A 57,671-nucleotide genomic window follows, 5' to 3' on the forward strand; every position below is an offset into this window, starting at 1 on the left:
GCATCCCGTCACCGAGAAGCCGGCCGCAGAGGGCATACGGGAGAAGTTCGGCATCGAGAAAGATGCCTTTCTCGTCAGCTTCATCTTCAGCGCCGGCTCCTCGATCAACCGGAAGAACCCGCAAGCCGTCATCGAAGCCTTCAGACTGTTCAGCGCCGAATGCCAGAGCGCCTTTCTGCTGATGAAGGCGAGCGGTGATATCGGCAAGGATCAGGGATTACGCGAACTGATTGCTTCGGTCGCTGGCGATAGCCGTATCCGGATCATCACCGACAAGCTCTCGAACGCCGAGATCAATGGCCTCATCCGCTCTTCCAATGCCTATCTCTCGCTGCATCGCTCGGAAGGTTTCGGGCTGACGGTTGCCGAGGCGATCATGCATCGTACCCCTGTCATATCAACCGCTTGGTCGGGCACGGAAGATTTCTGCGACCCCGAGAACAGCTGGCTGGTCGCCTCTCCCCTCATCCCTGTCGTCGATTCCCATCCTGAATTTGCGGGTCTGCCGGGCGCGGTTTGGGCGGATCCTTCTCCCGAAATCGCGGCTGCGCATCTCGGCGATATCTTCCGTGCGCCCGAGCGCGCACGAGAGAAGGCCGGCAAGGCGCGCGAGTTCCTGCTGCGCTACCTCGCAGAGAACAGTTATGAGAAGGCGCTCCAGAAGCTGGCGGCGATGCAGGCGAGCTAAGGTGAGGTCACCACTCCGCTTTATTTTAACATTTTCGCATTAGTGATGACGGGCATGCGGCCGCAAAGCATGTTGCGCAAAAGTGTGCAGCGGTTTTGCGATAACGACATGCGTAAAACAAAAACCTAAAGCGCGAGGAGCGAATCTGAAAGATCGCGACGCGCTTTAGGCTGATCCCCGCGGATGGACAGATGTCGAAGGGTATTATCGCAAATTCGGTGATGAATGCGGCGGCAGGCATGCTGCTGCTGCTGACGGGCTTCGTCTCTTCGATCATCACCGCGCGCCTGCTTGGGCCGGAGGCCAACGGCATCGTCGCCTTCTCGCTGTGGCTGGTGATGACGGGCGCCTCGATTGCCGAACTCGGCTCCAGCATCACGCTGCTGAAGACCCTGCCGCAGCTTACGGCGGAGGGCTATGACGCGCGCCGCCGGCGAGGCTTTGCCGCCATCCTCGTCAGCTTCATGATGTTTTCGACAGTGCTGCTGCTGGCGCTCTACGCCCTGTTCTTCCTGACTTCGGAGGAGATGCACTGGGCAGAAACCGCGCCCTCCGTTGCGCTCGTCACCGGCGCGCTGTTTTTCATCCAGGCGATCGGATCTTTCGTCAAATTCTACCTGATCGGCGAAAAGAAGCTCGGCAGCTTCTTCAAGCTGACCGTCGCCGTCTCGATAATCCAGCTCGCTGGGGTCGCCACCGGCGCCGTACTCTATGGCGTCGAGGGCGTTCTCGTCGGTTATGCGCTCGGCCAGCTCGTGCTGTTTTTCGCCACACTGCCGATCCTTCTGGCGCGGCGCGACTGGTGCGGGGTTTCACTCAAGTACCTCGCCTCCTCCTCCATCATCCTGTCGATCCAGTTCATCATCGATTCTATCTTCCTCAACCGTCTCGAACTGCTCTTCCTGCAGCAGTTCTGGTCGGTGGAAATGGTCGGCTATTATGCGGTCGGCCTGTCGATTGCCAATATCGCGCTGCAACTGCCGATCCAGATGACCGGCAGCCTGCTGCCCTATTATTCCGAACGGCGGCACAGCAGCGACGATTCGACCTTGCCGGTCGAGGTCTTCGCCGCCGTCACCCGCAGCATGGCCTATATCGTGCTGCCGATGAGCCTCGGGCTGGCTGCCATCTCCAGCGAACTGGTGCTCGTCGTGTTCGGGGAAGCCTTCCGCCGCAGCGGCACGGTGGTCGCGCTGCTCGCGCTCGTCGCTCCCGCCTACACATTCATGCAGATCCTCAGCCTCTATCTGCTGTCGATGGACAAGGCCCGCTCCCGCCTCAACATCAGTGTGATAGGTGGCATCCTCATGGTAGCGGGTTGTTTACTGATCATACCTAGGCTTGCCGCCGAGGGGGCCGCAATCGTACGCATTCTCGTGTTCGTTGCGATGTCGGTGATGATGATCAGACAGACAGGATTCGGGTCCCAGCTTTCGGGTCTCTACGCAAGCCTGACGAAGGTGACGCTCGCCTCCGTCTTGTGCGCCTGCGCGGCGATTTCAGTGCTGGAATTCATCCATGGCCCGATCGGTCTTATCTTCGCGATAATCGCCGGCACGATTGCGCATTTCGCCGCACTCCGAGTGCTGCGCGCCGTGCCCGTCGAGGATGTCGAGGTGATGCGTTCCATTGTCGAAAGAATGCCGTCGGCACTGCGGCGGCCGGTCAGCCGCGTAATCGACTTCATTGCACCGAGGCGCCCCGGCGATCCAGACCGGGCCAAGGTGGCGCCCGGCGAATTTTCGCCCGAACCGGCTGAGGGTGCCGGACGCAGCGCCGCCCTGCCCGTTGTCTTCGATGGGACGATCGGGCTGTTCATGCCTGAGAATCCTGAATCTGCCAAGCGCTCGGCCGCGGTCCTTTTCGTCAGTCCATGGGGCTTCGAGGAGATGTGCAGCCGCAAGTTCTTCCGGGTCGCGGCTGAACATTTCTCCGATATAGGCGTGCCCAGTCTGCGTTTCGATTATCGCGGCACCGGCGATGCGCTCGATTTTGGTGCGCTGCCGGCAAGGCTGGAAACCTGGGAAAACTCCATCCGCGCGGCGGCCGCCAAGCTGAAATCGCTTACCGGCTGCGAACGCATCATCCTGATCGGCCAAGGTCTCGGCGCGACCCTTGCCCAGCGGATCGGCTCCTCGATCGAGGGCGTCGATAGCCTCGTCATGCTGGCGCCGGTGCTGAGCGGCCGCGCCTATCTGCGTGAGCTCAACATGTGGTCGAAGATCATCGACGCCGATCTCGGCCTCGGCCATGAGCATGTGCAGGCTGCAAAGGTGCAGATCGCCGGGCTCGTCATGCCGGAAGAGATCGCCGCCGAACTCGGCAAGCTCAACATCGTCGCGCCGCAGGGGCTGGCGGCGTCCCGCTATCTGATCCTCGAACGCCCTGTTAGGGCCGAAGATACTGGCTTTGCCCATGCGCTGCAGGCGCTTGGCGCCAATGTCGAGCAGAAAGTGTTCGACGGCTATGACGAACTCGTCACCAATCCGCTCTTCGCCAAGACACCCATGGCCGTCGTCGAGTTTCTGACGGCCTGGCTGAAGACGGCGACCGCGGAGACATCGGCCGCTCATTCGCCGGCCGCGATCGAAACCATCCCGCTTGCCGGCGACGGTTTCCTGGAAACGCCGGTGCGTTTCGGAAGTCACGATCATCTAGTCGGTGTCGTCAGCCGACCGCTTGGCGAGATCAGGGGCAATGCCGTGCTCTTCCTGTCGACCGCCTATGACCGGCATGCCGGCTGGGGACGGACGACGGTGGACATGGCACGCGAACTCGCGCGCCATGGCGTCGTTTCGCTGCGCTTTGATTCCGCCAATGTCGGCGACAGCCCGCCGCGGCCGGATGCGCCGGAGCAGGTGCTGTATTCGATGACGCAGACCGCCGATGCGATCGCCGCGCTCGATCTGCTCGAAAATGTCGTTGCTGGCCCTATCATGGTCGCCGGCCGCTGCAGCGGCGGCTATGTAGCTTTCCGCGCCGGCGTCGCCGACGAGCGGCTGAAGGCGGTCGTCTCGATCAATCCCTTCGTCTATTACTGGGATCCGAAGGTGCCGGTGCGCCGCGAGCATGTCGTCTCCGTTCCCCGCAGCCTCGACGATTACGGCCAGCGCCTGGCGCGGCTCGACACGTTGAAGCGGCTGCTGCGCGGTCAAGTCGACGTGGTGTCTGCGCTGCGCAATATCGTCATCGCCGGTGGCCGGCGGCTGTCGCCCTTCGTCGCGCCATTGCTCGAACTGCTTCCCGACCGGCGCCATATTGCCCGTGAGGTCCGGCAGTCCTTCGCGCTGTTCGGCAAGCGAAAGGTGCCGCTGACACTGATCTACAGCGAAGGCGACGTCGGCCTCGACCATGTCTATTTCCATTTCGGCCCGCGCGGCGCCAGGCTTTCCCGCTATCCGAACGTGCGGCTGCTGATGCTGCCGGATGCCGACCACAATCTGACGCCGCCGCAATCGCGCAAATTCGTCCTCGACGAGATCATTCGTCTCGCGCGGGCGTAAGCGGATCTTCTGTCGGGGTTGGTCAGCGGCTTTCCGCGGCGGCGATATCAAGCGATCTGTAGAGATCGATGTAACGCCCGGCGACGATATCCCAGGAATAGCCGCGCACGGCGTCGAGAAGCTCAGAGCGAAGGACATCCGGTCGGCCCGCAAGGCTGTCATAGGCCGATTCCACGGCGGTCGCGGCACTCTCCGGACTGGTGAAATCGGCAAGCCTGATGACGCGGTGCCGATCGGCGAGCGTCTGAAAGGCGTCGTTGGCGTTCAGCACCGGCAGCAGGCCGGCACTCATCGCCTCCAGCGCGACCAGGCCGAAACCCTCATATTCCGAAGCGGAGGCGAAGAGCGAAGCCGCAGTGATGATCCGGCGGATGGTCTCATTGTCTGGCGACACATGCAGGGTGACGCGGCCGGTCAGGTCCCGGCTTTCGATCTCGCCTTCGATATTCACCCGGTTCAGGTCGGATTCGGCCCCGACAATGTCGAGATGCCATTCCGGATCGCGGCTCTTCAGAACTGCTATCACGTCGAGCAGATGGTCCAGCCGCTTGTTCACTGAAAATCGGCCGATGGTGACGATGCGGCGTCTTGCGCGACGCGAGGCGGTGTCGGCGAACTTGCCGATATCGGCGCCGTTCTCGACCAGCACGCTGTCCGGCACGATTTCGGAAAACTGCTTGAGATCGGAGGCGCTGCAGCAAACCACACGGCGATAGGCCCTCGCCGAGGCGCGGGTCAGCGTGCGGAACCATATCTTCTTGATCGCCGCATATTTCCGGGTGTGGAAGAAACCGCCATGGGTGGTGACGATCATCGGTTTGCCGTGCAGCATCCGGCCCCAGGCGAGCGCATCGAAGAAGAAGTCGATGGCATGGACATGCACGAGATCGGCGTCGCCGAGATGGCGAAAAACCTGCGGCGCCAGCGGATAACGGCTGCTGCCGGACCACGGAATGCGCACCACCTCGATGCCGTCGATATTTTCGCGCGACGGCAGCCTGTCCTCTGGCGCGGTAAACAGGGAGTTCAGCGTAACGACACGGACACGATAGCCACGCCGAAGGGTCTGGCGGCTGAGATTGGCGACGACGTCTTCCAGGCCGCCGCGATTGGGCAGGAACTGGCGCACGACATGGACGATCAGCGGAGCCGTTTGCGGCTGCGGATTCTCGCGCACCCTGTCTGCCTCGACGATCGCCATTTTCTACCTATCGCTGCGTATGCCAAACGCGTGTTGACGCGGATTTATAGCAACGACCAGATATCTCAGGCGTTAAGGCGTGGTTTCAGCGACGTCCTGCGGAGGCGATTCTTCGCAACAGGGTTAATCGTGTCTGACGGTGTTCAGAAGGCTTTGAAGGTGAGGGTCGTCAGCGACCGGACGATGCCAGGAATATTGGCGATATTGTCGTTGATGAACTTGCCGATGTCCTGGCCTTCCTCGATATAGACCTTCAACAGCAGGTCGTAATCGCCGCTCGTTGAATAGAGCTCCGAGACCAGCTCGGTCTGGTAGATGGCGTCGGCGACCTCATAGGTCTTGCCGGGGGCGCATTGGAGCTGGACGAAGATCGGTTTCATGGAGATTTCCTGCAAAGTTGTTTGGCGCGCATAATGGTCGAAAGCGCCATGCCGATGCAAGCCGTTCCTCACACGGTCCCTCCGGCCGCCGCTTCGGCGACGATCCAGTCGCGAAAGGCGGCAAGCGGCGCATAATCGGCGCGCTCGCTGGGACAGGCGAGATAATAGCGCTCGCGGCTCTCCATCTCCCGGTCGACGGCGGCGACGAGATCGCCGCGCTTGAGTTCTTCCTGCATCAGGAATGTCGGCAACAGGGCGACACCGAGGCCGGCGATCGCCGCTTGCGCTGCGGTGGCGAACTGATCAAAGAGCATACCGTGCACGCTTTCGAAGGAAACGCCGTTGCCGGCGAACCATTGCTCCCAGGCATCGGGGCGCGTGGTCAGATGCAGGAGTGGAACGGCAAGCAGGTCCTCTGGCTGCGAAATCCTGTGCTGTTTCAGAAAATCAGGGCTGCAGGCCGGCACCGTACGCTCCGACATCAGCAAGGTGAGTTCCGCGCCAGGCCAGTGCGGGTGGCCGAAATGGATCGCGGCGTCAATCGAATCGAGCCGGAAGTCAAAGGGTGAAAGACGGGTCGCGAGATTGATCGTTACGCCGGGATTGGCGCTGAGAAAGCGCCCCAAGCGTGGCGCCAGCCAGCGCGTGCCGAAGGTCGGCAGGATGGCGAGAGTGAGCGTGCCGCCGTGCGGGTTGGCGCGCAGGTTCAACGAGGCGCTCGAGATCCGGCGCAGCGCCTCGCGAATCTCGCGGGCATAACTGTCGCCGGCCAGCGTCAGCCGCATGGTCTGGCGTTCACGCAAGAAGAGCTCGACTCCAAGCTGCTCCTCCAACGCGCTGACCTGACGGCTGACGGCGCTCTGCGTCAGGTCGAGTTCGCGCGCCGCCGCCGTCACGCTGCCTGTGCGGGCGACCGCCTCGAAGGCGGCGAGATGTGAAATCGACGGCAGAAAACGCCTTGAAGTGAGCATGATCATTCCGTTTCAGAATGAGCTATTTCCGAAATGTCGATATTTCCGCCTTTGCGGTGCTTGTAAAGAGTTTCATCCTGCAAAATCGGAATGAGCCGGAGCCTTAGATGCCACAAGCCTTCATTTCAACAGATCGTATCCGCTCGCTCTTCACCGACGCGATGTCGCAGATGTACCGGACGGAGGTGCCGCAATATGGCACGCTGATCGAGCTCGTGGCGGATGTGAATGCCGGTTGCCTCGAAAGCAATCCGGATCTGCGCGAACGCCTGGCCCGCGCAGGCGAGCTGGATCGCATCGATGTAGAGCGTCACGGCGCCATCCGCCTCGGTACGGCGGAAGAGCTTTTCACCATCCGCCGGCTGTTTGGCGTCATGGGCATGCAGGCGGTCGGCTATTACGATCTTTCGGTCGCCGGCGTGCCGGTTCATTCCACCTGCTTCCGCCCGATCGACGAGGCGGCGCTCAACTTCAATCCGTTCCGCGTCTTCACCTCGCTGCTGCGCCTGGAACTGATCGAGGATGAAGGCCTGCGGCGGGAAGCTGAGGCCATTCTGGCCAAGCGGCGCATCTATACGCCGCGCGCCATCGCGCTGATCGAGCGTCACGAGCAGAATGGCGGCCTGACCGAGGCGGAAGCGACTGAATTCGTCGCCGAGGCGCTTGAAACCTTCCGTTGGCACGGCGAAGCCACCGTCAGTGCCGAAACCTACAAGCGCCTGCACGACGCGCATCGGCTGATCGCCGATGTCGTCAGCTTCAAGGGGCCGCACATCAACCACTTGACGCCGCGCACGCTCGATATCGATGCGGTGCAGGCCCGCATGCCGGAACGCGGCATCACTCCGAAGGCAGTCATCGAAGGGCCGCCGCGCCGGCAGTGCGATATCCTGCTGCGGCAGACGAGCTTTAAGGCGCTGGAGGAGGCGATCGTCTTCTCGGGTGACGAGGGTGCGGTCCAGGGCACGCATACCGCGCGCTTCGGCGAGATCGAACAGCGCGGCGTGGCTTTGACGGCCAAGGGCCGGGCGCTCTACGACCGACTGCTTGCCTCGGTTCGCGGCGAAGTGCAGGTCGGCGCCGGCGGCGCCAAAGCCGGCGCCTATGACCAGGAACTGGCTGAGCGCTTCAAGGTGCTGCCGGACAGCTGGGATGAGCTGCGCAGCCAGGATCTCGCCTTCTTTCGTTATTCCGCCACGCCCGCGGGCATTGCCGCCGCGATCGCCGGGACCTTGCCGCGCGATCCCGAAGCGCTCCTCGCCAAGGGCTATCTCGCTTTCGCGCCGATCGTCTATGAAGACTTCCTGCCCGTCAGCGCGGCCGGGATCTTCCAGTCGAATCTCGGCACCGATCAGCAGCAGAATTATGCGATGCGATCGAACCGCGACGCCTTCGAGACCGCACTCGGAGCGACCGTTCAGGACGAGCTGGCGCTTTACGCGGAACGGCAGGCCGCATCGCTGGATGCCGCGATGAAGGCGCTCGGGCTCGCGGATCTGCAGCTGAGGACCGTTGCGTGAAATCACCGCTTCAACCCCTGTTCTTATGCGCTAGAGTACACCGGTTTCATCCGATCGGACTGTGCCATGCTGAATGATCCGCGCTCCCACGGCCTCTGGGAAAAGACCGCAGGCGAACCGCCGGCGACCTCGCCTCTCCAAGGCGCGGTATCGGCCGACGTCGTCATCGTCGGTGGCGGCTATACCGGTCTCTCCGCTGGCCTGCATCTCGCCGAGGCCGGTTCGAAGGTGGTGCTGCTGGAGGCGAAGGAGATCGGCTTCGGCGGTGCGGGGCGCAATGTCGGTCTGATCAATGCCGGCATGTGGGTGATGCCCAACGACCTCCCCGGTGTGCTCGGCCCAGTCCATGGCGAACGGCTGCTCGATTTACTCGGAAATGCGCCGAAGCTCGTCATGGAACTGATCGACAAACATGGGATCGCCTGCGAACTCGAGCGCAACGGCACGCTGCACTGCGCCGTCGGCGCCGAGGGGCTGAAGGAGATCGAGGAGCGCGCGGCGCAATGGTCGGCCCGCGGCGCGCCCGTCGCACTGCTGGATGCGGCTGAGACGGCCAAGCGCATCGGCAGCGAGGCTTATGCCGGTTCGCTGCTCGATCTGCGGGCCGGAACGCTGCAGCCGCTTGCCTATGCACGCGGCCTCGCCCATGCCGCGGTCAAGGCAGGCGTCGCCATTCATACATCGAGCCCCGTGACCGCAACGGAGCGCCAAGGCAGCCGCTGGGCGGTGAAGACGAAAAACGGCGAGGCCAGCGCAGACTGGATCATCGTTGCCACCGATGCCTACAGCACCGGCCCCTTCGAGCAGGTGCGCAACGAGCAGGTCTACCTGCCCTATTTCAATTTCGCCACCGCACCGCTCGGCCACAATCTTCGTCAGTCGATCCTGCCGGGGCGGGAAGGCGCATGGGACACCAAGGATATTCTTTCCTCCTTCCGCATGGATCGGGCTGGGCGCCTCGTCTTCGGCAGCGTCGGCGCGCTACGCAATACCGGGCTTGCGGTGCACAAGGGCTGGGCCAAGCGCGCCTTGAAGCGGCTCTTCCCCGTTATCGGCGATATCGAATTCGAATGCGAATGGTATGGCCAGATCGGCATGACCGACAATGCGCTGCCGCGCTTCCACAAATTCGCCCCCAATGTCATCGGCTTTTCGGGCTATAATGGCCGCGGCATAGCCCCGGGCACGGTCTTCGGCCGCACATTGGCCGAGCATATTCTCGGTCGGCTTGCCGAGGCCGATCTGCCGCTGCCGCTGACGTCACCCACCGAGCCGAGCTTCCGTGCGCTCAAGGAACTATGGTACGAAGCCGGGGCTCAGGTTGCCCATTTCGCCGATGCCCGCTTCTGAGAACCGATGTCCGCTTCTTGAGAACAATAAGATTGGAAACCCGACAATGACCATAGCCGTCCTCGATCTCGCCACCGAAACCGCCAAGCTGCTCGCCGAACTCGGCGTCGATGCCGGCCGCTATCACGGCGGCACGCTGTCCGTCACCTCGCCGGTCACCGGCAAGGAAATCGGCAGGCTCAGAGAACATTCCGTTTCCGAAACGAAAGCGGCAATCGAAGAGGCGCATAAGGCTTTCCTCGAATGGCGTTCGGTTCCGGCGCCGAAGCGCGGCGAGCTGGTCCGCCTGCTCGGTGAGGAGCTGCGCGCCGCCAAGACGGCGCTCGGCCGTCTGGTCTCGATCGAAGTCGGCAAGATCACCTCGGAAGGCCTCGGCGAAGTACAGGAGATGATCGACATCTGCGATTTCGCCGTCGGCCTGTCGCGCCAGCTCTACGGCCTGACGATCGCCACCGAACGCTCCGAGCACCGGATGATGGAAAGCTGGCACCCGCTCGGCGCGATCGGCATCATCTCCGCCTTCAACTTCCCGGTCGCCGTCTGGTCGTGGAATGCGGCGCTGGCGATGGTCTGCGGCAATTCCACCGTCTGGAAACCGTCGGAAAAGACGCCACTGACCGCCCTTGCCGTGCAGGCGCTGTTCGAAAAGGCCCTGAAGCGCTTCGTCGCCGAGGGCGGCAAGGCGCCGGCCAATCTATCCACCCTGATCATCGGCGGCCGTGAGGTCGGCGAGGTGCTGGTCGACCACCCGAAAATCCCGCTGGTTTCCGCCACCGGCTCGACGGCCATGGGCCGCGCCGTCGGCCCGCGCCTGTCGCAGCGTTTTGCCCGCGCCATACTCGAACTCGGCGGCAACAATGCCGCGATCGTCTGCCCGAGCGCCGACCTCGACCTGACGCTGCGTGGCGTCGCCTTCTCCGCCATGGGCACGGCCGGCCAGCGCTGCACGACACTGCGCCGTCTCTTCGTCCATGAAAGCGTCTACAACAAGCTGGTGCCGCGCCTGCAGAAGGCCTACGGCTCCGTCACCATCGGCAATCCGCTGGAGACCGGCACACTGGTGGGCCCGCTGATCGACGGTCAGGCTTTCGAGAAGATGCAGGCAGCGCTCGGCGAGGCAAAGGCGGCCGGCGGCAAGGTGACCGGCGGCGAACGCGTCGACAATGGTTCGGCCGATGCCTTCTACGTTCGCCCGGCGCTGGTCGAAATGCCCGATCAGATCGGCCCGGTCGAGCACGAGACCTTCGCGCCCATTCTCTACGTCATCAAATACAGCGATTTCAATGCGGTGCTGGACTTGCACAATGCCGTGCCGCAGGGATTGTCGTCGTCGATCTTCACCAACGACATGCGCGAGGCGGAAACCTTCGTTTCGGCGCGCGGCTCGGATTGCGGTATCGCCAACGTCAACCTCGGGCCTTCGGGCGCCGAAATCGGCGGCGCCTTCGGGGGCGAAAAAGAGACCGGCGGCGGACGCGAATCCGGCTCGGATGCCTGGAAGGCCTATATGCGCCGCGCGACCAACACGATCAATTACGGCAGCACGCTGCCGCTTGCGCAGGGTGTCAAGTTCGACGTCGAATAAGCACAATCTCAACAAAGGCGACACTGGGCCCAGCGTCGCCTTTTTGTCTCGATCGAGATTTATCCCTTGCAATCTGAAATATTGGGTCAAGATTTTGTGATGCTTTTTTCAGTCAAGAAAAATATACGCCTCTTACCCTGTTGGGGTGACATCGCCATGGAGGCCCTCATGACTACTGCTGTTAACCGTTTTTCCCACGTGCTGGCGCTCGCCGCTTCGCTTCTCTCCACCACGGTGCTCGCAGGCAGCGCCAATGCGCAGGATGAAGGTCTCGTCGTCTACAATGCGCAGCACGAAAGCCTGGGCCGCGAATGGATCGGTGCCTTTACCAAGGAGACCGGCATCAAGGTCACCATGCGCCAGGGCGGCGACATGCAATTCGCCAACCAGATCATTCAGGAAGGCGACGCATCCCCCGCCGATGTTTTCCTGACCGAGAATTCGCCGGCCATGACGCTGGTAGACGGCGCCGGCCTCTTCGCCCCGGTCGAAAAGGAAACGCTGGATCAGGTGCCGGAGCAGTATCGTCCGGCCGACGGCATGTGGACCGGCATTGCCGCCCGCTCTACCGTCTTTGCCTATGACAAGACGAAGCTCAGCGAAGACAAGCTACCGAAGTCGCTGCTCGACCTCGCCGAACCCGCCTGGAAGGGCCGCTGGGGTGCATCGCCTGCCGGCGCCGACTTTCAGGCCATCGTCGCCGCGCTGCTGCAACTGAAGGGTGAAGATGCCACCAAGGCATGGCTGAAGGGTCTCAAGGACAATGCGACACCCTACAAGGGCAACAGCGTTGCCATGAAGGCGGTCAATTCAGGTGAAGTCGAAGGCGCGGTCATCTATCACTACTACTGGTTCGGCGATCAGGCGAAGACCGGCGAAAACAGCAAGAATGTCGGCATGCATTACTTCAAGAATCAGGATCCGGGCGCTTTCATCAGCGTTTCGGGCGGCGGCGTCCTGAAGTCCACGCAGCACATGAAGGAAGCGCAGGCTTTCCTGAAATTCGTCACCAGCAAGGCAGGCCAGGCGGTTCTGAAGAACGGCTCGTCCTATGAATATGCCGTTGGCAAGGACGCCCCTTCCAATGACAAGCTCGTTCCGCTTGCCGACCTCAACGCGCCGAAGGTCGAAGCCTCGACGCTGGACAGCAAGAAGGTCGTGGAACTGATGACCGCGGCAGGTCTGATCTAGGCTTTCTGCGTGTCGCAGCACCTGTGCGGGAGAAGCGTCGGGCTTTCTGCCGCAGGCTTGCAGCAGCCAAAACTATTGCTTTTGGCTCAAGAAAACCTTAGGGCATGACGGGATCGGGCAACTGTCTTTCCAAGACGGTTGCCTTCCTTTTTCAGCGTATGAAGGCATCGGCCTTGCTGCAGGACAACAGATTTTTCGTCGCCGGCAACGAGGCGCCGGTCGCGCCGAAGCGCGCGCGAATGCTATTGCCGCGCCGGCGCATGCCGCACGCGCCCGTGATGCTACTCGCCACCGTCATCGCAATCTTCAGTCTCGTGCCGCTCGGCTTCATCGGCTGGATAACTTACGATGTTGGCTGGGAGACGGTGAAAACACTCGTCTTCCGGGCCCGTGTCGGCGAACTCCTCATCAATACGGTTCTTTTGGAATCGATCACCATCCCGCTGTCGATCGCGCTGGCCGTGACGCTTGCCTGGCTGACCGAACGAACGGATATACCGTTCGCCAGGCTCTGGGCCTGGCTGGCGATCGCGCCGCTCGCGGTGCCGGCCTTCGTGCACAGCTATGCCTGGGTCAGCCTTATCCCCGGCATGCGCGGCCTTGAGAGCGGCGTCTTCGTTTCTGTCCTCGCTTACTATCCCTTTCTCTATCTGCCGGTTGCCGCAGCGTTGCGCCGTCTCGACCCGGCCATCGAGGATGCCGCCGCCTCCCTTGGTCTCGACCCCTGGCGCGTCTTCTTCCGAACCGTGCTGCCGCAGTTGAGGTTTGCCATTTGCGGCGGGTCGCTGCTGATCGCGCTGCACCTGCTGTCGGAATACGGCCTGTTCGTCATGATCCGGTTCGACACTTTCGCCACCGCGATCGTCGACCAGTTCCAATCCTCCTACAACAGCCCGGCCTCCAACATGCTCGGCGGTGTACTCGTTGCCTGCTGCCTTTTCCTGCTTGGCCTCGAAGTGCTGCTGCGCGGCAACGAACGTTATGCCCGCGTCGGCTCCGGCTCGCCGCGTCCGGCCGATCGCCGGCGTCTCGGCTGGTTCGTGGGGCCGGCCATCCTGCTGCCTGTTGTCCTGGCGGTGCTGACGCTCGGCGTGCCGTTGATGACGCTCGGCCGCTGGCTCTATCTCGGCGGCAGCGAGATCTGGCGCATCGAAGTCGGCACCGCCTTCCTGCAGACGATGGCGCTCGCTATGGCCGGCGGCGTGCTGGCGACGATTGCCGCAGCCCCCATGGCCTGGCTTTCCGTGCGCGCGCCCGGCCGCTTTCAGCGCCTGCTCGAAGCCTGCCACTATTATGTCGGCTCGCTGCCCGGCGTCGTCGTGGCGCTGGCGCTGGTGACGATCACCGTTCGTATCGTGCTGCCGCTCTATCAGACCTTCGCAACGCTGCTCGTCGCCTATGTGATGCTTTTCCTGCCCCGGGCCATGGTCGGCCTGCGCGCCAGCATCGCCCAGGCGCCGGTGGAGCTGGAGCGCGCCGCGATGGGCCTCGGCCGCACCCCCGGCCAGGCGGTGCGGCAGATCACCATGCGGCTTGCCGCACCGGGGGCCGCTGCCAGCATCGCCCTGACCGCACTTGGCATTACCAATGAACTCACGGCGACGCTGATGCTCTCGCCAAACGGCGTCGATACGCTGGCGACGAAATTCTGGTCGCTGACGAGCGAGATCGATTATGTCTCGGCCGCCCCTTACGCCGTCATGATGGTCGTGCTCTCGCTGCCGCTCACCCTGACGCTTTATACGCAATCGAAACGGACCGCCGGCCAATGACGCTGCTTACGATTGAAAACATCAGCAAGCGCTACGGGCCTGTCCAGGCGCTGAAGGATATTTCGCTCGATGTCCAGGCCGGCAGCCGCACAGCCGTCATCGGCCCGTCCGGCTCGGGCAAGACGACCCTGCTGCGCATCATCGCGGGCTTCGAGCAGGCCGATGCCGGCAGGGTGACATTGGATGGCGACGTGCTGGCCGATGGCCTGGCGGCGGTGCCGGCCCACAAGCGGGGCATCGGCATCGTCTCCCAGGATGGCGCGCTGTTTCCGCACTTAAGCGTGGCTGAAAATATCGGCTTCGGCTTCGAACGGGGTGCTGCCGATCGTGAGCGGCGCATCGCCGAGCTGCTCGATATGGTCGAGCTCGACCGCGGCATGCTGGCGCGGCGCCCGCACCAGCTTTCCGGCGGGCAGCAGCAGCGCGTGGCGCTCGCCCGCGCCCTCGGCCGCAAGCCGCGGCTGATGCTGCTCGACGAACCATTCTCGGCGCTCGACACCGGCTTGCGGGAAAACATGCGCAAGGCTGTCGCGCGCGTCCTGCAGGCGGCCGGCATTCCCGCGGTTCTCGTGACGCACGATCAGGAAGAGGCACTGAGTTTTGCCGATCAGGTCGCGGTCCTGAGGGAAGGGCGGCTGATCCAGGCGGGTTCGCCGCAAACGCTATATCTGCATCCCAGAGACCGCGAGACGGCGCTGTTCCTCGGCGATGCCGTGCTGCTTCCGGCCATCATCCGGAACGGTCTTGCCGACTGTGCTCTCGGCCATGTCGCCGTCGAAGGCAGCCGCCAGGGCAAAGCGGAAATCATGCTGCGGCCCGAGCAGATTCGCGTCATTGCCGGGGAAAGCGATCGCGACTACGGCGGACGGGTTGTCGAGGTGGAGTTCGGCGGCGCGGTCTGCACGGTCGCCGTCTCGCTCGATGGCGTTGCCCTGCCGCCGATCCGGATCAAAACCTCGAGCGTCGCCCTTCCCTCGCGAGGCGATCTCGTGCGCCTGGATATATCGGGCAAGGCACACGTCTTCGATCGCTGAGCATAATCCGTTCCGGAAAATCAGTTTCCGTCGGTTTGTGCGCTAACCGACCCTGCGCACCAGCTCTTGCGGCTCGATGTCCTCAAGCCAGCCGCCGGTAAAGCCGGCGCGCTCGAGCCCGCGGCGGATGATCGGCGATTGCCGCATCAGCTTCCAGATGAAATCGGAACGCTCGTTTTCCACGGTCATGACGATCAGGCCCTGGTCGATGCCGACGGTGCGGTCGTCCACCCAACCCTCCGGACGTTTGGTCTGGACGGTCGGATTGAAGCCGCCGGGGAAGCCGCCCTCCAACAGCAGGTTCGGATAGGTGGTCAGCAGCGTCTTGGTGCCGTCGAGAGCCGCCTGCCGGTCATAGGGCAGGCAGGCAAGTGCGGCCCAGGGTGCTATCGTGCCGTCATCGGGTCCGAGCGGCGCGCCGCGTGCGGCATAACCCAGAACCTTCGGCTGCCGGCCGCCGCGCATGCGCCGGGTGGGCGGTGGGCCGTCGCAGGCGGTAAAGCCCCAGACATTCCTGTTGTAACCGACGAAACCGCCGGGATTGCGCTCGGCATAGTCGCGCTGCATGTTGATGACGACCTGGGTGTTGCGGAAATAGTCCCAGTTGCGCTCCATCATCGGTCTGTCCTGGATGCCGCGGAAATCGATCCAGGCATGCGAGAAGAGATGAATGAAAAGCGGGCCGGCATAGAGATACGGCTGCTCGCCGAACATCATCCAGGAATAGCTCGATGTGAAGGCGTCGTAGCTCGACTGCGGGATGGGATGCGTCGGCGAGGCGAGCGCTAGCGCATAAAGGATGATCGCCTCGTCGAAGCCGTGATAACGCCAGCGCAGGAAGCCCGACGAAGGCTTCCATCCCATGGAAATGGCGTCACCCTTGTTCAGCGCCCAGCGCCAGTCGACGCGTTCGTAGATGAAGGTCGCGAGCTGACGGATTTCGATCTCCGTCTCGTCGTCTCCGCGATTGAAATATTGCGCTGAGGTCAGTACGCCGGCGATCAGCAGCGCCGTATCGATGGTCGAAAGCTCACTGTTCCAGGCGCGATTGCCGCTATCCATGTGGAGAAAATGGTAGAAGAAGCCGCGATGGCCGGTCGCATGGCGCTCTTCGCCCTGGCGCGCCTCGGCGAAGAAACGCAGCGTATTGACCGTGCGCTCGGCTGCTTCCTTGCGGCTGATCCAGCAACGCTCGACAGCAACCGGATAGGAGGAAAGGGCAAAACCGACGGCCGCAATGCTCGCCGGCACGCCGCCGATCGAGGTATCGGCCACCAGGCCATTTTCGGGATTGGAATATTTCAGGAAGTACTTGAATGCCGAATGCTGCAACCTGTCTATGAGGGCTGCATCAATGTCTTCGATCCGCTGCAGCATAGGCTCCTACCCAACTGTTGCACCGCCCCATGCATGAACATGGTGGTCGTCCCCGGGCAAATCAAACCTTTTTGATTCGCAAGGATAAGAGAACACAAACGGAGGCGATTGGTCGTTAACAATTATCGGTGAAATAATATCTAGCATAAGTCATATAAGCGGTGCAGCAAAAGGAGGGCCCTGCGCCGCACCGGCACAGCTTCTCAGGCAATATTTGTTGCCTCCAGGCGCTCTGAAAGGCGGCCCATTATCGGCCGACCGCATAGGCCTGCATGAGGCGCGGGGTGGCTGCGGCGCGCATCAGCCCGTCGGCATCGCGTCGGGCGGCGGTCAGCCGGCCGATTGTCCAGGCATCGGTGATCGTCAGCTTGTGGCCCTTTCTGGCGAGCGCGTCGAGCACATCCGGACCGAAATTCTCTTCTGCCATCAGGCTGCCGGGTCCGCGGGTGCGGGGATAGAAGGAACTCGGAAAATGAGCGGTATGAAAGAGCGGCTGATCGATCGCCGCCTGCAGGTTCAGCTTGTGATGGACATGGCGCAGGAAGAAGGAAAGCTGCCATTGCTCCTGCTGATCGCCTCCCGGCGTGCCGAAAACAAGGGTTGGTCGGCCCTCGAAGAGGCCAAGGGACGGCGTCAGCGTCGTGCGCGGCCGTTTTCCCGGAGCAAGCGAGGTCGGCAGGCCTGGCTTGAGCCAGAACATCTGCGCGCGGGAATTGAGGCAGAAGCCGAGGCCCGGCACGGTTGGCGAAGACTGAAGCCAGCCGCCGGACGGCGTGACGGAGACCATGTTGCCGTAACGGTCGATCACGTCGATATGCACGGTATCGCCGCGCTTTTCGGACAGATGCGCCATGGTCGGCTCGTAGACGGCGCCGGTCTTGGATTCGGCGCCGAGCATCTTCATCGTCAGATCATGCTGCGCTTCGAAACCTGGAATGATGCCGGGGCGAAGATCGAAGGAGGCATCCGCGCCGACGAGTTTGCGGCGCTCGGCAGCGTAGCGCTCCGACAGCAGATCTGCGACGGGATCTCCGAAAAACGCGGATCGCCGTAATAGACTTCGCGGTCGGCAAAGGCGAGCTTCATCGCCTCGACGACGGTATGAACGAAATCGGCACCATCCGATCTCATCGCGGCGAGGTCGAAACCCCTCAGGATCGACAAGGTCTGCAGGAAGACCGGACCCTGACCCCACGGCCCAGTCTTGGCGATCGTCCAGCCGTGATAATCATAGGTCAGCGGCTCCTCGATCGTCGCCGACCAATTGGCCATGTCGCTTGCGGTGAGCACGCCCTTGTGGCGCTTGCCGCTGGCATCCATCACTTCGGCCGCCTTCAGGTAGGCGTCGATCTTCTCGGCGATGAAGCCGCGATAGAATGCGTCGCGCGCTGCCTCCACCTGTGCTTCCCGATCATTTTTTGCTTCGGCTTCGGCAATGACGCGCTTCCAGGTTTCAGCCAGCGCCGGATTGCGGAAATTCGACTGCGCTTCGGGAACGTTGCCGCCAGGCAGCCAGGTTTCGTGGGAGGTGGGCCATTCCTTTTCGAAGAAGGCAGCAAGCCCCTTGATGGTCGCCGAGACCCGCGGCAGCAGCGGATGGCCATGCTCGGCATAATAGATCGCCGGTTCCAGCACCTCGCGCACGCTCATCGTGCCGTAGTCGCGCAGCATCAGCATCCAGCCGTCGAAGGCGCCGGGAATGACCGTCGCAAGCAGGCCGTCGCCGGGGATGAGCGCCAGGCCTTCTCTTGTATAGTGCTCGATCGTCGCTCCGGCCGGTGCGGGCCCTTGCGCTGAGATGACCTCGACTTTGTCCCTCTTCTTCGAATAGATCACCGCCGGCAGGTCGCCGCCGGGGCCACAGAGATGCGGCTCGACGATCTGCAGCACGAAGCCGGTCGCCACCGCCGCATCGAAAGCGTTGCCGCCCTTTTCGAGAATGCTCATGCCGACCGCCGAGCCGATCCAGTGCGTCGAAGTGACCACGCCGAAGGTGCCGAGAATTTCAGGACGAGTCGTAAATCCGGTCATGCCGAACATCCTCTCTGCAAATCATCCCTGTTCGGGTCGGTAGGACCTCAAGCCCGCAGCGAACGCGCGGAGAGGAAGACCCGCGGCTCGAAGGCAAAATCCTTGTCGAAGGGGTAGGTCGGATGCTGCTTGCGCAGCCGCGGCAGGCGCTCGACGAACTGATCGACCACGCCCTCCGACAGCGCCATCAGGTTAGGGTTTGCGATCGGCGCCAGTTCCGGCGAGAGATAGCCCGATTTGACGACGATGATCTTGGCAGCGTGCGGGTCTAGGCCGAGCCGGGTGAAATCGGCGATATTGTGGTAGGGTCGCCGTTTCGCCGAGAGCACGAGATCGATGCCACCGATCGAAACGACCGCCTGCCGATCGGCGGCGTCGGCGGTCTCGTGCAGGAATTTGACGGTAAAGCGGGCATTGACCGGTCTGCTGCCCTTGGTATCGAGCGATGCCCCGACACTGAGAACAAGCTCAGCCCCGACACCTGCGGCGTAACAGGTTTCGGTCGCCGCCTTGTCGGCAATGCCGGCAAAGACGACGCCATCAGCACCTTTGGCGATCAACTCAGCCAGGACATCGGCCCGGTCTCCGACGCCGCCGCCGGTCGGGTTGTCGCCGGATTCGGCGAGCACGACGGGAGCGGTCGGGCTGGCGATCGCCCTCGCAACGCACTCCTCGACCGAACCGGTCTCGCAGCCGAAGACGAAGTCCTCGCGGGCATTCCAATAGGCCTCGGCAAGGCGCCTCGCCTCGCGTTCCAGCACCGCACGGTCAGTGCCGGTCATGATGACGGCGGCCGTGGCGCGCGGTTCGTCGGCCCAGACATAGCCGACCATCAGCGACGCATCCCAGACGCCATCAATCGCGTCGATCTCCGGCAGTTCGGCATAGAGGCTTTTAGCCGGCTCATCGACAGTGCTGGTGCGCTCACCGGGCAGGACGACCGGGATCGGCGCCCAGAGAACGATCGGCCTCACACCTGTTTTCAGGCTTTTGACCAGCATGGAAACCGAACGGCGCATCGTCTCCTCGACATCGATATGCGGCGCGGTGCGATAGGTAGAGTAGATGTCGAGCGCATCGATGATGCGCTGGGTGACATTACCGTGCAGGTCATAGCTTGCCGAGACAGTGCATTCCTCGCCGACGAGGGCGCGGGCCGCACTGATCCAGTCGCCTTCGGCATCCTCCATGCCCTCGACATACATGGCGCCGTGCATGGCAAGGTACAGACCGTCGAGCGGCAGTAACGGCTTCAGCCGCTCGAGGAATTCGCTCTTGAAGGCCTCATAGGTGCCGCGCGAAACCGGCCCGCCGGCAATGGCGCGGGCATGGATCGTCGGCAGGAACTCGGCATCATAATCCTTCAGAAAGGTGAAATAGGGCGATTCCAGCAGCCCCTCCCCGCGCAACACCCGAAAGTCCTTTTCCTCATTCAGAACGGGATTGTATGTGCTGCATTCAATGTGAATGCCACCGACGGCAATGCGCATGGGGAACCTCGGTTGAAAGTGGGAGCGATCAGGAAAGGTATGGGTGGCGACGGGCTGAACACGGAGGCGGTTTCAATCCGAAGACGTGCCCCTTGTCCGATCCTGATGATAGTTCGCGAAACGAGCCAATCAACCGCAAATAGACAACAAATTTGCTCCGGGCCGGTCGCCTGGATCGACGATCCGGATCCCGTCATGCAAGGAATTTTTCGATGAGCGCCTTGGCAACCGATTTGCTCAAACGAGCGAGGTTCGCTTGACAAGCGCAAAGCAACTGCAACGCCGGCCTCAAGCGTGTGAGATCGATCCTGCGTCAGCACTGGCGGGTCCAGCCAAGCATTAAGGCCGGCCGTCCGCTGTTGGCGAAAAATACCGCAGCCGTAGCCCGAGAATCGAATGGTAGGTAGCGGTCTGGGCAGGAGCATGATGGCGGAGAGGGTGGGATTTGAACCCACGATACCCTTGCAGGTATGCCGCATTTCGAGTGCGGTGCATTCGACCACTCTGCCACCTCTCCGCGGTCTTGGTCGGCGCTTGTTCGGCGCGGGCGTTCTCATAACGGGCAGATGACAGGTTGGCAAGCCGAAATCTCAAGCTTTTCCATCCTTTTGCCTTGACACCTTTCCGTCACTCGCGTATCCCGCATCCGCAATAGGAGTGGAGTAGTCCGCCCCTTGCCCGCCTCGCGCTCGCGCGGGGTTTCACCGGCAGACCAGAGTTCCGGGCTAGTTCCCTGAAATCCCTGCTTAACTTCGACTGATAAAAAGACGGCCACCTGCGGAAACAGCGGGGAGCGCCGGAACGAACATGAAAGGATAAAAAATGTTCGCAGTCATCAAGACCGGCGGTAAGCAGTACCGTGTGGCAGCCAACGACGTGCTGACCATCGAGAAGCTTGAAGCATCCGCTGGCGACTCCATTGAATTCACCGAAGTCCTCGTGATCGGCGAAGGCGCCGACGCGGCGATCGGTGCGCCCTTCGTAGCCGGCGCCTCCGTCAAGGCGGAAGTCGTCGACCAGACCCGCGGCAAGAAGGTCATCGCCTTCAAGAAGCGCCGTCGTCAGAATTCGAAGCGTTCGCGCGGCCATCGCCAGCATCACACGGTCGTCCGTATCACGGACATCGTGGCTGCCAAGTAAGATCAACGGGTTTCAGGTTTAAAGGAGAACTCCAATGGCACATAAAAAAGCTGGCGGTTCCTCGCGCAACGGTCGCGATTCCGAATCCAAGCGCCTTGGCGTGAAGAAGTTCGGCGGCGAAGCCGTCATCGCAGGCAACATCATCGTGCGTCAGCGCGGTACGCAGTGGCATCCCGGTTCCAACGTCGGCCTCGGCAAGGATCACACGATCTTTGCACTTACCGCCGGCAATGTGGACTACCGAACGAAGGCCAACGGTCGCGTCTACGTGTCTGTCATGCCGAAAGCGGAAGCAGCGGAATAAGCCGGTAGCGCTCAAAAACAGCCGGCGTCTCATCGACCCGGCTGGCCGTACCAGGTTCAGTCCAGAAAACAGGGGAGATGGGGCGCCATCTCCCCTTTTTCTTTGTCCAAACAGGAGGACTGAACATGCAAGGCGAATTGATAAGGGTAGACCAATCACGGTCTTCCCGGGAAGACCAGCGGTCTTCCAAGGAACGGCTGAGGCCGGAGCGGTTAAGGACCGATTGCCCTGTCTTGTTATCGGAAAGGCTCGTCATGCGCGCGCCCCACGAGGAAGACATCGACGCCCTTGCCCATCTCGCCAACAACGCCAAAGTCGCCACCATGGTATCGCGTATGCCGCACCCCTATACCGCCAATGATGCCGCCGACTTTGTTTGGCGTTCGCGAAATGGCGAGATTGGCAAGTGCGTCTATGCCATCACCAAAGCCGAAAACGGCGCCTTCATGGGGTGCTGCGGCGTGGAACCGCACAGCGACGGCAAGACCGTCGAGATCGGTTACTGGCTGGGTGAGCCCTATTGGAACCAGGGCTACACCACCGAGGCCTGCCATGCCCTCGTCGACATGGTGTTCCGGACGCGGCAGGACGTCGACCAGATCGACGCCCGTTGCCGGGTGATGAACGTCGCCTCGCGCCGCGTCATCCAGAAGTGCGGCTTCCAGTTCCAGGGATCGGGGCTTGCGGCCTCGCTGGCGCTCGGCAGCAACGTGCCTGTGGAATGGTACAGGCTCGACCGCAAGACCTGGATGTCGCTCCGAAGCTGGGGGAACAGCGCATGAGCACGACGGCACTGCAAAGGCCGGACACCAAGCCGATGATGCCCGGCCCCGCGCCTGATATCTCGACCGCCCGGCTGACGCTCCGCCCGCACAGGCTGAGCGACGCGCCCGCCATCGCGGAATCGCTTGCCGATTTCGCGGTGACGCGCATGCTTTCCCGCGTCCCCGCGCCCTTCGACAGGCAGGATGCGCTGGATTGGCTGATGCCGGTCACGTCAGGCACGCTGCCGGACTGGTCGCTCGCCATCACCGGCAATGACGATGTCCATATCGGCGCCGTCTCGATCGAACTGCGCCACGGCCGCTGGCACCTCGGCTACTGGCTGAACCGTTACTACTGGCGACGCGGCTATATGAGCGAGGCGGTGGCGGCGATCATCGAACGCTTTTCGCGCCGCATGCCGGAGACGCCTGTTCATTCCGGTGTCTTCGCCGACAACCCGGCTTCGCTGCGACTGCAGGAGAAGCTCGGTTTCCGCATGACCGGTTGCGGCGAAATCTATTGTTTCGCCCGCAACACCATGGTGTCGCATATCGAAACCGTGCTGCAGCCGGGCGCGCTGCAGCCGCGTAAGGTTGCCTAATTGAAAAGGAGATGCCGCCCGACCGGTGGCGTCTCCATCAATCCTCGATCTCGACCCACAGGGGAAAATGATCGGAACCGAGGGATTGCGTATCGATCCGGGCGGATTTCAACCGGCTCTCCAGGCCGCAACTGACGAAGCAATAGTCAAGATGCATGCGTTTGCCGTGATCATCGGGATCCATCCAGCTGTAGCTGTCCGGCGTGTAAGCGTTAAGCGCCGCAAAAGCGTCCATCGGCGTGCCGATCCTGGCAACACGGCCGTAATATCCGCCGCCGGCACCGGCAAGCGCGCAATATTCCGGCGATTCCCTCTCCATGTTGAAATCGCCCATGATCATATAGTCGTCGGGCAGCGGCAGCTCCGGCAGATCAAGCTCGCCACCACCCGTCAGCGATCCGCCCTCCTGGACGAATGCGTTGACTTGCCCGTTCAAGAATTGCAGCTGGCGGATGCGCTCGTCGGCGGAGACATGGTCGAGATGCACCGAGTAGACGCGGATCGCTCCGCCCGGAATGGCGATCAGCGCCTCGGTTGCGCCGCGCTGCAGGTTGATCTTGGCGATCGTCCGGCTGCGTGGCAGAAGCAGCGTCCGCGTCGACAGGATCGGCCAGCGCGACATCACCATATTGCCGAACTGAAAACGCGTGCCGCGCACCGGCTGCAGGCCGCCTTTGCCCCCGTCGATATGGATGTCGCAGGCCGGCCCAAACACCCAGAAATGGTCGGGAAACAAGGCGGCAATCCCTGCCACCATGTCGGCAAAACCGTTGCGGGAAAAGCCGCGGGTCACTTCTTGCAGCGCGATGACATCGGCGCCTTCGAGGCTCCGGGCGATCCGCGCCAGATCGTATCGGCCGTCGAGACCGAAGCCGTACTGTATGTTATAGCTCACAAAATTCACGATAATCTTTGACCTCCGTCGGAACCGCCTATATCGAATGGGCCAAGACGGGCCGTCCAACTGCCACGGAATATTGGAAGTAAAATGAAATTTCTCGACGAAGCAAAGGTCTATATCCGATCCGGAGATGGCGGCGCGGGCAGCGTTTCCTTCCGGCGCGAGAAATTCATCGAGTTCGGCGGCCCCGATGGCGGTGATGGCGGACGCGGCGGCGATGTCTGGGTGGAGGCCGTCAATGGCCTGAACACGCTGATCGATTTCCGCTACCAGCAGCATTTCAAAGCGACGATCGGCACCCACGGCATGGGCCGCAACCGCACCGGCGCCAACGGTAGCGACGTGACGCTGAAGGTCCCGGTGGGAACCCAGATCTTCGAGGAAGACCGGGAAACAATGATCTGCGACCTGACCGAGGAAGGCCAGCGTTACTGCCTCGCCCATGGCGGCAATGGCGGCTTCGGCAACGCCCATTTCAAAACCTCGGTCAACCAGGCCCCTGACTGGGCCAATCCCGGCCTGCCAGGCGAGGAAAAAACCATCTGGCTGCGGCTGAAGCTGATTGCCGATGCCGGCCTTGTCGGCCTGCCCAATGCCGGCAAGTCGACCTTCCTGGCATCGGTTACCCGCGCCCGGCCGAAGATCGCCAACTACCCCTTTACCACGCTGCATCCCAATCTCGGCGTTGCCACGGTTGACGAGCGGGAGTTCATTCTTGCCGATATTCCGGGCCTGATCGAAGGCGCCCATGAAGGTGTCGGCATCGGCGACCGTTTCCTCGGCCATGTCGAGCGCACCCGCGTGCTGCTCCATCTTGTCTCCGCCCAGGAGGAAAAGGTTGGTAAGGCCTATAAGACGGTCAAACACGAGCTCGAAGCCTATGGCAATGAGCTGACCGACAAGCCCGAGATCGTGGCGCTTTCGCAGATCGACGTGCTTGACGAGGCCGAACTGAAGAAGAAGACGAAGGAGCTGGCGAAGGCCTGCGGCAAGACTCCCTTCCAGATCTCCGCTGTCACCGGCAGGGGCATGACCGAGGTTCTGCGCGCGCTGCGCGATATCATCGTCGAAGAGAATGCCGAGGAAAAGCCCGCCAAGGTGCCGAAGCTCCGGCATCGCGACATGATCGTCAGCAAAGAAGGCACGGACGAGGATGCGGCCGATGACCAGCCGTAAGCCGCTTGGCCGCTACCGCCGCATCGTCATCAAGATCGGCTCGGCCCTGCTGGTCGATCGTAAGGCCGGGCTGAAGAAGGCCTGGCTCGATGCGATGTGCGCCGATATTGCAGGCCTGAAGGCCAAGGGGATCGACGTGCTCGTCGTCTCCTCGGGGGCAATCGCGCTCGGCCGCTCGGTGCTCAACCTGCCCGCCGGCGCGCTGAAGCTTGAGGAAAGCCAGGCCGCCGCCGCCGTCGGCCAGATCGCCTTGGCGCGCGCCTGGTCGGAGAGCCTGTCGCGCGACGAAATCGTCGCCGGCCAGATCCTGCTGACGCTCGGCGATACCGAGGAGCGCCGCCGCTATCTCAACGCACGCGCCACCATCAATCAGCTCCTGAAGATCGGCGCCGTGCCGATCATCAACGAGAACGATACGGTCGCGACCAGCGAGATCCGCTATGGCGACAACGACCGGCTTGCCGCCCGTGTGGCGACGATGACCGGCGCCGACCTGCTCATCCTCCTTTCCGATATTGACGGCCTCTACACCGCGCCGCCGCATCTCGATCCGAATGCGGCCTTCCTCGAGACGATCGGCGAAATCACCCCGGAAATCGAGGCGATGGCCGGAGGGGCCGCCTCCGAGCTCTCGCGTGGCGGCATGCGCACCAAGATCGATGCCGGCAAGATCGCCACCACGTCGGGCTGCGCCATGATCATCGCGTCGGGCAAGACCGAAAGCCCTTTGTCGGCGATCGAAAACGGCGCGCGCTCCTCCTGGTTCGCCCCTTCGGGAACACCGGTCACCGCCCGCAAGACCTGGATCGCCGGGCAGTTGCAGCCGGCAGGCGAACTGCATGTCGACGAGGGCGCCGTCACCGCGCTCGGCGCCGGCAAGAGCTTGCTTCCCGCCGGCGTGCGCAGCGTTTCCGGCCTCTTCAGCCGCGGCGACACGGTAGCGATCATCGGACCGGCCGGTCGCGAGATCGCCCGCGGGTTGGCAAGCTACGATGCCGAGGACGCCCGCCGCATCGCCGGCCGCAAGTCGGCCGAGATCGCGGCCATTCTCGGTTATGCAGGACGCGCCGCCATGGTCCATCGCGACGACATGGTGATGACCGCCCAGATCAGACCGAAATCGGAAAGGCAGAAGAAGGACGCGAGCTATGCTTGATACCGTTGCGCCGGGGCCTGACATTGATGCGCTGATGAACGACATCGGCCGCAAGGCGAAGGCTGCCGCGCGACCGTTGGGCTTTGCGTCCACCGAGGCGAAGAACAAGGCCCTGAACGCCATGGCCGACGCGATCCTGGCGAGCAGGGCGCATATCCTGGCCGAAAACGCCAAGGACCTGAAGGATATCGAAGGCAGCGAAACGCTTGCCTCCTTCGTCGACCGGTTGACGCTGAACGAAAAGCGGATTGCCGAGATGGCCGAGGGAATCCGCGCCATCGCCGCCCTTGCCGATCCGGTTGGCGAAGTCATCGCCGCCTGGGACCGGCCGAACGGCCTGAAGATCGAGCGCGCCCGCACGCCGCTCGGCGTCATCGGGGTGATCTTCGAAAGCCGGCCGAACGTCACCGCCGATGCCGGGGCGCTCTGCCTGAAAGCGGGCAATGCGGTCATCCTGCGCTGCGGCTCGGATTCGCGCCGTTCATCGCAGGCTATCCATGCCTGCATGGTCGAAGGCCTGAAGGTAGCGGGACTTCCAGAGCATGCGATTCAACTCGTTCCGGTCACCGACCGCGCCGCCGTCGGCGCCATGCTGCGTGGCCTCGACGGCGCAATCGACGTCATCGTGCCGCGCGGCGGCAAGAGCCTGGTTGCCCGCGTCCAGAACGAGGCCCGGGTGCCGGTCTTCGCCCATCTCGAAGGCCTTTGCCACATCTATGTCGATGCATCGGCCGATCTTGAGATGGCGAAGAAGATCGTCGTCAACGCCAAGATGCGCCGCACCGGCATCTGCGGCGCTGCCGAGACTCTGCTCGTCGATATCGCGGCAACCGGCACGCATCTGACGCCGCTGCTCGAGGTGCTGACGGACGCCGGCTGCGAGATCCGCGCTTCGGCGGCGGTGCTGAAGGTTGCGCCCGGCCTGACGCCCGCGACGGAGGAGGACTGGTCGACCGAATATCTCGACGCGATCATCTCGGTCGCCGTCGTCGACGGCATATCGGGCGCCATCGCCCATATCCAGACATACTCCTCGAACCACACCGAGGCCGTCATCGCCGAAGACCCCGGCGTCGTCGAGCGTTTTTTCACCGAAGTCGATTCGGCGATCCTGCTGCACAACGCTTCTACACAGTTCGCCGATGGCGGCGAGTTCGGCATGGGCGCGGAAATCGGCATCGCCACCGGCAAGATGCATGCCCGCGGCCCCGTCGGCGTCGAACAGCTGACCTCCTTCAAATACCGGGTGCGCGGTGCCGGACAGACCCGACCCTGACGTGACGACGGAAGAGCTGGACCGACGTTATCTCCGCATGCCGCACAGCGAGCGCGGCATGATCGTCGGCCTGTTCGGCGGGTCTTTCAATCCGCCGCATGAGGGCCATGCGCTCGTCGCCGAAATCGCCATCAAGCGGCTCGGTCTCGACCAACTCTGGTGGATGGTGACCCCCGGCAATCCGCTGAAAAGCCGCAATCTTCTCGCGCCGCTCGCCGAACGAATTGCCGAAAGCGAGCGTGTCGCCGCCGATCCGCGCATCAAGGTCACCGCTTTCGAACAGACGCTCGGCGTCAGCTACACCGCCAATACGCTGGCCCGCGTCAAGGCCCGCAATCCGCATGTGCATTTCATTTGGATCATGGGCGCCGACAGCCTGCAGACCTTTCACAAATGGCAGAAATGGCAGGAGATCGCCCGCACTTTCCCGATCGCGGTGATCGACCGGCCGGGCGCGACGCTCTCCTATCTCTCTTCGAAAATGACGCGGAGCTTCGATTTCGCCCGCGTCGACGAGGACGATGCGCGCGTTCTCTGGAAGAAGCGGGCACCGGCTTGGACCTTCATCCACGGCCCACGCTCCGGCCTGAGCTCGACGGCAATCCGCAACGGCGCTTTGCCGGGCACGGTCAGATAGTTGATTTTAGAAAAAATCCCGGAAACGAGAAAGCCCGACGGGGGAGGAGATCCGTCGGGCTTATAAACTCGATCGACAACTGGGAGGAGGAGTGTTGCCGATCCTGTCGAACGGCTATGGGAGGAGGAGAAAGCCGTTTCGATGACTGTGTTGTACCATATTCCGCGGCAAGGTGAATATCATTTTGTGCAATGCAGCAATGCAACCGACGCAATACTGCGCTCACGAGGCGTCGAATGCTGCCGCATTAATCGGCAAGCTCTGCAAAACAACTCTTTCCCCCCTGCGGGTCCGCTGATTTGGCAATCGCCATCCCCGCTCATTGCGCGCCTACGGACCAACCTCTCAAAAGCAAGCCCGTCATGAAGAGATAAGCCCGGCCGCCGTAGGGTTATATTTTCACGGACATATCCCCTAGCAAAACTATGAGTATCGTTATATTCGTAGAAACATTTCGATACCTGGGGAGTGAATGCATGCAGAACCGCCGCCAATGGATGAAGCTGGCAACCGCCGCGATCGCGGCTCTCTGCATAGGCGCGGCGCTGCCGGCACCAACCGCAGCCGCTGAGAAGCTGACCGTGTTTGCCGCGGCAAGTCTCAAAAATGCGCTCGACGCCGCCAATGCCGCTTGGACCCAGGAGAGCGGCAAGGAAGCCGTCGCCTCCTATGCGGCGAGCGGGGCTCTTGCCAAGCAGATCGAAAACGCCGCGCCGGCCGACATCTTCATCTCGGCCGACCTCGACTGGATGGACTACCTCGCGGATAAGAAGCTGATCAAAGCCGACACCCGCTCGAACCTGCTCGGAAACCGGATCGTGCTCGTGGCCGAAAAGGACAAGGCAAAGCCGGTCGAGATCAAACAGGGTTTCGATCTCGCCGCTTTGCTCGGTGACGGCAGGCTTGCCATGGGTGAGCCGAAATCGGTTCCCGCGGGCAAATACGGCGTGGCTGCGCTGGAAAAACTCGGCGTCTGGACATCGGTCGAAAGCAAGGTCGCCGGCGCCGAAAGCGTACGCGTAGCCCTCGCCCTTGTCTCCCGCGGCGAAGCGCCTTACGGCATCGTCTACCAGACCGACGCAGCGGCCGACCAGGGTGTCGCGATCGTCGGCACCTTCCCGGCCGACTCCCACCCACCGATCATCTATCCGGTCGCGATCGTTGCTAAGAGCAAGAACCCGGATGCAAGGGCCTATCTCGACTTCCTGAAATCGGACAAGGCGTCCGTCTTCTTCACGGCGCAGGGCTTCACTATCCTGAAGTGATTGAGAAACTGAGGCGATTGCGGAATCAGGGGCGACAGCTTAGCGTCAGTCAAGGCTGCTGACCCACTGCTCTGGCTGCCCGCTTCGTTCAGATGGTTGCCCCTCACCCTAACCCTCTCCCCGTGGATGAGGGGCAGGCGTCGAGTGACACCGCAGGTTCGTCATCAAACTGAGGCTTGCCTCGGCGACTTCGATTATCAGGGAGACGGTTTGGATTGGATATTCTGGGCCTGAGCAATGAGGAATGGACGGCGATCCTGCTCAGCCTGCGCGTCTCGATCGTCGCGATGCTGGCGAGCCTGCCCTTCGGCATTCTCGTTGCCCTGCTCTTGGCCCGCGGCCGCTTCTGGGGCAAGTCGGTGCTGAACGGCATCGTTCACCTGCCGCTGATCCTGCCGCCCGTCGTCACCGGTTTCCTTCTCCTGATCCTCTTCGGCCGCCGCGGCCCGATCGGCAGTCTGCTCGACCAGCATTTCGGCATCGTCTTCTCCTTCCGCTGGACGGGCGCCGCACTCGCCTGCGCCGTCATGGCCTTTCCCTTGATGGTGCGCAGCATCCGCCTTTCGATCGAAGCGGTCGACCGCAAGCTGGAAGAGGCGGCCGGAACGCTCGGCGCCGGCCCTGCCTGGATTTTCCTGACGATCACACTGCCGTTGACGCTCCCGGGCATCATCGTCGGCATGATCCTTTCTTTCGCCAAGGCGATGGGGGAATTCGGCGCGACGATCACCTTCGTCTCCAACATTCCCGGCGAGACGCAGACGCTGCCGGCCGCGATCTACACCTTCACCCAGGTGCCGGGCGGTGATGCCGGTGCGCTGCGGCTGACGCTCGTCGCCATCGTCATATCCATGGCCGCCCTGCTCGCCTCCGAATTCCTCGCTCGTCTCGCCGGCCGGAGGATCGATCCGGAATGACGCTGATCGTCGAGGCAAAACAAAGGCTCGGTGCCTTCACACTCGACGCCGCCTTCACCTCCGAAGGCGGTGTGACCGCATTGTTCGGCCGCTCCGGCTCCGGCAAAACCTCACTGATGCGCATCATTGCCGGTCTCGCCCGGCCGGATGAGGGCCGCGTCGTGCTTGACGGCGAGCGCCTCACCGAAACGACAGCTGGCATCTTCGTCCCGAAACACCGCCGCCGTTTCGGTTATGTCTTCCAGGAGGCGCGGCTGTTCCCGCATCTGAGCGTCCGCGCCAATCTTTCCTACGGCCGCTGGTTTGCCCCTAAGGCGGCACACCGCGAGAGCTTCGACCATATCATCGACCTGCTCGGCATCGAGCCGCTGTTGGAACGCAGCCCCGCAAAACTTTCCGGCGGCGAAAAGCAGCGGGTCGCGATCGGCCGCGCCCTTCTCTCCTCGCCGCGCCTGCTCCTGATGGACGAGCCGCTTGCCGCCCTCGACGAGGCGCGCAAGGCCGAGATCCTGCCCTATCTCGAGCGGTTGCGCGATGAGACCGAAATCCCGATCGTCTATGTCAGCCATGCGATCGCCGAGGTGGCGCGGCTGGCAAGCCAGGTCGTCGTCATGCACGACGGCAAAGTCGAGGCGACAGGTCCCGCAATCGACATATTGAGCCATCCCTCTGCGGCTTCCGACCGGAAAGAGGTGGGGGCGCTGCTCGAAGGCACGGTCGAGAGCTTCGATGCGCGCCACCGCCTGTCGATCGTCGCCCTGAAATCCAACCGGCTGCATATTCCCGGCACCGCCCTTGCCTCAGGCAGACCGGTCCGCATCCGCATTCCTTCCCGAGATGTCATGCTGGCGACCGCAAGGCCCGAGGGTCTGAGCGCGCTGAACATTCTTGAAGGCAGAATCGAAAACATGTCACCGGACGACGACGGGACGGTCGAAATCCGGCTCGATTGTGACGGCGATGCCGTTCTCTCGCGCATCACCGCGCTTTCCTGCGAGCGCCTCGATCTCCGGCCCGGCAAGACCGTCTTCGCCATCATCAAGACGGTTGCCCTGGAAAGCTGATCAATCGTGCTCGCCAAGCAGCAGGTTACGCTTGGCTTCGAGCCAGGCGAGATCCTCGGCAAGGCTCTCCCGCACCGTCTGTTCCATCCGGCGAAACCGCGCTAGCAATTCTTCGCCGAACGGCGTCAATGCCGCGCCGCCGCCCTTCTGGCCGCCGCGCTGCGGCTCCACCACCTGTTCTGAGAACATCCGGTTCATCTCGCTGACGAGCAGCCACGCGCGGCGATAGGACATGTCCATCGCCCGCCCGGCCGCCGAGATCGACCCGGTCGCGCGGATATGCTCCAGCAGCTCCATCTTGCCGTGACCGAGGCGGTGCTCATTCGGGAAGCTGATTCGCAGGACGGGAACAGGTGTTTTTACGGCTGAGTCGGTCATCGAATCGGAAAATCGAGGAATTTGCCGCACTTTACGCCGCGGTACGGAAACTGTACACCGACCGCACAAGCAGCCCCGGCGGCAATATTCTTCATTTCGGACGTCAGATCGGATTTTCGGCCGCTCTGTACCTTAGCACGTCTTGAAACATTAATGGTTTGATGCCTATCTTAACCATGATCCGGCCTTAATCGGATCTCGTGTTGTGCATGGTTTGTCATTCCAGGAAAGGAAAAAAACTGACAACAGTACACGCCAAGGGAAAAACGCTCGCCGTTGTCCCGAAGAGTGCGGAACGTGGCGCCGATGCCGCTGCCCGCGCCTTAGAAGCCGTCCTCACCAGCCTTGAGGACTCCAAAGCTGAAGATATCGTCACGATCGACATTGCCGGAAAATCGGCGCTTGGAGACTACATGGTGGTCGTCTCCGGCCGCTCGAACAGGCACGTCCTGGCGATCTCGGATCACCTGCTCACCGATCTCAAGGACGAAGGTTTCGGTACGGCCCGCGTCGAAGGTCAGGAAGGCGGCGATTGGATCCTGATCGACACCGGTGACATCATCGTGCATGTGTTCCGTCCCGAAATCCGCGAGTTCTACAACATCGAAAAGATGTGGGCGGCTCCGGATATGGATGAAGAAACACGGCACTGACAGGCGGGCCGGCATCGCCCGGCGCCTGAGATGCGGCATTTGACTGGCCGGAAAACATGAGAAGCCGGCTGCGGCGCAACCTGTGCCTGAAATGCCGTCACGAGCAGGAGCGGGGAAATGCGAATTGGTCTTTTTGCGGTGGGACGGCTGAAGTCCGGCCCCGAAAAGGATCTTGTGGCCCGTTACCTCGATCGTTTCGCCAAGGCCGGCTCCGCGGTCGGCCTCGAATTCACCCGCGTTGCTGAAGTCGGTGAAAGCCGGGCCTCCAATGCGGAGACCCGCAAGCGCGAGGAGGCGGCGATGCTGTTGAAATCGCTGGCCGAGGGCAGCGTTCTCATCCTTCTCGATGAACGCGGCAAGGCGCTCGACAGTGAAGCCTTCGCCAAGCTGCTCGGCAACTACCGTGACCAGGGCAAACGTGAGCTGACGATTGCAATCGGCGGAGCCGACGGCCTTGATCCCGGCCTTTACGACCGGGCCGACGCCACGCTTTGCCTGGGCAAGATGACCTGGCCGCATCAACTCGTGCGCACGCTGATCGCCGAGCAGCTCTACCGCGCCGTCACCATTTTGTCCGGCCATCCCTATCACCGCGTCTGACCATTCAGGCTCGGTCCATGGCTCGGCTATGCGTCGCATTGTCACGCAGCCGTGTTTTGCGCAGGCAGGCTTTCTCCTGCAAACTTTCTGGCAAAGCGTGCCAAATCAGCTTAGTCTCCGCGCGATTTGAGAGAGTGCCCGGACACGCATGACGACGACTCCAACCAGGCGACACCGCATGATTTTGCCGGCACTTGCGGCCGGTTTCGGTGTTGCGGTCATCCTCGTCTCGACAAGCCCGTTTTCGGTCCTGGCCCAGGATGCCGCCCCGGAAGCGGCGCAATCTTCACACCCGCCGCCCGCCGAGGCGCCGCCCGATCCGGCCGCCGAACTTGCCGCCAGACGGGATCAGACCCGCGCCGAACTCGAAACCCTGTCGAAGACCATCAGCCTATCCTCGGATAAGGTGAGCGAACTCCAGCAAAGCATCGCCAATCTGGAAAAGAGCACGCAGAGCATTCGCCAGGCGCTGATCGATTCCGCCGCCCGCCGCAAGGGGCTGGAAAAACAGATCCTTGAGAGCGAGAAGAAGCTTGCCGACCTCGGCGTCAGGGAGGATGGCATCCGCGGTTCCCTGCACGAACGCCGCGGCCTGCTGGCCGAGGTGCTGGCGGCACTACAGCGCATGGGCCGCAATCCGCCGCCGGCTTTGCTCGTCACCCCGGACGACGCGCTCGCATCCGTGCGCAGCGCCATCCTGCTCGGCGCCGTCGTTCCCGGCATCCGCAAGGAAACCGACAAGCTCGCCGCCGATCTCGCAAGCCTGGCCGCGCTACAGACGGCAAGCGCCGCCGAGAAGAGCCAGCTGACGGGGACGATGACCGACAGCATCGAGGAAGAGCGGCGCATGGATCTGCTGCTTGCCGAAAACGACAAGCTCAGCCGCAGCAACGCCGCTGATCTGGAGGCCGAGAAGAAGCGGTCCGAGGAACTCGCGGGCAAGGCGACCAGCCTCGAAGGCCTCGTCGCCTCGATGGAATCCGAGATCGCCTCGGTACGCGAAGCGGCCGCCGCGGCCCGTCAGGCCGAGGAGAACCGCAAGCTCTTGACGGACGAGCAGCGGGCTCAGGCCAAGGCGCTGGCCGAGAGCGGCGTGCCCGATAAAAACCGCATTGCGCCCGCATATCCCTTCGCAGATTTGAGGGCGAAATTGGAACTGCCCGTGGCAGGCGATATCCTGCGCCAGTTCGGCGATGCCGATGGCACCGGGCATGAAGCCATGGGAATGACGGTCGCCACCAACCCGGAGACAGTGGTGACGGCCCCGGCAGACGGGCTGGTGGTTTTTGCCGGCGCTTTCCGCAGTTACGGTCAGATGATCATTCTCGACGCGGGCGACGGATACCACCTGGTTCTCTCGGGAATGGATACCATCAATACCCGTCAGGGAAAATTCGTTTTCTCTGGTGAACCGCTCGCCATGATGGGAGCGAAAAGAGTGGCGAGCGCAACTGCATTGGCGCTGGAAACGGACCGGCCAACGCTTTACATTGAATTTCGAAAAGACGGTAAACCGGTCGATTCCCGACCGTGGTGGACCGCCAAGGACACTGGAAAGGCACGCAATGATTCGTAGGGCTTCTCTTGTTCTGGTCGGCGCATTGATGGGTGCGACCGCGATGAGCGTCATTTATTCGGCAGGTGTGCCGGCAGAAGCAGCCGGATCCTCCACCTACAAGGAACTGTCGGTATTCGGCGATGTCTTCGAACGCGTGCGCGCGCAGTACGTCACGCCGCCGGCCGAAGACAAGCTGATCGAAAACGCCATCAACGGCATGCTGTCTTCGCTCGACCCGCATTCGAGCTACATGAATGCGAAGGACGCCGAAGATATGCGCACCCAGACGAAGGGTGAGTTCGGCGGTCTCGGCATCGAAGTCACAATGGAAGACGAGCTCGTCAAGGTCATCACGCCGATCGATGACACGCCCGCCGCCAAGGCCGGTGTTCTCGCCGGCGACTACATTTCCGAGATCGACGGGCAGTCCGTTCGCGGCCTGAAGCTGGAAGACGCCGTCGAGAAGATGCGCGGCGCCGTCAACACCCCAATCAAGCTGACGCTGATCCGCAAGGGCGCCGACAAGCCGATCGAGCTGACGATCGTCCGTGACGTTGTCGCCGTCCAGGCCGTCAAGTCGCGCGTCGAGGACGATGTCGGTTATCTCCGCATCATCTCCTTCACCGAAAAGACCTATCCCGACATGGAGAAGGCGATCAAGAAGATCAAGGACACCGTTCCGGCCGACAAGCTGAAGGGTTACGTCCTTGACCTGCGCCTCAATCCGGGCGGTCTGCTCGACCAGGCGATCAATGTCTCCGATGCCCTGCTGCAGCGTGGCGAGGTCGTTTCGACCCGCGGCCGCAATCCCGATGAAACCCGCCGCTTCAATGCCGGCCCGGGCGATCTGACGGACGGCAAGCCGGTTATTGTGCTGATCAACGGCGGTTCGGCGTCCGCATCGGAAATCGTCGCCGGCGCCCTTCAGGATCTTCGTCGCGCCACCGTTCTCGGCACCCGCTCCTTCGGCAAGGGTTCTGTCCAGACGATCATCCCGCTCGGTGAAAACGGCGCGCTACGCCTGACCACGGCGCTCTATTACACGCCGTCGGGGCGCTCGATCCAGGGCACCGGCATCACACCCGACATTAAGGTCGAGGAGCCGCTGCCGGAGGAACTGCAGGGCAAGATGGTGACGGAGGGTGAATCCAGCCTGCGCGGCCACATCAAGGGCCAGAGCGAAACCGACGAGGGTTCAGGATCCGTTGCCTATGTGCCGCCAGACCCGAAGGACGACGTTCAGCTGAACTACGCGCTCGACCTGCTGCGCGGCAAGAAGACCGATCCGGCCTTCCCGCCGAACCCGGACAAGGCCGTCGTCGCCAAGTAATCGATCATTGCAAGGCCGGGCACTCGCCCGGCCTTGACCCTTTTTGCTGTTTCCCGGTTTGGAGCGGGCGAGAAAATTGGGAACGGACCTGCATGCGCCTTTGGGGCGCAACCGCAAAACCGGCAGTCGGCGGCCGGGAGTGCTGCGCCTCGGCCGCATTGCCGCCAGTCTATGCCTTTTCGCGATAGGCGGCTTCTCTCTCTATACGGCCTTTCGCGGCGACGGGCTCGAGCGCAAAAAAACGCCGGCAACCGAGCAAGCGGCAGCGCCCTCTTCCAGCACACCTCAACCAGCGCAGACGCCGGCCGGCCAGGCGGCGGATGGAATGCCGCGCGCGGAACCGCGTTCGGGCGCCAATGTCGAGCAGATGGTTACCGGCGACGGCTCCGTCGTTACCAAATACAGCCCCCGTCCCCGCGACGGCAGCGGACCGGTATTGGTCGATGCCATGCAGGTCGGCCAGGATCCGCGCATGGCGGCGCTGCCGAACGAGACACTGCTCGAGGATTCGGCCTATGGCAGGCTGCCGATCGTCGGTCCCGACGGCCGACGGCCGATGGATCAGTATGCCCGCCCCTCGTCCGGCGCCCGCGGTGTGCGCATTGCCATTGTCGTCAGCGGCCTTGGGCTCAGCCAGACAGGAACGCAGCGCGCCATCGCCGAATTGCCCGAGGAGATCACGCTGGCCTTTGCCGCAAGCGGCAACAGCCTCCAGCGCTGGATGCAGGAGGCTCGCCGCGGCGGCCATGAAATCCTTCTTCAGGTGCCGCTGGAACCGTTTGATTATCCGGCCAATGATCCGGGCCCGGAGACACTGCTGACCTCAAAGCCGATCGCCCGCAACATCGAGAACCTGCACAAGGCGATGGGCGAGATCACCAATTACACCGGTATCATGAACTATCTCGGCGGCCGTTTCCTTTCCGAGCCTGCCGCCATGGAACCCGTGATGCGCGATATCGGCAAACGCGGCCTGCTCTTCCTCGACGACGGGACGTCGGCGCAGTCGAAAACAGCTGATGTCGCCAAGGGGACCGAACTGCCCTATGCCTTTGCCGATCTGCAACTCGACGGCCAGCTTAATGTCGACGCCATACTGAAGAAACTCGACGAGCTCGAACGCATCGCGCGCAAAAACGGCCAGGCGATCGGCATCGCCTCGGCTTTTGACGAAAGCGTCGACGCCATTGCCAAGTGGAGCGAGGAGGCTTCGATGCGCGGCATCGAGATCGTCGGCGTCGCGGCGCTTTCCAACGACCCCAATAACCCCTGAGATGATGTCTCAACGGAGAAGAAGATGAGCCAAGCGACCGTGAAAGCCGAGGATCTGCCCTATCGCCCATGCGTCGGCGTGATGATCCTGAACCGCGATGGCCTGGTCTGGGCCGGCCGACGCATCCCTGACGGCAATTCCGAATATGACGGCTCGCAGCAGCTCTGGCAGATGCCCCAGGGAGGCATCGACAAGGGCGAGGATCCCCTGGATGCCGCCTATCGCGAGCTCTATGAGGAAACCGGCATCAGGACGGTGACGTTGCTCGCCGAGGCAAGCGATTGGATCAATTACGATCTGCCGCCGACGCTGATCGGCATCGGACTGAAAGGAAAATTCCGCGGTCAGACGCAGCGCTGGTTCGCCTTCCGCTTCGAGGGCGACGAGAACGAGATCGCCATCAACCCGCCGCCCGGCGGCCACGATCCCGAATTCGACGCCTGGGAATGGAAGCCGATGCAGGAGCTACCTGGCCTGATCGTCCCCTTTAAACGCGCCGTCTATGACCAGGTGATCGCCGAATTCCAGCATCTGACAGCATTGAAATCGGAGGACTGATCAGACCGGGATGCTTCCGATTTGCGCGCGGCGAGCGCGGGAGTGCCGGCCGCCCTGACGCGGCCGGCATCTGGTAGAAGCTTATTCGGCTTCGTCGGCGGAATCGGCGTTGAGCTGGCCGTATTTGCTTTCGCCGATTTTTTCGAGCAGATCGAGCTGCGTTTCGAGGAAGTCGATATGGCCTTCTTCATCGGCCAGCAGCTCTTCGAACAGCTTCATCGACACATAGTCGCCGGCGTCATAACAGATATCGCGCGACTTCTTGTAAGCCGTGCGGGCGTCGTACTCGCCGGCGAGGTCGGCTTCGAGGACTTCCTTGACGTTCTGGCCGATACGCAGAGGGGCCAAGGTCTGCAGATTGGGATGACCTTCGAGGAAGATGATGCGGGCGACAAGCCGGTCGGCATGATGCATCTCTTCGATGGACTCGGCGCGTTCCTTCTTGGCGAGTTTGGTGTAGCCCCAATCTTCGAGAAGACGATAGTGAACCCAATATTGGTTGACCGCACCGAGTTCGAGGAACAATGCCTCGTTAAGCCGCTCGATGACCTTTTTGTCGCCTTTCAATGTCCGCTCTCCTGTTTTCCTCATGGAACTGCTTCAAGCGCGACATGAAATCAAATATTTCGGCCTCCGTCGAGTGGCGACGGGCGTGATATTCCTCGGTGGTCTGGATGATGATGTCGACCACGTTGGGGAAGCAGCCGCAGCAACGGCCGCGTTTTTCCATGGCGTGGTAGACCTTCGCAGGCACGATAAGCTGCCAACAATCTTCGTCGAGAAGGTTGGTGATAACCTCCCGGATTTCCTTGTCGGTTATGTAATTGCAGCTGCAGACAAGCACGTCTTCATTTCCAAACATGACACTGACTATCGTGTTTTCTGCTAAAGAAGATGGCAGCTGTCAAGAAAAAATTCGAGTCCGCTTCCCTGCGAGGCACGTTGGGCGGAGCCTGTTGCAAATTTTCTAATATTCACTTTGGAGGCGATGACATGCACGACAAAAGACGTGGAGATAAGTCAGGGCAGCGCGACGCGTTTCAATGAAAATTCCGGCCGCGCGGCATGACATCGGCGGTTTCCGCCACATCCGTATGCCGGCTTGCGGCAGCCGTCTCTCGCCCCATCCTCTTGCGCGCATCGCCAAGCTGCCGCTGGTCGCCGCCGGGCCGCAATACCTCGTCCGAGCGTTCGCAAGCGCCGAAACGGCGGGCCTCGCGCTGCAGGATACCAAGGGCAGGCGTCATGTCCTCGATATGCTCGACGACGGTATGAATCACGCCACTCTGGCTTTGCAGTTTTCCGAAGATCTTCACCAACCGCGCACCCATGACGACCGACCGGTATTTTTCGAAAATTTTCGGCCAGACAATCGCATTGGCAACGCCGGTTTCATCTTCCAGTGTCATGAAGATCACGCCGCTGGCCGATCCCGGTCGCTGCCGCACCAGCACCAGGCCGGCAATCGTCACCCGCTGCCCGTTCGCGACGCGCAGCAAGTCGACATTGCGTGTTACGCGAGCATTGCGCAAATCGTCGCGCAGGAAAGATACGGGGTGCGCCTTCAGCGACAGCGACAGGTAGCGATAATCTTCGATCACCTGCTCTCCCGGCAGCATATCCGGCAGCTTTGCCTGAGGTTCGGGCTGCATATCGATATGGCGCACTTGTCCGAAAAGCGGCAGTTCCTCCGTTGCGCTCTTCACATCGAGAGCCCGTACCGCCCAAAGCGCCTCGCGACGCGATAGTCCGATGGATTGAAAGGCGTCCGCATCCGCCAGTCGCTCGATGACGGATTTCTGCAGCCCGGAACGCAGCCAGAGATCACGCACCGACGCGTAACCTCCTCCACGATTGTCGACGAGCAACTGCATATCGGTGGACGAAAGACCCTTGATCTGCCGCAGGCCGAGCCGTACCGCATGTCGTGTCCTGATGATTTCCCGCATTTCACGGTGCCGGAAATCAATGGCCGTATGATCGAAGGCGGCCTCTTCCAGGGTACAATCCCAGTCCGACTGGTTGATATCGACCGGCAGGATTTTCACGCCATGCTCTCGTGCATCCCGTACCAGTTGGGCCGGCGCGTAGAATCCCATCGGCTGTGAATTCAGCAGCGCCGCACAGAAGACATCGGGATAATAGGCTTTGATCCACGAGGAGGCATAAACCAGCAGCGCGAAGGAGGCGGCGTGGCTTTCGGGGAATCCATACTCACCGAAACCCTTGATCTGATTGAAACATTGCTGCGCAAATTCTTTGGTGTAACGCTTGTTTGTCGTCATCCCCTCGATGAAACGCGTCTCGAAATTGCCGATCGTGCCGGTTCTTTTAAACGTTGCCATGGCGCGTCGAAGCCGGTCCGCCTCCGCTGGCGCAAAGCCTGCCGCAGTGATTGCAATCTGCATGGCTTGCTCCTGGAACAAAGGCACACCAAGAGTTCTTTCAAGAACCGTCTTCAGCTCCTCACTCGGATATTCGATCGGAATATTCCTTTTCGTCTGTTCCCGTCTTTTCAGATAGGGATGGACCATGTCGCCCTGGATCGGTCCCGGCCGGACGATCGCCACCTCGATGACAAGATCATAAAAGCGCCTGGGCTTCAGACGCGGCAGCATGCTCATCTGCGCCCGGCTTTCGATCTGGAAAACCCCGACCGTATCGGCGCGGCCCATCATGTCATAGACCGGCTCGCCTTCTTCTCCATGCTCCCTATTGCCGAGATCGGCGAGCGTCTTCTTGATCTCATAATGCAGTTCAAGCAGCGAGAAAGCTTTCCGCAGGCAGGTGAGCATGCCGAGCGCCAGAACATCCACCTTGAGAATCTTGACATTGTCGAGATCGTCCTTGTCCCACTCGATCATGTATCGATCCGGCATCGCCGTCTTCATGATCGGCACCACTTCGTCGAGCCGGTCCCGCGTGATGACGAAGCCACCGACATGCTGTGTGAGGTGACGCGGAAAACCGAGGAGTTCCGATGCATATTTCAGCACATTCCGCGTCACTGGATTTTTGATGTCGAGGCCAGCCGCCTTCGCATCCCGCTCCGAGAGATTGTCTTCCGACCAGCCCCAGACGAGACTGCTGATGGCCGACTGAACATCCTCCGACAGGCCAAAGGCCTTGGCGACTTCGCGGCCTGCCGAACGAGTGCGATAGCTGGTGACGGCTGCCGTCAGCCCGGCATGCGCGACGCCATACCTTCCATAAATATGCTGGATGACATCTTCACGCCTGTCATGCTCGAAATCGACATCGATATCAGGCGGCTCGTCCCGGTCCATCGAAATAAAGCGATCGAAGAGGAGCGTGCTCTTTTGAGGATCGACTTCGGTAATCTCAAGACAAAAGCAAATGACCGAATTCGCTGCCGACCCCCTCCCCTGGCAGAGCACACCAATCTGATAACGAGCGTGCTGGATGATCTTGTGAACCGTCAGAAAGTAGGAGGCATAATTCTTGTCGCCGATGAGTTTCAGCTCATACTCGATCTGCTGCGCCACTTTCTCGGGAATACCATCCGGATAACGTTTTGCCGCTCCTGCCCACGTCAGCCTTTTCAGAGTTTGCTGCGGGGTTTCGCCGGGTTCGTTTTCCGCGGGATAATTATGTTTCAACTCGTTCAGGGAAAAGCTCAGCCCTGCGAAAAACACCTGCGTATTCTCGACCGCGTGAGGATAGTCCCGGAAAATCCTGGATACTTCACGTGCATCCTTGAGAAAGCGCTCGGCATTGGGCGCCAGAAGGAATCCGGCTTCCGAGATCTGCACATGCTCCCGGATCGCAATCACGATATCAGAAAGCGGCCGGCGATCGGGGTGATGATAGAGCGGCTGATTGGTTGCAATCAAGGGCACACGGTTTCGGGCGGCCAGCATGGAAAACACCGCAAAGGCCTGCCGGTCCCGCCCGTCATAGGCTGGCGACAACGCCATGAAAAATCCCTTGCGGAACCGTTTGCGAAACCGCTCCAGATAGTCTTCAAGCACCGGCTGGCGGGCAGGATTGCTGATAAGGCTCCGGTCCGGAACGAGCGCGAGCATCATCTCGTCGCCCCATTCCATGAGCTCTGCTTCTGTCAGAATGCAGGCGCCCTTGACTGCCTCTTCTTTCAGATTGCCCGCGCTGAGGAGACGACAGAGATTCGCCCAGCCCTGCCGATTGCGGGGATAGGCAAGAATATCAGGCGTTTCATCGGAAAAGACGAGTCGGGCGCCCGGCTGAATCCGGATAGGATCGAGAATCTCTTCTCTTTTCCCTTCCTTCGCTGCCTGAGCCAAAATCGCATCTCTGTTTTTATATCTCTCCTCAAGCTGCTCGGCCTGCGCATGTGCCCTGACGACGCCGGCAACCGAATTGCGGTCCGCAATGCCGAGACCGCCGAGTCCGAGGTGAGCGGCCTGCACGACCATCTCCTCCGGGCTGGAGGCACCTTCGAGGAACGAGAAGTTCGTTCTCGTGCCGATTTCGAAGAATGCAGGCTCGGCCCTCATGCAAAGACCCCATGCATGAACCAGCGTGGATCGGGTTTTTCACCATAAAGACCCTGACGATAGATCCAGAAGCGGTGTCCAGACTCATCCTCTATTCTGAAATAATCGCGCGTCTGCGCATCATCCCCATCGATCCACCATTCCATGGCGACCCGTTCCGGTCCTTCACTTCTTGCCACCTGATGTTGTGTCCGCCGCCAGCGGAAAGTCTGCGGTGGACCGTCCGGCACTTCAGCAAATGCGACCTCAACAGGCTCCGGGTTTGCAAAGAGCCGCAGAGGGCGCTCCTCACGAAAAGGAAGCGCGCTGTCCTGCTTCACTTTCTGCAATGCCGGTAGGCTCTCCATTGCCTGTACCGTGATCACGGCCCGCTCCGGCACATGGCTTTCCCGAAGTTGGAAACTTTGCAGGCAATCCCGGCCAAGACGGGCCGAAACGCGGTCGACGAAGGTTGAAAGAGAGATTTCATCCTGCCGGTCACCTTCAAAATCGCCCTGCGTGTCGTTGAACGGGTCATGCCGCAGCACATTCAGGCGCAGGATCTCGAAACCATAGCCGGCATCGATATCGTCATAAATCGCATGCAGCCGTTCGGAAAATAACCCTGCAACGAGCTTCGGCTCGCGAAGCGGCCGCGAAGCACCCACGGAAATGCGGAAAACCCTGCCGTCGACACGAAACAGCACTAGCTCGAACACCCGCCCGCCGGCACCGCGCGCTTCCAGCGACGGCTTCAGCGACACGGCAACCTGCCCGGTGACGGCAAGGATCTGTTCTTCCGTTCCGATCGGCTCGATCAGACGACGTTCGGACGAAAGACTGGCGACGGGACGCCGGGGCGAGATCGGCTCCTCCTCGCGGCCCAGCGCCTGGTCGAGCCGCAGAAGCAGCGCCGGGCCAAAACGGCGGGTGAGCGGCGCCCGCGGCGCATGAATGACATCGCCGACATATTTGAGCCCGAGCTTTTTCAAAGCCTCGACGATCTGTTCTTCCAGGCGCAAGGCCGCGACAGGCAGCGGCATCAAAACATGTTCCGTCTCATCGTCTTCCACGATGCCGCCGTTTCCGAAACGGGAGACAGCCCAGGAAAGGCCCGGCGTCGATGAGACCGCACCTCGTGCATCGAGCCCCATATGGAAGAGCCGCGACAGAATATCCTTGAGAAGAGATCTTTCCCCGCCGAAGAGGTGAGCGCAGCCGGTAATGTCGAGAAGCAGCCCATCCCTACCATCGAACGCCACCATCGGCGTATAACGGTCGCACCAGTCGGCAATGGCTTCCAGAAGCCGGCGGTCGGCCGCAGGATCTTCTTCCATGACATCGAGCGCCGGATACATGGCGCGCGCTTCGGCAACGCCTTGATCCTTCCGCAATCCCAACCTCTCGGCGAATTCGTCCAGCGCCGTCAAACGCATGGCGTTGTTGAGCTTGCCGCAACAGACGAGCGGCGGTTCTTCAGGACGCCCTTTCGAACGCCAGGAAAGCCCCCAGCGCTTGCGTGCGATGCGATCTGTGGCCAGATGCGGGAAGCTGAGCGCCAGAATGCGCTGATTTTTCGCCTGGAGACCGAGTGAAGCTTGGTTCGTCGACGGCAAGAAATTCGCGTTCATGGGGGCTCCACTCCAGAAGGAAGGAGAATGGAGCCGGATGTCGGCTCTTCTCCAGCGTGAGACGGAAAATCGGGTTGCCGATGCTGCCGGCTAGCTTCGATCCGTCCGGTAACGGCCGCAGATTCGACGGCGCCGGCTCGACCCGAAGGCGCAAAGCAGCACTGCTCGCTTCCTCCGCGCCGGCTTGACGGATGAGGAAAAGCGGACGGCGGGCGGCACGCGCCCTGAGGCTAAGCCGACGGCTTTCGGTCAGACCGAAATGCAGAGGATTGCCACGCACCTCCATGACGACGGCAGAGAAGGCTGCGTTTTCAACGGCAGCTTCCGCAAGCCAGAGCGCATCCTCCAGCTTGCGCGGCGCGGCATGGAAAAATCGCTCCGGCTTCAATCCGAAATCCTTAAGCCCCGGGGCATAAGGCCGGCCTGCTTCCAGCGCGCCAACCGCATCGCCGATCCAGAGCAGCGGCAGAGACCTCCCGGCATCTTCCTCTTGTTTCTGCATCCACGTCACAACAGCCATAGCCAGGCCGCTTGCCGCCCCAGCATCGCGGGAACTTGCAGCGCGAAATTCAATGATCGCGTCGAGCGGCAGGCCGCCTTCCATCGCCTCGTCGAGCGGTGACACGCCAATTGGCAGGCGAAGCCCGAGGTCGTTTCGTTCCTGAATCTCTCCGGTCTTTTCCGAAGCCATGGCTTCCCGCTCCGCTGCCGCAAGCGCCGGCGCAGGCTTTCCTTCTAGCTTGGCGATGGTTTCGCGGAGCGCAAAAAGCCGCTCGCGCGCCAGGGCGTTCTGCGCCATGGCGTTTACTCCGTCCGTCTTTGTTCCTGTTATGTTCTTATGGATTCCAGAGAGCTGAAGAAGAGTCAACAATCATTTTTTATGAATTTATTCCTGCCTTTGATTCCGCACTCGAAAATCGGCGGCAAAGGTTCTATATGGGCCCGCAAAGGAAGGAATATTCATGGCCCGCGTAGACCAGAGCGATGATTGGCAGGACCGCCATGCGCCGACGATCAGCACCTTCGAGTCGCTGGCCATGGAGGCTTACAGCCATCTACCGGATGAATTCCGCCAGCTGACGACCAATCTCACCATCGAGATTGAGGATTTCCCCGATGACGACGTTTTCGAGGATATGGCGCTGGAAACGCCTTTCGACCTGCTCGGCCTTTTCGAAGGCAGGGGAATTTCGGAGCGTTTCACCGTGGAAACCGGCGAAATGCCGAACCGCATTCGCCTCTACCGTCGCCCCATCCTCGACTATTGGGCCGAGAACGACGAGACGCTCGGCGATATCATCACTCACGTCCTGATCCACGAGATCGGCCACCATTTCGGGCTGAGCGATGAGGATATGGAGCGGATCGAGGCCAGCGCCGAGGAAGCCGCCGAGCGCTGAAACCGTGCGTTCGGCAGAACGCGCTATTGCTCGGAGAGCTTCATCTCCGGATCGTAATCCTTGCCTTCGACAGTCTTGACGACGGCCTGGCCGCATTGCATCGCGCCGGTTGCGGCATTGAAGGCATAGGTCGGCGAGCCCTCCAGAGACCAGCCCTTGTTGAGGGCGGCGGTGACCTTGTGGCAGAAGGAAGCGTCGTCGGGACCGGTCAGGAAGCGGTAGAGTTTCATCAGGCGGGCTTTCTTGCAGAAATCAGACGGGCTTTATGAACCAGAGCTTCGGCCTGGACAAGATGCAGCCGCTCGATCATCCGGCCGTTCGCATTGATGACGTTGAGGCCTTGGGCGGCCGGATCGGCAAAGGCTGATATGATTGCCTGCGCTTCGGCAATCTCTTCCGCGCTCGGACCGAAATGCCGGTTGGCGGCCGCAATCTGCGCGGGATGGATCAGCATCTTGCCGGAAAAACCCATAGCGCGACCCTGCCCGCATTCGACGTCGAAACCTTCGCCATCCCGGAAATCGTTGAAAACGCTGTCGAGCGCATCAAGCCCATTAGCCTTGACCGCGAGAATGACCTGCATCAGCCAGGGCACGAGAAAGCTTCGCCCCGGCTGCGGCAGGACGCCGGTTTCCTTGCGCAGGTCGTTGAGGCCGACGACGAGGCAATCGAGCCGCGCCCCCGGCATGCGGCCGGTTTCGGCGATCGCCCCGACGTTCAGCACGCCGCGCGGCGTTTCGATCATTGCCCAGATGCGCAGCTCCTCTGGCACCTGCGCATCGGCCAGCAGATCGCCAATATCGATGACATCCTGGGGTCCATCCACTTTCGGCAGGAGAACGGCGTCGGGCAAAAGCGCCTTGACCAGATCGAGATCCGCCGCCCCGAATCCGGATGACAAAGAATTGATACGAATGATCCTTTCCTTGCCCTCGAGCGGCGGTCCGCCAAAAAAAGCATGCAGATTTTCCCGCGCCTGGCCCTTGCTCTCGGGCGCGACGGAGTCCTCCAGGTCGAAAATAACCGCATCACAATCAAGGGAACGGCTCTTTTCGAGCGCCCGCAGATTGATGGCCGGCACGCTCAGCACCGAGCGGCGCAGACTTGAGGAACGCAGAGGTGTGGTTTGCTTCATCAGCCATTAGTGCCAAGCTTCGCAAAGCCCGGCAAGACAACAAAAAGCCATGCTTGCCTTGCAGAGAGGAAAAGGAAGGACCACATTCCTTTCTGTAGAAAGGTTTCAAACCCATGCAGAACATTCGCTCCATCTTCTTCATGCTGGCCGGCGCCACCTTCTTTGTCGCCATGCTGCTTCTCACCTTCTCGGTGACGCTTGCCGTCGGCGGCATCCTGACCGTGTTCATGGTCGGACGCGCGCTTTCGATGAAGATGAAGCCCGCTCCGGTGCGCGCCAAGGCAAACAACGGCAAGCCGGAGATGCGCGTCTGGAACGACGGCCGCGGCACGATCATCGATCTCTGAGGTCCTGCTTTCAAAAATATTGGCCGCCACTGTCGGATCATGCTTCCATGATACGTCTTTGAAGCAGCCGGGCATTCAGCCGGCGCTCAAAAACGATGGAGGACGAGCATGGATACGATGGAAGACAAACCGGCCAAGCTGCCGCCGGTGAAGAATGGCCTGCTGCCCTACCTGACCGTCGATGGTGCGGTGAAGGCCGCGGAATTCTACAAGAAGGCCTTCGGCGCCGAAGAGGCCCACAGGGTGCCGGTCGATGAAAGCGGCCGGACGATGCATATTCATCTCTATATCAATGACAGCTCCCTCATGCTGGCGGATGCCTATCCCGAATACGGCCATCCCTTCAAAGGCCATGAAGGTTTTGCCATCCAGCTTGTTATCGACGATATCGATTTCTGGTGGGATCGTGCCGTGGCCGCCGGCGCCGAAGTCGTCATGCCGGTCGAACTGATGTTCTGGGGCGATCGCTACGGCCAGCTTCGCGATCCGTTCGGCGTCCTCTGGGGCTTGAACGCTCCGACCAAGTAGCGGACACGCGCAACGGCGGGCCACGCGAAACGCCGCGTGGCCGCCATTTTAGAAAGATTCTCCTTCATTTCGGCGAAAAACTGGACTAGATGCACATTCAGGAAAGTACGTTTTGCTGAAATGGAGCATAGGTCATGGATAAATTCGTGAAGCTCACGGGCGTTGCAGCGCCCCTGCCGGTCGTCAACATCGACACCGACATGATCATCCCGAAGGACTATCTGAAGACCATTAAGCGCACCGGTCTCGGCAAGGGCCTTTTCGCCGAAGCCCGCTACAATGAAGACGGCTCCGAAAATCCCGATTTCGTGCTGAACAAGCCGGCCTATCGCGATGCTAAGATCCTAGTCGCCGGCGACAATTTCGGCTGCGGTTCCTCGCGCGAGCACGCTCCCTGGGCACTGCTCGATTTCGGCATTCGCTGCGTGATCTCCACCAGCTTTGCCGATATTTTCTACAACAACTGCTTCAAGAACGGCATCCTGCCGATCAAGGTCAGCCAGGAAGATCTCGACAAGCTGATGGACGACGCCTCGCGCGGCTCGAACGCTATCCTGACGATCGATCTTGAAAACCTCGAGATCACCGGCCCCGATGGCGGCTCCATCAACTTCGATCTCGACGAGTTCAAGCGCCATTGCCTGCTGAACGGCCTCGACGATATCGGCCTGACCCTGGAAAAGGGCAAGGCGATTGACGAATTCGAAAAGAAGAACGCCGCGTCGCATCCCTGGGCGGCTTAAGCTATTCAATTACTTGCTGATCGAGCCGGGACTTCGCCCGGCTTCGCCTGCCCAACATAATCCTTAGTTCAGACGATCGGGGCACCTGCCCCTCATCCGGCTGCCGCCACCTTCTCCCCGCAAGCGGGGCGAAGGTATGCCGCACCGTCTTCCTCAGCCTCAACGCTGCGTTTGCCGCGTCCCCTCGCCCCGTTTACGGGGAGAGGGTTAGGTGAGGGGCAGCTATCGGGGCACGAACCGAACCTAGCTCGGCATTTCTTTGATCTCGATCAGAGAAACTTCTCCTTCCAAAGCATCAGCTTTTCGAGCGACACGCCGATGCCGCCGCAGACTTCGATCAGCGGATTGTCAAAGCGCTGAAGCAGCCCGGCATGCACATCGGCAATGGCAAGGGCGGCACCGCAGGCCGGCTCCACCAGGATGCGATGCGCATCGGCAAATTTGAGGCAGGCGGCAACGGCATCGCTATCGCTGACGACGACGCTTTCGATCGGATGCTGCTTCGGTAGATCGAAGACATGCTGCGCCACCTGCCGTGCACCGAGCGACGTGGCAATCGAGGTGATGGCGGGAAGGGTAACGCGCTCGTTTGCCTTGAGGCTTGCGTGTAGTGACGCCGCCCCTTCGGTTTCGACTGCGATGACGGGGACACCGGAAAGGCCGTTCCGCTTCAGCCCTTCGACAATGCCGGCCAGCAGCCCACCGCCGCCGACGCTGGTAACGACGCAATCGAATGTCGCACCCTTCGCAACGACCTCATCGATCAGCGTGGCATGACCATCCCACAGAAGCGGATGGTCAAAAGGGTGCACATAGGTCGCCTTGCGGCTGCGGGCGAGTTCGACCGCGTGGGCATTGGCTTCGTCGAAAACGCCTCCGTGAACGAGGACACTCGCGCCGATTGCGGCAATCGACTGCCTAACATCGGCCGCCGTCGTCTCCGGCACGACGATGGTGACCGGCACTCCGAGCGTCCGGCCGGCATAGGCCGCGGCAATGCCGGCATTGCCGCCGGAGGCGCAGAGGATCTCGCGCGCACCATCTTTCACCTCCTGCTGGCACAGCCGGCCGACGCCGCGCAGCTTGAAGCTGCCGGAAGGCTGCAGCGCATCAAGCTTCAGCCAGAGCGGTTTGCCGCTGGCGCTATAGCCGGAGGATGTCCGAACCAGGGGCGTGTCGAGATGGAGGGGTGCTGAAGCCATGCGAACATCCAAGAAATAAGAGAGACCACTGTTCTAATCCGTTTGCCGGCACAGGAGCAACCTTCCTGACCTACAGGCCCGCGCCTTCAGACGCGCAAGGGACGCTGTTATACTTTCAATCTCTGAATCGGCCGAAAAATCGGGGCGACGCAGAGATTGAAGCGTACCGATTCAACCCTTCTCTCGCTTGAAATGCCTATTTGCGGGGTCTAAGAAGCCGCAACTTGTTTTTCCAGGAGGGTTTCATGACTGCGCGCAATCTTTTCCTGCTGCCGGGTGACGGCATCGGTCCCGAGGCGATGGGCGAGGTCCGCAGGATTATCGCCTATATGAACGAGGCGATGAATGCCGGTTTCGTAACCGACGAAGGCCTTGTCGGCGGTTGCGCTTACGATGCCCATGGCGCGGCGATCTCGGAAGCCGACATGCAGAAGGCGCTTGCCGCCGACGCCGTTCTCTTCGGCGCGGTCGGTGGTCCCAAATGGGATAGCGTACCTTACGAAGTGCGCCCGGAAGCAGGCCTGCTCCGCCTGCGCAAGGACCTGCAGCTCTTCGCCAACCTGCGTCCCGCCATCTGCTATCCGGCGCTTGCCTCGGCCTCGTCGCTGAAGCCGGAACTGGTCGAAGGCCTCGACATCCTGATCATCCGCGAGCTGACGGGCGGCGTCTATTTCGGCGAACCGAAGGAGATCATCGACCTCGGCAATGGCCAGAAGCGTGGCATCGACACGCAGGTCTACGATACCTACGAGATCGAGCGCATCGCCGGCGTCGCCTTCGAAATGGCCCGCACAAGGCAGAACCGCGTCTGCTCCATGGAAAAGCGCAACGTCATGAAGTCGGGCGTGCTCTGGAACCAGGTGGTGACCGAAACGCATAAGGCGAAATATTCCGACGTCGAGCTCGAACATATGCTGGCCGATGCCGGCGGCATGCAGCTGGTGCGTCAGCCCAAGCAGTTCGACGTCATCGTCACCGACAATCTCTTCGGCGACATGCTTTCAGACGTCGCCGCCATGCTGACCGGTTCCCTCGGCATGCTGCCCTCGGCCTCGCTCGGCGCGCCGGATGGTAAGACCGGCAAGCGCAAGGCGCTCTATGAACCGGTGCACGGCTCGGCCCCCGACATCGCCGGCAAGGGCATTGCCAACCCGATTGCCATGATCGCCTCCTTCGCCATGTGCCTGCGTTATTCCTTCAATATGGTCAAGGAAGCCGATGACCTGGAAAAGGCGATCGCCAACGTGCTCGACAAGGGCATCCGCACCGGCGACATCATGGCCGACGGCTGCCGGCAGGTCGGCACGGTCGAGATGGGCGATGCAATCCTCGCCGAATTCAAGGCGCTTTCGGCCTGATATATTTCACGTGAAACAGTTCCCGCCCTTCGCACCACGCATGCGGGGGGCTTTTCAGAGATAGACAAAACCCGCCGGACTCGATCGAATTAACCGAAACGGACTATCCTCGGCCACAATCTCGTGTATTTTTGCGCCGGATTTCACCTCCGCATATTTTGGAAGTTGGAAACGATTTCCGGTCTATGCGCCAGTTCAAAGTGAAAGAGCGCCTGCCGCACGCGCGGCGCTCGAAGGCTAATTCGAACGGACGACGGCATGCGGGCATTTTGGGCTTCCCTGGACAGGCGCTGGCGCCGGAGCGACGCTGCGATGCCGCCTTTGCGCTGGCAGGCTTGTCTCTTCATCACGATCAATGCCGTCATCCTTTCCATGCTGCTCTTCGACGCGCCGATCGGCGCCAGCGAGCCTCCTGCAGCTGTAAAGCACCTCGGCGAACTGCTGACGGGCTTCGGCGATTCCGCCTGGCTGATCTACACCAGCGTCCTTCTGTTCTTCCAGGGCAGGGCGGGATACAAGCTCCTGAAATCGGCGCGCGCCAAGGCGCAGGCGCTCTATGTCAGCTGGATCGGCGCCTATCTCTTCACCACGGTTGTTTGCTCTGGGCTTCTCGCCAATCTGTTGAAACGGGCGATTGGAAGGGCGCGCCCCGATCACTTTCATGATTACGGGATGTTCTCCTTCACGCCCTTTTCGGGTCATGCCGCTTTCGAAAGTTTTCCCTCCGGCCATTCCACCACGGTCGGCGCCTTCTTTGCCGCTTTCGCGTTGCTGTTTCCGCGCTACCGTGTTGCCTTTATCGCCTGCGCCATCTGGCTCGCCATGACGCGGGTCATGGTAGGCGCCCATTATCCAAGCGACGTCATCGCCGGTCTTGCTTTCGGCGGCTGGTTCTCACTGCTGACGGCGATCGTCTATGCCCGTTGTGGCCTGCTCTTCAAACTGGCGCCGGACGGCTGGCCGCTCGCCAAGCGCCTGTTCCCCGACGCGAAAAAGCCCGGCGCCTTGTGAGCGCCGGGCCGTTTTTCGAGCATGTCAGACGCGGACGCGTCATCAATCCATGGCGTGAATATCCCTGTTCTTCGTTTCCGGCAGGAAGATCAGGCCGATCACCAGCGTGATCGCCGCAAAGACGATCGGGTACCAGAGACCGTAATAGATATCACCCGCGGCAGCGCTCATCGCGAAGGCCGTCGCCGGCAGCAGGCCGCCGAACCAGCCGTTGCCGATATGATAGGGCAGCGACATGCCGGTGTAGCGGATGCGAGTCGGGAAGAGTTCGACCAGAAGGGCCGCGATCGGGCCATAGACCATCGTCACATAGATGACGAGGACGAAGAGGATGGCGATCGTGCCGACCCAGTTGACGCGGGTCGGATCGGCAACCATGGCATAGCTGCCGCCATTGGCGATGTTGTAGACCGCCATGTCGGTGACCCCATTGGCCTCGTCCGCCGTCAAAAGCTTGCCTTCTACCAGCTTGGCTGCCGGCATGGTTTCCTTGTCGCCGGCGCGCACCGCATCGGCAGTGAGCGCCAGTTCCGGATTGGCGGCGATGAAGGCATCGAGCTTGCTATCCGGCACCTTGGCGGCGGCCCGCTTCAGCGGATAGCCGGCATCATGGAGCGCAATGTTGACGCCTTTTTCGAAGGCGGCGGTCATGCCCTTCGCCTTGTCGCCGGCAGCAACGACGTCGAAGCTGGTAATCGTACCGTTACCGACCTTCACCGTCGCCGGTTGTCCGGCGGGACCCGGCACGACGTCATATGGCACCGAGTTCTTCGTCAGAAATGCTGTCGCCACGTCGCATGAGCTGGTGAATTTCGACGTACCCGTCGGGTTGAACTGGAATTTGCAATCCGCCGGATCGGCCGTGACCGTTGCGCGGATCGACGCCTGCGCTTCGGCAAGCGCGGGATTCGCCATCCAGGTCATTGCCTTGAACAGCGGCTGATAGGTCACTGCTGCAAGTAGGAGGCCTGCCATGATGATCGGCTTGCGGCCGATCTTGTCGGAAAGACCGCCGAAAATGACAAAGAATGGGGTGCCGAGGAAGAGCGCAATAGCGACCATGACATTGGCCGAAAACAGATCGACCTTCAGCACGTTCTGCAAGAAGAACAGCGCATAGAACTGGCCACCGTACCAGACGACTGCCTGGCCCATGGTGGCGCCGAGAAGGGCGATGAGCGCGATCTTGGCATTCTTCCATTGCCCGAAGGCTTCGGTCAGCGGCGCTTTGGAGCCCTTGCCTTCTGCCTTCATGCGCTGGAACGCCGGCGATTCATTCATCTTCAGACGGATCCAGACGGAAATGCCGAGCAGCACGACCGAGACCAGGAACGGAATGCGCCAGCCCCAGGCTGCGAATTGAACCGGACCCATCAGCGACTGGACCAGGATGATGACGATCAGCGACAGGAACAGGCCGAGCGTCGCCGTCGTCTGGATCCATGAGGTGAAGTAGCCGCGCCGTCCGTTCGGCGCATGTTCGGCAACATAGGTTGCAGCACCACCATATTCACCGCCGAGCGCCAGACCCTGGAGCAGGCGAAGACCGATAAGAATGATCGGGGCTGCGATGCCGATGCTGGCCGCACCCGGCAGGATACCGACGAGGAAGGTCGACATACCCATGATCAGGATCGTCACCAGGAAGGTGTATTTTCGGCCGACGAGATCACCGAGACGGCCGAAAACGAGCGCGCCGAACGGACGCACCAGGAAGCCGGCGGCAAAAGCGAGCAGCGTAAAGATATTGCGCGTCGCCTCGGGATATTGGGTGAAGTAGGTCGCACCGATATAGGTAGCGAGCGAACCGTAAAGATAGAAATCATACCATTCGAAAACGGTGCCGAGCGAAGAGGCGAAGATGACCTTCTTCTCCTCGCCTGTCATCGGACCGGCCTTCGCGCCGTCGATGCTTGTGACATTTGCCATTGTCTGTCCTCCACAGAGTGATGAGCAACGGGCGCGGCCGACTCTCCTCAAAGCATACCCCGGGCCGCGACACGCCTGACGAGAGTGTGCCAGAAAAGACAGGCCGCAAAGAGAGATGCTTTGGGATTATGACTTTAGTCTAACGAGGCCGTCCCATCACTCGCATCGGAGCGTTGCTCAGCCCTCCTGCCCGGCGATGGCATTTGGCGGAGGGACGGTTTCAGCCGGTTTGCGAAAGGGGACCTGTTAAGCCCTCAGCGCCTGCGCCGGCGATTGCCGGTAGGCAAGCACCGCCGGCAATGCGGCGAGAATACCGGCAAAGGCGAGCAACACCCCCGTAAGCTCGGCATCTTCCCGGGCGAAGCCAACCGGCATGGCGATGCCGCTGGTCTGCGAGAGCATGCCGGACAAGGTCAGCGCCGCGGCGAAACCGAGCGCAAATCCAAGTGCTATGCCGACTGCCACCAGAAAGAAGAATTCCAGGAAGACGATGCCGAAGATCGCGCCGCGCGGGGCGCCGAAGGCTCTGAGCGCGCCGATCTGGCGGCGGCGCTGGCCGATATGAATGACCGTGACCAGGACCAGTGAGGCCGCGACAAGAGCCTGTGCGCCGGAAGCGACCACAACAAGGATCTGCTTGGCGTCGCCCAGCGTGGCGTAAAGATTTGTCAGCACCTCGCCGGGGAAGACGGCGATGGTATTGCCGTTGCGATAATCCCGTCGAAGCTTATAGGCATCGGCGATCGTTTTCGGCTTGACGAGGATAGCCGGAAGGCCTGGAGCATCTGCGGCCCAGGTCTCCTTCAGCACGGCTTCCGGATCGAGCTTTCCATGATGATCGTGCGCGTCACGATCGGCGCCGGCATGATCATGATCGTGTCCGTCCTCTTCGGCGTCTCCCGCATGCTCCTCCGCCTCCAGCCCGTGAATGTGCCAGACCGCCTGAATAGGAACGAGAATCGCCCGGTCCCAGGCAGTATCCGTCGGCCGCAGGCGACCGACGACATGATAAGCGAGTTCGGTGTGGGTCTCGCCCCCTTCTTCCGCCGAACCGTGCATCGGCTTGATTTCATCGCCGAGCGAAAGCCTGACCGCGGAGCCGATCACTGCCTCTCCTTCGTGGGTGAAAGCCTTGCCTTCGGCAAGATCGCCGGACAGCTTGTTCGACATCTTTGTTGTCGTACCGACGATCGGGTAGCTGGAGAAGAAATCGCCAAAGCCGATCGGCGCCGCCCAGTCGACCCGGGGGTCGGCGGCAAGTTTTGCCAGCACCTCGCCCGGCATCAGCGGCAGGGGCGAGGGCTGCAGGAAGACGGAGGAGAGCACGAGTTGTGTCTCGCTGCCGCCGGCGCCGATGACGAGGTCGAACTTATCGGCGGCGCGCGCGCTGCCGAGGCGAAGCGCCCGCTCCTGCAGCACCACGGAGACGCCGAGCGCGGTCGCAAGCGCCACCAGGAGCACGACAACCAGTGATCCCGCCCACAGGCGGCGAAGATCGGCACAAATGAAGCGGATCATGCAGCCTCCCCCGCAGCGGCAATGGAATCCTCGCTGATCCGGCCGGAACTGAGCGTGATACGCCGGTCGAGACGGCCGGCGAGCCGCTGGTCATGGGAAACGACGATCAGCGTGCTGCCTTCGGCATTGGCAAGATCGAGGAGGAGATCGCCGACGGCCTCACCGCTTTCGGCGTCAAGGCTCGCGGTCGGCTCATCGGCAATGATGACACCAGGCTTGCGCAACAGCGCGCGGGCGATCGCCACGCGCTGCATCTCGCCGCGCGACATGGTCTCGATCTTCTGGCCGGGCCGGGACAGGTTGACCGTGTTCAAAAGCACATTCGCCCGCTCGATGACGGCGGCCGTCGCGGCGCCGGCAAGCCGGGCAGGCAGAAGCACGTTTTCGAGTGCCGACAGGCCGGGGAAAAGGTGGAATTCCTGCATGATCAGGCCGATATTGACGGCGCGGAACCGGTCTCGCCGGCTTTCCGAAAAAGCGGCGATATCCTCACCGTTCCAGCGGATATGGCCCTGCCGCGACCGCTCAAGGCCGGTGACGACATTGACGAAGGTGCTCTTGCCGGAGCCTGATGCTCCCGTGATGGCGACCCTGCTGCCGGCCTCGATCGACAGGCGGCCGATTGCCAGCGCCGGCGAACTGAGGCCCGGAAAGGTGACATCAAGGTTTTCGATATCGAGTGCGAGCATGTCGGTTTAAACAGCAAAATATTCGGCTTGGCGGATCCGCAATAGGCTGACGAAGCCGGTTTCCGGATCGGTCCAGGAGCCGTATTCCAGCGTGCCGCGCACTTCGATTGTCTGGCGCGGCTGCACGAAGGTCTGCTTTTCCGAGAGATAAACCACGACGATATTGTCGGGCCAGTCCGCATCCGAAGAGCAGAAGGGGCAGAGCGACATCGGCACTTCGGTGAGTACGAAGAACTGCGCCTCTGCCTTCAGTGGCGGCGCCATGAAACCCTTCATGCTGATTTCCTGGCCGGCAAGGCGCTTCACCTTGTCCGAGAATTCGAGACCGAGCACGCCGAACTTGCCATAGAGCTCGTCGAACGAAAGCGAAGCGCCGGCCGCGCGCGCAGCACAAGCAGCAAAGGGAAACGCAATGGCAGCGCCGATCAGCCGGCGGCGGCTGAGATGCAGCGAAGAGAATATGTCCATGGCGACCTCCAAGAAGTAGATCCCGGCCTCTGGCATCGGCCGAAAATCGAAACGATTTTCGGAAAGCACGATGCCAGCTTCAAAGTGTTACAGCGTCCTTTTGCGCGTCTGGAAGACGCGCGGCGCTGTAATCGGCCGGGACCATGATCGACAAAAGAGGCAAGGCCGGCAAGCGGCCCTGCAAGATCGACTTTCGATCAATTCGTCTGCTTGGCGCCGAGAGCGAAGGTGTCGGCGAGCACGCGATAGACGTCGCTCTGTTCCATGTAACCATGGAAGCCTTCGGCACCAGGACCGGCCGACTGCAGCACGACATCGTCGACGGCGTGAACGCCGCTCTCGCTGCTCTTCGGAAGATTGCCCTGTACGAAGACGGCGCCGGGAACATCTTTATACTGTTCGTTGGCGACATATTCCTTCTTCTCGTTCTGGACGGCCGGAACGAAAGGACCATCGAGCTTCGGACGGAAGGTCTCATAATGATCGGGGCCGTTGTTGGCACTGAGGAACAGGCGGCGGCTGACGTCGACCTGGTCGGGATAACCGTCGCCATTTTCATCCTTGTAGTTCGGGAAGCCGGCTTCGGCGTAGGTGCCGACCTTTTCGCGCATCTCCGTGCCGGGCTTCTCGTCGTCGAGGGTGCCGATGATCGATACGCCATGCGTGTGGTCGCCGGTGACGACGATCAGAGTGTCCGGATGGGCCTTCTGGAATTCGCGGGCAACGCCGATCGCCTTGTCGAATTCGATAGTGTCGATAACCGCACGATCCCAATCCAGCGGATGGGACATCTTGTCGATCGAGGAGCCTTCGACCATCAGGAAGAAGCCGTCAGCATTCTTCGAGAGGCGGTCGAGCGCAACCTTGGTCATCTCGACGAGACCCGGCTGGTTCGGGAACTTGTCGACGGTGCCCTTCTTCAGGAACTCGCGATCGAGCGTCACGTCCATATTGCCGGTATGGAAGAGGCCGAGCAGCTTGCCGTCAGCCGATGCATTGGCGGCGAGCTCGTTCTTGTCGGTTGCGAGCTTGTAGCCGGCGTCCTGGAACAGCTTGATGTAATCCTGATTGTCCTTGCGCTTGGAACCGGCGATTTCCTTGCCGAGGAAATAGGCCGAGCCGCCGCCAAGGATGACTTCCGGCTTCACTTCGAGCAGCATGCCGACGATGTCGGCCTTTTCGCTGCGGCTGCGGGTATGGGAAACGACCGCAGCTGGCGTCGCATCCTCGATTTCGGACGTCGCGACAATGCCGATCGACTTCTTCGTCGTGCGGCGAACAGCCTCGCCAAAGGTTTCGACGCGCGGGTCGTCGAGCGGAGCCGGCGTCCGGTCCGCATAGACGCCGAGCGCGTTGACGGCTGTCTTGTGCCCCGTCATGAAGGCCGACATGGTGTTGGCCGAATCCGTGGCGACGGCATTCGTCGCTGACGTACCGATGAAGGCCATATGATCGAGATCGTCCATGCTCAGGCGGCCGTTCGCTTTGCCCTCGGTCATGCCCTTGGACATGATACGGGCGGCGGTGCGATGCGCAACGGAAAGGCCGTCGCCGAGCAGGAAGATGATGTTCTTGGCCTTCGGCTGAGCGGC

Annotated in this window: 50 protein-coding genes, 1 tRNA gene and 2 pseudogenes (2 of these 53 only partly in view); 31 read left to right on the forward strand and 22 right to left on the reverse strand. The window is 61.6% G+C overall.

Features of this window, described 5'->3' with window-relative positions; all coding sequences use genetic code 11:
• Both CO660_RS08015 and CO660_RS08020 read left to right on the forward strand, forming a co-directional pair.
• Positions 1-688 carry the 3' portion of a glycosyltransferase family 4 protein gene (locus tag CO660_RS08015; protein WP_097598275.1) on the forward strand. It extends 491 nt beyond the left edge of the window, so 688 of the gene's 1,179 nt are visible here — the last part of the coding sequence; its start codon lies beyond the left edge, outside the window; the stop codon is at positions 686-688.
• A 191-nt stretch (positions 689-879) separates the two neighbouring features.
• Positions 880-4,191 carry an alpha/beta fold hydrolase gene (locus tag CO660_RS08020; protein ID WP_097598276.1) on the forward strand — a complete coding sequence of 1,104 codons (3,312 nt, stop codon included), beginning with the start codon at positions 880-882 and terminating at the stop codon, positions 4,189-4,191.
• A gap of 22 nt (positions 4,192-4,213) precedes the next feature.
• Here the strand turns inward: CO660_RS08020 and CO660_RS08025 are convergent, their stop codons facing one another.
• The 3 genes from CO660_RS08025 to CO660_RS08035 form a co-directional block, all read right to left on the reverse strand.
• Positions 4,214-5,392 (reverse strand): glycosyltransferase family 4 protein, encoded by a 1,179-nt coding sequence (locus CO660_RS08025; protein WP_097598277.1) that lies wholly within the window; start codon positions 5,390-5,392, stop codon positions 4,214-4,216.
• 143 nt (positions 5,393-5,535) lie between these two features.
• Complete coding sequence (locus CO660_RS08030) at positions 5,536-5,772, reverse strand: Lrp/AsnC ligand binding domain-containing protein (RefSeq protein ID WP_003567502.1); 237 nt, start codon at positions 5,770-5,772, stop codon at positions 5,536-5,538.
• A 68-nt stretch (positions 5,773-5,840) separates the two neighbouring features.
• On the reverse strand, positions 5,841-6,749 hold the full coding sequence (locus CO660_RS08035; protein WP_097598278.1) for a LysR family transcriptional regulator: 909 nt from the start codon (positions 6,747-6,749) through the stop codon (positions 5,841-5,843).
• A gap of 101 nt (positions 6,750-6,850) precedes the next feature.
• Between CO660_RS08035 and CO660_RS08040 the strand changes: the two genes are divergently transcribed.
• The 6 genes from CO660_RS08040 to CO660_RS08065 all read left to right on the forward strand — a co-directional run bounded on the left by CO660_RS08040 (position 6,851) and on the right by CO660_RS08065 (position 15,195).
• Positions 6,851-8,263: a VOC family protein gene (locus CO660_RS08040; RefSeq protein WP_097598279.1), complete on the forward strand. Its 1,413-nt coding sequence runs from the start codon at positions 6,851-6,853 to the stop codon at positions 8,261-8,263.
• Positions 8,264-8,329: 66 nt separating this feature from the next.
• Complete coding sequence (locus CO660_RS08045; RefSeq protein ID WP_097598280.1) at positions 8,330-9,613, forward strand: FAD-binding oxidoreductase; 1,284 nt, start codon at positions 8,330-8,332, stop codon at positions 9,611-9,613.
• Positions 9,614-9,659: 46 nt separating this feature from the next.
• Positions 9,660-11,198, forward strand: coding sequence for an aldehyde dehydrogenase family protein (locus CO660_RS08050; protein WP_097598281.1), 1,539 nt, complete (start codon positions 9,660-9,662; stop codon positions 11,196-11,198).
• Between the two features lie 168 nt (positions 11,199-11,366).
• Positions 11,367-12,389 (forward strand): iron ABC transporter substrate-binding protein, encoded by a 1,023-nt coding sequence (locus CO660_RS08055; RefSeq protein ID WP_097598332.1) that lies wholly within the window; start codon positions 11,367-11,369, stop codon positions 12,387-12,389.
• A 104-nt stretch (positions 12,390-12,493) separates the two neighbouring features.
• Positions 12,494-14,161, forward strand: a complete 1,668-nt coding sequence (locus CO660_RS08060; protein WP_097598282.1) for an iron ABC transporter permease — start codon at positions 12,494-12,496, stop codon at positions 14,159-14,161.
• Entirely contained in the window at positions 14,158-15,195 is a 1,038-nt protein-coding gene (locus CO660_RS08065) for an ABC transporter ATP-binding protein (protein ID WP_097598283.1), read from the forward strand. Before CO660_RS08060 ends, CO660_RS08065 begins: the two co-directional genes overlap by 4 nt.
• A 42-nt stretch (positions 15,196-15,237) precedes the next feature.
• On the opposite strand, the gene CO660_RS08070 is transcribed toward CO660_RS08065, so the two are convergent.
• The 4 genes and pseudogenes from CO660_RS08070 to CO660_RS08085 all read right to left on the reverse strand — a co-directional run bounded on the left by CO660_RS08070 (position 15,238) and on the right by CO660_RS08085 (position 20,610).
• Complete coding sequence (locus tag CO660_RS08070) at positions 15,238-16,572, reverse strand: glucoamylase family protein (RefSeq protein ID WP_097598284.1); 1,335 nt, start codon at positions 16,570-16,572, stop codon at positions 15,238-15,240.
• A 247-nt stretch (positions 16,573-16,819) separates the two neighbouring features.
• A pseudogene (locus CO660_RS08075) lies at positions 16,820-18,603 on the reverse strand (gamma-glutamyltransferase family protein).
• A gap of 47 nt (positions 18,604-18,650) precedes the next feature.
• A complete protein-coding gene (locus CO660_RS08080; protein WP_097598285.1) occupies positions 18,651-20,093 on the reverse strand; it encodes a M81 family metallopeptidase in 1,443 nt (480 codons plus the stop codon).
• 427 nt (positions 20,094-20,520) lie between these two features.
• Positions 20,521-20,610, reverse strand: a tRNA-Ser gene (locus tag CO660_RS08085).
• A gap of 305 nt (positions 20,611-20,915) precedes the next feature.
• On the opposite strand from CO660_RS08085, the gene rplU reads away from it, so the two are divergent.
• From rplU to CO660_RS08105, 4 genes are all read left to right on the forward strand, one after another.
• Positions 20,916-21,233 carry a 50S ribosomal protein L21 gene (rplU, locus tag CO660_RS08090; protein ID WP_007824851.1) on the forward strand — a complete coding sequence of 106 codons (318 nt, stop codon included), beginning with the start codon at positions 20,916-20,918 and terminating at the stop codon, positions 21,231-21,233.
• 34 nt (positions 21,234-21,267) lie between these two features.
• A complete protein-coding gene (gene rpmA / locus CO660_RS08095; RefSeq protein WP_004676172.1) occupies positions 21,268-21,537 on the forward strand; it encodes a 50S ribosomal protein L27 in 270 nt (89 codons plus the stop codon).
• A gap of 125 nt (positions 21,538-21,662) precedes the next feature.
• The gene (locus tag CO660_RS08100; RefSeq protein ID WP_097598286.1) at positions 21,663-22,319 is read left to right on the forward strand and encodes a GNAT family protein; all 657 of its coding nucleotides are present in this window, start codon (positions 21,663-21,665) and stop codon (positions 22,317-22,319) included.
• Positions 22,316-22,903: a GNAT family N-acetyltransferase gene (locus CO660_RS08105; RefSeq protein ID WP_097598287.1), complete on the forward strand. Its 588-nt coding sequence runs from the start codon at positions 22,316-22,318 to the stop codon at positions 22,901-22,903. The genes CO660_RS08100 and CO660_RS08105 overlap by 4 nt, the downstream gene beginning before the upstream one ends.
• A gap of 37 nt (positions 22,904-22,940) precedes the next feature.
• Here CO660_RS08105 and CO660_RS08110 read toward each other — a convergent pair whose 3' ends face one another.
• Positions 22,941-23,807 carry an endonuclease/exonuclease/phosphatase family protein gene (locus CO660_RS08110; protein WP_097598288.1) on the reverse strand — a complete coding sequence of 289 codons (867 nt, stop codon included), beginning with the start codon at positions 23,805-23,807 and terminating at the stop codon, positions 22,941-22,943.
• 84 nt (positions 23,808-23,891) lie between these two features.
• Here CO660_RS08110 and obgE point away from each other — a divergent pair, with 84 nt between their 5' ends.
• From obgE to modC, 7 genes are all read left to right on the forward strand, one after another.
• The gene (gene obgE / locus CO660_RS08115; RefSeq protein WP_097598289.1) at positions 23,892-24,980 is read left to right on the forward strand and encodes a GTPase ObgE; all 1,089 of its coding nucleotides are present in this window, start codon (positions 23,892-23,894) and stop codon (positions 24,978-24,980) included.
• Positions 24,967-26,136: a glutamate 5-kinase gene (proB, locus tag CO660_RS08120; RefSeq protein ID WP_097598333.1), complete on the forward strand. Its 1,170-nt coding sequence runs from the start codon at positions 24,967-24,969 to the stop codon at positions 26,134-26,136. Before obgE ends, proB begins: the two co-directional genes overlap by 14 nt.
• Entirely contained in the window at positions 26,129-27,412 is a 1,284-nt protein-coding gene (locus CO660_RS08125) for a glutamate-5-semialdehyde dehydrogenase (protein WP_097598290.1), read from the forward strand. The genes proB and CO660_RS08125 overlap by 8 nt, the downstream gene beginning before the upstream one ends.
• A gap of 37 nt (positions 27,413-27,449) precedes the next feature.
• The gene (locus CO660_RS08130; RefSeq protein ID WP_245421306.1) at positions 27,450-28,049 is read left to right on the forward strand and encodes a nicotinate-nucleotide adenylyltransferase; all 600 of its coding nucleotides are present in this window, start codon (positions 27,450-27,452) and stop codon (positions 28,047-28,049) included.
• Between the two features lie 476 nt (positions 28,050-28,525).
• Positions 28,526-29,314: a molybdate ABC transporter substrate-binding protein gene (gene modA / locus CO660_RS08135; protein ID WP_097598292.1), complete on the forward strand. Its 789-nt coding sequence runs from the start codon at positions 28,526-28,528 to the stop codon at positions 29,312-29,314.
• Between the two features lie 215 nt (positions 29,315-29,529).
• Positions 29,530-30,231: a molybdate ABC transporter permease subunit gene (gene modB, locus CO660_RS08140; protein WP_097598293.1), complete on the forward strand. Its 702-nt coding sequence runs from the start codon at positions 29,530-29,532 to the stop codon at positions 30,229-30,231.
• Positions 30,228-31,295 (forward strand): molybdenum ABC transporter ATP-binding protein, encoded by a 1,068-nt coding sequence (modC, locus tag CO660_RS08145; RefSeq protein ID WP_097598294.1) that lies wholly within the window; start codon positions 30,228-30,230, stop codon positions 31,293-31,295. The genes modB and modC overlap by 4 nt, the downstream gene beginning before the upstream one ends.
• On the opposite strand, the gene CO660_RS08150 is transcribed toward modC, so the two are convergent.
• Complete coding sequence (locus tag CO660_RS08150) at positions 31,296-31,673, reverse strand: winged helix-turn-helix domain-containing protein (RefSeq protein WP_097598295.1); 378 nt, start codon at positions 31,671-31,673, stop codon at positions 31,296-31,298.
• A 209-nt stretch (positions 31,674-31,882) separates the two neighbouring features.
• On the opposite strand from CO660_RS08150, the gene rsfS reads away from it, so the two are divergent.
• From rsfS to CO660_RS08180, 6 genes are all read left to right on the forward strand, one after another.
• The gene (rsfS, locus tag CO660_RS08155; RefSeq protein ID WP_085779863.1) at positions 31,883-32,326 is read left to right on the forward strand and encodes a ribosome silencing factor; all 444 of its coding nucleotides are present in this window, start codon (positions 31,883-31,885) and stop codon (positions 32,324-32,326) included.
• A gap of 117 nt (positions 32,327-32,443) precedes the next feature.
• Positions 32,444-32,926 (forward strand): 23S rRNA (pseudouridine(1915)-N(3))-methyltransferase RlmH, encoded by a 483-nt coding sequence (rlmH, locus tag CO660_RS08160; RefSeq protein WP_097598296.1) that lies wholly within the window; start codon positions 32,444-32,446, stop codon positions 32,924-32,926.
• Positions 32,927-33,104: 178 nt separating this feature from the next.
• Positions 33,105-34,502, forward strand: a complete 1,398-nt coding sequence (locus CO660_RS08165) for a murein hydrolase activator EnvC (RefSeq protein WP_097598297.1) — start codon at positions 33,105-33,107, stop codon at positions 34,500-34,502.
• Positions 34,492-35,814 carry a S41 family peptidase gene (locus CO660_RS08170; protein ID WP_003543943.1) on the forward strand — a complete coding sequence of 441 codons (1,323 nt, stop codon included), beginning with the start codon at positions 34,492-34,494 and terminating at the stop codon, positions 35,812-35,814. The genes CO660_RS08165 and CO660_RS08170 overlap by 11 nt, the downstream gene beginning before the upstream one ends.
• 76 nt (positions 35,815-35,890) lie before the next feature.
• Positions 35,891-37,087 (forward strand): divergent polysaccharide deacetylase family protein, encoded by a 1,197-nt coding sequence (locus tag CO660_RS08175; protein WP_097598298.1) that lies wholly within the window; start codon positions 35,891-35,893, stop codon positions 37,085-37,087.
• A gap of 24 nt (positions 37,088-37,111) precedes the next feature.
• Positions 37,112-37,645 (forward strand): RNA pyrophosphohydrolase, encoded by a 534-nt coding sequence (locus CO660_RS08180; protein ID WP_097598299.1) that lies wholly within the window; start codon positions 37,112-37,114, stop codon positions 37,643-37,645.
• Positions 37,646-37,726: 81 nt separating this feature from the next.
• Here CO660_RS08180 and bfr read toward each other — a convergent pair whose 3' ends face one another.
• The 5 genes and pseudogenes from bfr to CO660_RS33755 form a co-directional block, all read right to left on the reverse strand.
• Positions 37,727-38,212, reverse strand: coding sequence for a bacterioferritin (bfr, locus tag CO660_RS08185; protein ID WP_064805736.1), 486 nt, complete (start codon positions 38,210-38,212; stop codon positions 37,727-37,729).
• Positions 38,178-38,586, reverse strand: a pseudogene (locus tag CO660_RS08190) ((2Fe-2S)-binding protein). The gene bfr and the pseudogene CO660_RS08190 overlap by 35 nt, the downstream one beginning before the upstream one ends.
• Positions 38,587-38,685: 99 nt before the next feature.
• Positions 38,686-42,141, reverse strand: coding sequence for an error-prone DNA polymerase (locus tag CO660_RS08195; RefSeq protein ID WP_097598300.1), 3,456 nt, complete (start codon positions 42,139-42,141; stop codon positions 38,686-38,688).
• Entirely contained in the window at positions 42,138-43,685 is a 1,548-nt protein-coding gene (locus CO660_RS08200) for a DNA polymerase Y family protein (protein WP_280952980.1), read from the reverse strand. The genes CO660_RS08195 and CO660_RS08200 overlap by 4 nt, the downstream gene beginning before the upstream one ends.
• A complete protein-coding gene (locus CO660_RS33755; RefSeq protein WP_245421304.1) occupies positions 43,597-44,550 on the reverse strand; it encodes a hypothetical protein in 954 nt (317 codons plus the stop codon). Before CO660_RS33755 ends, CO660_RS08200 begins: the two co-directional genes overlap by 89 nt.
• 163 nt (positions 44,551-44,713) lie before the next feature.
• On the opposite strand from CO660_RS33755, the gene CO660_RS08205 reads away from it, so the two are divergent.
• On the forward strand, positions 44,714-45,151 hold the full coding sequence (locus CO660_RS08205) for a metallopeptidase family protein (protein ID WP_085779871.1): 438 nt from the start codon (positions 44,714-44,716) through the stop codon (positions 45,149-45,151).
• A gap of 23 nt (positions 45,152-45,174) precedes the next feature.
• Here the strand turns inward: CO660_RS08205 and CO660_RS08210 are convergent, their stop codons facing one another.
• Together CO660_RS08210 and CO660_RS08215 are read right to left on the reverse strand one after the other, a co-directional pair.
• A complete protein-coding gene (locus tag CO660_RS08210) occupies positions 45,175-45,381 on the reverse strand; it encodes a DUF1737 domain-containing protein (RefSeq protein WP_009996762.1) in 207 nt (68 codons plus the stop codon).
• Positions 45,381-46,286: a CoA ester lyase gene (locus CO660_RS08215; RefSeq protein WP_097598302.1), complete on the reverse strand. Its 906-nt coding sequence runs from the start codon at positions 46,284-46,286 to the stop codon at positions 45,381-45,383. The genes CO660_RS08210 and CO660_RS08215 overlap by 1 nt, the downstream gene beginning before the upstream one ends.
• Positions 46,287-46,399: 113 nt before the next feature.
• Here CO660_RS08215 and CO660_RS08220 point away from each other — a divergent pair, with 113 nt between their 5' ends.
• From CO660_RS08220 to leuD, 3 genes are all read left to right on the forward strand, one after another.
• Complete coding sequence (locus CO660_RS08220; protein WP_085779873.1) at positions 46,400-46,633, forward strand: hypothetical protein; 234 nt, start codon at positions 46,400-46,402, stop codon at positions 46,631-46,633.
• 108 nt (positions 46,634-46,741) lie between these two features.
• Positions 46,742-47,161 (forward strand): glyoxalase/bleomycin resistance/extradiol dioxygenase family protein, encoded by a 420-nt coding sequence (locus tag CO660_RS08225; RefSeq protein ID WP_097598303.1) that lies wholly within the window; start codon positions 46,742-46,744, stop codon positions 47,159-47,161.
• Between the two features lie 134 nt (positions 47,162-47,295).
• Positions 47,296-47,904, forward strand: coding sequence for a 3-isopropylmalate dehydratase small subunit (gene leuD, locus CO660_RS08230; RefSeq protein ID WP_097598304.1), 609 nt, complete (start codon positions 47,296-47,298; stop codon positions 47,902-47,904).
• Positions 47,905-48,173: 269 nt separating this feature from the next.
• Here leuD and CO660_RS08235 read toward each other — a convergent pair whose 3' ends face one another.
• Entirely contained in the window at positions 48,174-49,106 is a 933-nt protein-coding gene (locus tag CO660_RS08235) for a pyridoxal-phosphate dependent enzyme (RefSeq protein ID WP_097598334.1), read from the reverse strand.
• A gap of 245 nt (positions 49,107-49,351) precedes the next feature.
• Here CO660_RS08235 and leuB point away from each other — a divergent pair, with 245 nt between their 5' ends.
• Complete coding sequence (gene leuB, locus CO660_RS08240; protein ID WP_097598305.1) at positions 49,352-50,464, forward strand: 3-isopropylmalate dehydrogenase; 1,113 nt, start codon at positions 49,352-49,354, stop codon at positions 50,462-50,464.
• 258 nt (positions 50,465-50,722) lie between these two features.
• Entirely contained in the window at positions 50,723-51,475 is a 753-nt protein-coding gene (gene lpxE, locus CO660_RS08245; protein ID WP_176536250.1) for a lipid A 1-phosphatase LpxE, read from the forward strand.
• A 42-nt stretch (positions 51,476-51,517) separates the two neighbouring features.
• On the opposite strand, the gene CO660_RS08250 is transcribed toward lpxE, so the two are convergent.
• The 5 genes from CO660_RS08250 to CO660_RS08270 all read right to left on the reverse strand — a co-directional run.
• Positions 51,518-53,404 (reverse strand): MFS transporter, encoded by a 1,887-nt coding sequence (locus CO660_RS08250; protein ID WP_097598307.1) that lies wholly within the window; start codon positions 53,402-53,404, stop codon positions 51,518-51,520.
• 246 nt (positions 53,405-53,650) lie between these two features.
• The gene (locus CO660_RS08255; protein WP_097598308.1) at positions 53,651-54,922 is read right to left on the reverse strand and encodes an FtsX-like permease family protein; all 1,272 of its coding nucleotides are present in this window, start codon (positions 54,920-54,922) and stop codon (positions 53,651-53,653) included.
• Positions 54,919-55,611, reverse strand: a complete 693-nt coding sequence (locus tag CO660_RS08260; RefSeq protein ID WP_097598309.1) for an ATP-binding cassette domain-containing protein — start codon at positions 55,609-55,611, stop codon at positions 54,919-54,921. The genes CO660_RS08255 and CO660_RS08260 overlap by 4 nt, the downstream gene beginning before the upstream one ends.
• 6 nt (positions 55,612-55,617) lie before the next feature.
• Entirely contained in the window at positions 55,618-56,079 is a 462-nt protein-coding gene (locus CO660_RS08265) for a hypothetical protein (RefSeq protein WP_097598335.1), read from the reverse strand.
• Between the two features lie 197 nt (positions 56,080-56,276).
• A protein-coding gene (locus tag CO660_RS08270; RefSeq protein WP_097598310.1) for an alkaline phosphatase crosses the window boundary here: on the reverse strand, positions 56,277-57,671 show its 3' portion. The gene runs 360 nt beyond the window's last position; 1,395 of the gene's 1,755 nt are visible here — the last part of the coding sequence; its start codon lies off the right edge, out of view; the stop codon is at positions 56,277-56,279.

The sequence above is a fragment of the Rhizobium sp. L9 genome, assembly GCF_002531885.1.
Lineage (GTDB): Bacteria > Pseudomonadota > Alphaproteobacteria > Rhizobiales > Rhizobiaceae > Rhizobium.

Bases quoted from the DNA above. Each gene is read 5' to 3' on its own strand.
- CO660_RS08165 (WP_097598297.1), top strand. From the start codon at position 33,105: ATGATTTTGCCGGCACTTGCGGCCGGTTTCGGTGTTGCGGTCATCCTC.
- modA (WP_097598292.1), top strand. From the start codon at position 28,526: ATGCAGAACCGCCGCCAATGGATGAAGCTGGCAACCGCCGCGATCGCG.
- CO660_RS08045 (WP_097598280.1), top strand. From the start codon at position 8,330: ATGCTGAATGATCCGCGCTCCCACGGCCTCTGGGAAAAGACCGCAGGC.
- CO660_RS08070 (WP_097598284.1), bottom strand. From the start codon at position 16,572: ATGCTGCAGCGGATCGAAGACATTGATGCAGCCCTCATAGACAGGTTG.
- CO660_RS08205 (WP_085779871.1), top strand. From the start codon at position 44,714: ATGGCCCGCGTAGACCAGAGCGATGATTGGCAGGACCGCCATGCGCCG.
- CO660_RS08020 (WP_097598276.1), top strand. From the start codon at position 880: ATGTCGAAGGGTATTATCGCAAATTCGGTGATGAATGCGGCGGCAGGC.
- CO660_RS08100 (WP_097598286.1), top strand. From the start codon at position 21,663: ATGCAAGGCGAATTGATAAGGGTAGACCAATCACGGTCTTCCCGGGAA.
- rlmH (WP_097598296.1), top strand. From the start codon at position 32,444: ATGCGAATTGGTCTTTTTGCGGTGGGACGGCTGAAGTCCGGCCCCGAA.
- modC (WP_097598294.1), top strand. From the start codon at position 30,228: ATGACGCTGATCGTCGAGGCAAAACAAAGGCTCGGTGCCTTCACACTC.
- leuD (WP_097598304.1), top strand. From the start codon at position 47,296: ATGGATAAATTCGTGAAGCTCACGGGCGTTGCAGCGCCCCTGCCGGTC.
- CO660_RS08255 (WP_097598308.1), bottom strand. From the start codon at position 54,922: ATGATCCGCTTCATTTGTGCCGATCTTCGCCGCCTGTGGGCGGGATCA.
- CO660_RS08105 (WP_097598287.1), top strand. From the start codon at position 22,316: ATGAGCACGACGGCACTGCAAAGGCCGGACACCAAGCCGATGATGCCC.
- CO660_RS08130 (WP_245421306.1), top strand. From the start codon at position 27,450: ATGCCGCACAGCGAGCGCGGCATGATCGTCGGCCTGTTCGGCGGGTCT.
- lpxE (WP_176536250.1), top strand. From the start codon at position 50,723: ATGCGGGCATTTTGGGCTTCCCTGGACAGGCGCTGGCGCCGGAGCGAC.
- CO660_RS08080 (WP_097598285.1), bottom strand. From the start codon at position 20,093: ATGCGCATTGCCGTCGGTGGCATTCACATTGAATGCAGCACATACAAT.
- CO660_RS08220 (WP_085779873.1), top strand. From the start codon at position 46,400: ATGCAGAACATTCGCTCCATCTTCTTCATGCTGGCCGGCGCCACCTTC.
- rpmA (WP_004676172.1), top strand. From the start codon at position 21,268: ATGGCACATAAAAAAGCTGGCGGTTCCTCGCGCAACGGTCGCGATTCC.
- CO660_RS08180 (WP_097598299.1), top strand. From the start codon at position 37,112: ATGAGCCAAGCGACCGTGAAAGCCGAGGATCTGCCCTATCGCCCATGC.
- rsfS (WP_085779863.1), top strand. From the start codon at position 31,883: ATGGTTTGTCATTCCAGGAAAGGAAAAAAACTGACAACAGTACACGCC.
- CO660_RS08215 (WP_097598302.1), bottom strand. From the start codon at position 46,286: ATGAAGCAAACCACACCTCTGCGTTCCTCAAGTCTGCGCCGCTCGGTG.
- rplU (WP_007824851.1), top strand. From the start codon at position 20,916: ATGTTCGCAGTCATCAAGACCGGCGGTAAGCAGTACCGTGTGGCAGCC.
- CO660_RS08150 (WP_097598295.1), bottom strand. From the start codon at position 31,673: ATGACCGACTCAGCCGTAAAAACACCTGTTCCCGTCCTGCGAATCAGC.
- CO660_RS08195 (WP_097598300.1), bottom strand. From the start codon at position 42,141: ATGAGGGCCGAGCCTGCATTCTTCGAAATCGGCACGAGAACGAACTTC.
- CO660_RS08225 (WP_097598303.1), top strand. From the start codon at position 46,742: ATGGATACGATGGAAGACAAACCGGCCAAGCTGCCGCCGGTGAAGAAT.
- CO660_RS08035 (WP_097598278.1), bottom strand. From the start codon at position 6,749: ATGATCATGCTCACTTCAAGGCGTTTTCTGCCGTCGATTTCACATCTC.
- CO660_RS08025 (WP_097598277.1), bottom strand. From the start codon at position 5,392: ATGGCGATCGTCGAGGCAGACAGGGTGCGCGAGAATCCGCAGCCGCAA.
- CO660_RS08030 (WP_003567502.1), bottom strand. From the start codon at position 5,772: ATGAAACCGATCTTCGTCCAGCTCCAATGCGCCCCCGGCAAGACCTAT.
- CO660_RS08260 (WP_097598309.1), bottom strand. From the start codon at position 55,611: ATGCTCGCACTCGATATCGAAAACCTTGATGTCACCTTTCCGGGCCTC.
- obgE (WP_097598289.1), top strand. From the start codon at position 23,892: ATGAAATTTCTCGACGAAGCAAAGGTCTATATCCGATCCGGAGATGGC.
- CO660_RS08170 (WP_003543943.1), top strand. From the start codon at position 34,492: ATGATTCGTAGGGCTTCTCTTGTTCTGGTCGGCGCATTGATGGGTGCG.
- CO660_RS33755 (WP_245421304.1), bottom strand. From the start codon at position 44,550: ATGGCGCAGAACGCCCTGGCGCGCGAGCGGCTTTTTGCGCTCCGCGAA.
- CO660_RS08125 (WP_097598290.1), top strand. From the start codon at position 26,129: ATGCTTGATACCGTTGCGCCGGGGCCTGACATTGATGCGCTGATGAAC.
- CO660_RS08065 (WP_097598283.1), top strand. From the start codon at position 14,158: ATGACGCTGCTTACGATTGAAAACATCAGCAAGCGCTACGGGCCTGTC.
- CO660_RS08040 (WP_097598279.1), top strand. From the start codon at position 6,851: ATGCCACAAGCCTTCATTTCAACAGATCGTATCCGCTCGCTCTTCACC.
- CO660_RS08265 (WP_097598335.1), bottom strand. From the start codon at position 56,079: ATGGACATATTCTCTTCGCTGCATCTCAGCCGCCGCCGGCTGATCGGC.
- proB (WP_097598333.1), top strand. From the start codon at position 24,967: ATGACCAGCCGTAAGCCGCTTGGCCGCTACCGCCGCATCGTCATCAAG.
- CO660_RS08210 (WP_009996762.1), bottom strand. From the start codon at position 45,381: ATGAAACTCTACCGCTTCCTGACCGGTCCCGACGACGCTTCCTTCTGC.
- CO660_RS08050 (WP_097598281.1), top strand. From the start codon at position 9,660: ATGACCATAGCCGTCCTCGATCTCGCCACCGAAACCGCCAAGCTGCTC.
- CO660_RS08055 (WP_097598332.1), top strand. From the start codon at position 11,367: ATGACTACTGCTGTTAACCGTTTTTCCCACGTGCTGGCGCTCGCCGCT.
- CO660_RS08060 (WP_097598282.1), top strand. From the start codon at position 12,494: ATGACGGGATCGGGCAACTGTCTTTCCAAGACGGTTGCCTTCCTTTTT.
- CO660_RS08250 (WP_097598307.1), bottom strand. From the start codon at position 53,404: ATGGCAAATGTCACAAGCATCGACGGCGCGAAGGCCGGTCCGATGACA.
- leuB (WP_097598305.1), top strand. From the start codon at position 49,352: ATGACTGCGCGCAATCTTTTCCTGCTGCCGGGTGACGGCATCGGTCCC.
- CO660_RS08235 (WP_097598334.1), bottom strand. From the start codon at position 49,106: ATGGCTTCAGCACCCCTCCATCTCGACACGCCCCTGGTTCGGACATCC.